This window comes from Klebsiella sp. WP3-W18-ESBL-02 (assembly GCF_014168815.1).
Lineage (GTDB): Bacteria > Pseudomonadota > Gammaproteobacteria > Enterobacterales > Enterobacteriaceae > Kluyvera > Kluyvera ascorbata_B.
The window spans coordinates 1-55,509 of record NZ_AP021973.1 but is presented as its reverse complement, the minus strand read 5'-3'; the positions used below and the strand labels follow the sequence as shown (position 1 = coordinate 55,509).

Annotated in this window: 68 protein-coding genes and 3 pseudogenes; 33 read left to right on the top strand and 38 right to left on the bottom strand. The window is 48.4% G+C overall.

The genetic code is table 11. The annotated features are described in order from the left end of the window. Positions 1–267: 267 nt before the first annotated feature. The 11 genes from H7R56_RS25105 to H7R56_RS25055 all read right to left on the bottom strand — a co-directional run bounded on the left by H7R56_RS25105 (position 268) and on the right by H7R56_RS25055 (position 6,842). Positions 268–798, bottom strand: a complete 531-nt coding sequence (locus H7R56_RS25105; RefSeq protein WP_007372158.1) for a hypothetical protein — start codon at positions 796–798, stop codon at positions 268–270. Between the two features lie 82 nt (positions 799–880). Beyond that, entirely contained in the window at positions 881–1,333 is a 453-nt protein-coding gene (locus H7R56_RS25100; RefSeq protein WP_182928836.1) for a hypothetical protein, read from the bottom strand. A 12-nt stretch (positions 1,334–1,345) separates the two neighbouring features. Then, entirely contained in the window at positions 1,346–1,651 is a 306-nt protein-coding gene (locus H7R56_RS25095; RefSeq protein ID WP_032941601.1) for a hypothetical protein, read from the bottom strand. Positions 1,652–1,656: 5 nt separating this feature from the next. Beyond that, a complete protein-coding gene (locus H7R56_RS25090; protein ID WP_007372155.1) occupies positions 1,657–2,184 on the bottom strand; it encodes a hypothetical protein in 528 nt (175 codons plus the stop codon). Positions 2,185–2,263: 79 nt separating this feature from the next. After that, complete coding sequence (locus H7R56_RS25085; protein ID WP_007372154.1) at positions 2,264–3,148, bottom strand: hypothetical protein; 885 nt, start codon at positions 3,146–3,148, stop codon at positions 2,264–2,266. Between the two features lie 199 nt (positions 3,149–3,347). Beyond that, entirely contained in the window at positions 3,348–3,749 is a 402-nt protein-coding gene (locus tag H7R56_RS25080; RefSeq protein WP_020996135.1) for a hypothetical protein, read from the bottom strand. A gap of 90 nt (positions 3,750–3,839) precedes the next feature. Continuing rightward, positions 3,840–4,301 (bottom strand): hypothetical protein, encoded by a 462-nt coding sequence (locus tag H7R56_RS25075; protein ID WP_009653863.1) that lies wholly within the window; start codon positions 4,299–4,301, stop codon positions 3,840–3,842. Positions 4,302–4,684: 383 nt separating this feature from the next. Beyond that, on the bottom strand, positions 4,685–5,020 hold the full coding sequence (locus tag H7R56_RS25070; RefSeq protein ID WP_008786801.1) for a PerC family transcriptional regulator: 336 nt from the start codon (positions 5,018–5,020) through the stop codon (positions 4,685–4,687). Between the two features lie 8 nt (positions 5,021–5,028). After that, the gene (locus H7R56_RS25065) at positions 5,029–5,346 is read right to left on the bottom strand and encodes a hypothetical protein (protein WP_020996134.1); all 318 of its coding nucleotides are present in this window, start codon (positions 5,344–5,346) and stop codon (positions 5,029–5,031) included. A gap of 109 nt (positions 5,347–5,455) precedes the next feature. Next, complete coding sequence (locus H7R56_RS25060; protein WP_007372151.1) at positions 5,456–6,526, bottom strand: phosphoadenosine phosphosulfate reductase domain-containing protein; 1,071 nt, start codon at positions 6,524–6,526, stop codon at positions 5,456–5,458. After that, positions 6,519–6,842, bottom strand: coding sequence for a hypothetical protein (locus tag H7R56_RS25055; protein WP_020996132.1), 324 nt, complete (start codon positions 6,840–6,842; stop codon positions 6,519–6,521). Before H7R56_RS25055 ends, H7R56_RS25060 begins: the two co-directional genes overlap by 8 nt. Before the next feature lie 122 nt (positions 6,843–6,964). On the opposite strand from H7R56_RS25055, the gene H7R56_RS25050 reads away from it, so the two are divergent. Continuing rightward, the gene (locus tag H7R56_RS25050) at positions 6,965–7,954 is read left to right on the top strand and encodes a hypothetical protein (protein WP_007372150.1); all 990 of its coding nucleotides are present in this window, start codon (positions 6,965–6,967) and stop codon (positions 7,952–7,954) included. A 26-nt stretch (positions 7,955–7,980) separates the two neighbouring features. Here the strand turns inward: H7R56_RS25050 and H7R56_RS25045 are convergent, their stop codons facing one another. From H7R56_RS25045 to H7R56_RS25025, 5 genes are all read right to left on the bottom strand, one after another. After that, a complete protein-coding gene (locus H7R56_RS25045; RefSeq protein WP_008786799.1) occupies positions 7,981–8,385 on the bottom strand; it encodes a hypothetical protein in 405 nt (134 codons plus the stop codon). Between the two features lie 326 nt (positions 8,386–8,711). After that, entirely contained in the window at positions 8,712–9,263 is a 552-nt protein-coding gene (locus H7R56_RS25040; protein WP_007372149.1) for a LexA family transcriptional regulator, read from the bottom strand. Between the two features lie 29 nt (positions 9,264–9,292). Then, positions 9,293–9,529, bottom strand: coding sequence for a hypothetical protein (locus tag H7R56_RS25035; RefSeq protein ID WP_007372148.1), 237 nt, complete (start codon positions 9,527–9,529; stop codon positions 9,293–9,295). Positions 9,530–9,606: 77 nt separating this feature from the next. Continuing rightward, a complete protein-coding gene (locus H7R56_RS25030; protein WP_007372147.1) occupies positions 9,607–9,897 on the bottom strand; it encodes a hypothetical protein in 291 nt (96 codons plus the stop codon). A 185-nt stretch (positions 9,898–10,082) separates the two neighbouring features. Further along, positions 10,083–10,484, bottom strand: a complete 402-nt coding sequence (locus tag H7R56_RS25025; protein ID WP_008786797.1) for a hypothetical protein — start codon at positions 10,482–10,484, stop codon at positions 10,083–10,085. A 269-nt stretch (positions 10,485–10,753) separates the two neighbouring features. Between H7R56_RS25025 and H7R56_RS27790 the strand changes: the two genes are divergently transcribed. Further along, positions 10,754–11,524, top strand: a complete 771-nt coding sequence (locus tag H7R56_RS27790; protein ID WP_020996131.1) for a hypothetical protein — start codon at positions 10,754–10,756, stop codon at positions 11,522–11,524. 85 nt (positions 11,525–11,609) lie between these two features. On the opposite strand, the gene H7R56_RS25015 is transcribed toward H7R56_RS27790, so the two are convergent. The 6 genes from H7R56_RS25015 to umuD form a co-directional block, all read right to left on the bottom strand. After that, positions 11,610–12,101 carry a GNAT family N-acetyltransferase gene (locus H7R56_RS25015; protein ID WP_000217395.1) on the bottom strand — a complete coding sequence of 164 codons (492 nt, stop codon included), beginning with the start codon at positions 12,099–12,101 and terminating at the stop codon, positions 11,610–11,612. A 170-nt stretch (positions 12,102–12,271) separates the two neighbouring features. Continuing rightward, a complete protein-coding gene (locus H7R56_RS25010; protein WP_001333498.1) occupies positions 12,272–12,529 on the bottom strand; it encodes a helix-turn-helix domain-containing protein in 258 nt (85 codons plus the stop codon). A gap of 288 nt (positions 12,530–12,817) precedes the next feature. Continuing rightward, positions 12,818–13,198: a type I-E CRISPR-associated protein Cas6/Cse3/CasE gene (locus H7R56_RS25005; protein WP_127649377.1), complete on the bottom strand. Its 381-nt coding sequence runs from the start codon at positions 13,196–13,198 to the stop codon at positions 12,818–12,820. A 312-nt stretch (positions 13,199–13,510) separates the two neighbouring features. After that, positions 13,511–14,401, bottom strand: coding sequence for a DNA replication terminus site-binding protein (locus tag H7R56_RS25000; protein WP_007372144.1), 891 nt, complete (start codon positions 14,399–14,401; stop codon positions 13,511–13,513). Between the two features lie 149 nt (positions 14,402–14,550). Then, positions 14,551–15,816 carry a translesion error-prone DNA polymerase V subunit UmuC gene (gene umuC, locus H7R56_RS24995; RefSeq protein ID WP_009652912.1) on the bottom strand — a complete coding sequence of 422 codons (1,266 nt, stop codon included), beginning with the start codon at positions 15,814–15,816 and terminating at the stop codon, positions 14,551–14,553. Next, the gene (gene umuD / locus H7R56_RS24990; protein WP_008786793.1) at positions 15,816–16,232 is read right to left on the bottom strand and encodes a translesion error-prone DNA polymerase V autoproteolytic subunit; all 417 of its coding nucleotides are present in this window, start codon (positions 16,230–16,232) and stop codon (positions 15,816–15,818) included. The genes umuC and umuD overlap by 1 nt, the downstream gene beginning before the upstream one ends. 253 nt (positions 16,233–16,485) lie before the next feature. On the opposite strand from umuD, the gene H7R56_RS24985 reads away from it, so the two are divergent. After that, positions 16,486–16,989: a hypothetical protein gene (locus tag H7R56_RS24985; RefSeq protein WP_007372141.1), complete on the top strand. Its 504-nt coding sequence runs from the start codon at positions 16,486–16,488 to the stop codon at positions 16,987–16,989. A gap of 88 nt (positions 16,990–17,077) precedes the next feature. Here H7R56_RS24985 and H7R56_RS24980 read toward each other — a convergent pair whose 3' ends face one another. After that, complete coding sequence (locus H7R56_RS24980; protein WP_016241615.1) at positions 17,078–20,065, bottom strand: Tn3 family transposase; 2,988 nt, start codon at positions 20,063–20,065, stop codon at positions 17,078–17,080. Between the two features lie 167 nt (positions 20,066–20,232). On the opposite strand from H7R56_RS24980, the gene H7R56_RS24975 reads away from it, so the two are divergent. Then, a complete protein-coding gene (locus H7R56_RS24975) occupies positions 20,233–20,874 on the top strand; it encodes a recombinase family protein (protein WP_045269835.1) in 642 nt (213 codons plus the stop codon). Positions 20,875–21,137: 263 nt separating this feature from the next. On the opposite strand, the gene H7R56_RS24970 is transcribed toward H7R56_RS24975, so the two are convergent. Continuing rightward, on the bottom strand, positions 21,138–22,796 hold the full coding sequence (locus H7R56_RS24970; protein ID WP_025760366.1) for an FAD-dependent oxidoreductase: 1,659 nt from the start codon (positions 22,794–22,796) through the stop codon (positions 21,138–21,140). 160 nt (positions 22,797–22,956) lie between these two features. On the opposite strand from H7R56_RS24970, the gene H7R56_RS24965 reads away from it, so the two are divergent. Beyond that, positions 22,957–23,307, top strand: a complete 351-nt coding sequence (locus tag H7R56_RS24965; RefSeq protein WP_000928911.1) for an ArsR/SmtB family transcription factor — start codon at positions 22,957–22,959, stop codon at positions 23,305–23,307. A 304-nt stretch (positions 23,308–23,611) separates the two neighbouring features. Here H7R56_RS24965 and H7R56_RS24960 read toward each other — a convergent pair whose 3' ends face one another. The 13 genes from H7R56_RS24960 to H7R56_RS24900 form a co-directional block, all read right to left on the bottom strand. After that, on the bottom strand, positions 23,612–24,088 hold the full coding sequence (locus H7R56_RS24960) for a Dps family protein (protein WP_182928835.1): 477 nt from the start codon (positions 24,086–24,088) through the stop codon (positions 23,612–23,614). A gap of 114 nt (positions 24,089–24,202) precedes the next feature. Further along, positions 24,203–24,640: a PaaI family thioesterase gene (locus H7R56_RS24955; RefSeq protein ID WP_016241611.1), complete on the bottom strand. Its 438-nt coding sequence runs from the start codon at positions 24,638–24,640 to the stop codon at positions 24,203–24,205. Between the two features lie 160 nt (positions 24,641–24,800). After that, a complete protein-coding gene (locus H7R56_RS24950) occupies positions 24,801–25,262 on the bottom strand; it encodes a NifB/NifX family molybdenum-iron cluster-binding protein (RefSeq protein ID WP_000626969.1) in 462 nt (153 codons plus the stop codon). Further along, a complete protein-coding gene (locus H7R56_RS24945; RefSeq protein ID WP_001137910.1) occupies positions 25,237–25,557 on the bottom strand; it encodes a DUF134 domain-containing protein in 321 nt (106 codons plus the stop codon). The genes H7R56_RS24950 and H7R56_RS24945 overlap by 26 nt, the downstream gene beginning before the upstream one ends. A 459-nt stretch (positions 25,558–26,016) precedes the next feature. Then, positions 26,017–27,021: an IS110-like element IS5075 family transposase gene (locus tag H7R56_RS24940; protein ID WP_000427614.1), complete on the bottom strand. Its 1,005-nt coding sequence runs from the start codon at positions 27,019–27,021 to the stop codon at positions 26,017–26,019. 78 nt (positions 27,022–27,099) lie between these two features. Continuing rightward, positions 27,100–28,497 carry a DUF4158 domain-containing protein gene (locus H7R56_RS24935; RefSeq protein ID WP_045269836.1) on the bottom strand — a complete coding sequence of 466 codons (1,398 nt, stop codon included), beginning with the start codon at positions 28,495–28,497 and terminating at the stop codon, positions 27,100–27,102. 2 nt (positions 28,498–28,499) lie between these two features. Next, a complete protein-coding gene (locus tag H7R56_RS24930; RefSeq protein ID WP_001162010.1) occupies positions 28,500–29,057 on the bottom strand; it encodes a recombinase family protein in 558 nt (185 codons plus the stop codon). A 130-nt stretch (positions 29,058–29,187) separates the two neighbouring features. Continuing rightward, positions 29,188–30,675, bottom strand: a complete 1,488-nt coding sequence (locus tag H7R56_RS24925; RefSeq protein WP_048242289.1) for an efflux transporter outer membrane subunit — start codon at positions 30,673–30,675, stop codon at positions 29,188–29,190. After that, on the bottom strand, positions 30,662–31,135 hold the full coding sequence (locus H7R56_RS24920) for a cytochrome c (RefSeq protein ID WP_003056106.1): 474 nt from the start codon (positions 31,133–31,135) through the stop codon (positions 30,662–30,664). The genes H7R56_RS24925 and H7R56_RS24920 overlap by 14 nt, the downstream gene beginning before the upstream one ends. A gap of 28 nt (positions 31,136–31,163) precedes the next feature. Further along, entirely contained in the window at positions 31,164–31,874 is a 711-nt protein-coding gene (locus tag H7R56_RS24915) for an ABC transporter ATP-binding protein (protein ID WP_004393997.1), read from the bottom strand. 1 nt (position 31,875) lies between these two features. Beyond that, on the bottom strand, positions 31,876–33,081 hold the full coding sequence (locus H7R56_RS24910) for an ABC transporter permease (protein WP_022652303.1): 1,206 nt from the start codon (positions 33,079–33,081) through the stop codon (positions 31,876–31,878). Further along, the gene (locus H7R56_RS24905; RefSeq protein ID WP_016236501.1) at positions 33,078–34,229 is read right to left on the bottom strand and encodes an efflux RND transporter periplasmic adaptor subunit; all 1,152 of its coding nucleotides are present in this window, start codon (positions 34,227–34,229) and stop codon (positions 33,078–33,080) included. Before H7R56_RS24905 ends, H7R56_RS24910 begins: the two co-directional genes overlap by 4 nt. Next, positions 34,226–34,834, bottom strand: coding sequence for a TetR/AcrR family transcriptional regulator (locus H7R56_RS24900; RefSeq protein WP_061873717.1), 609 nt, complete (start codon positions 34,832–34,834; stop codon positions 34,226–34,228). Before H7R56_RS24900 ends, H7R56_RS24905 begins: the two co-directional genes overlap by 4 nt. A gap of 187 nt (positions 34,835–35,021) precedes the next feature. Here H7R56_RS24900 and H7R56_RS24895 point away from each other — a divergent pair, with 187 nt between their 5' ends. The 23 genes and pseudogenes from H7R56_RS24895 (at position 35,022) to H7R56_RS24790 (ending at position 52,374) form a co-directional block, all read left to right on the top strand. After that, positions 35,022–36,026, top strand: a complete 1,005-nt coding sequence (locus H7R56_RS24895) for an IS110-like element IS4321 family transposase (RefSeq protein WP_000427623.1) — start codon at positions 35,022–35,024, stop codon at positions 36,024–36,026. Between the two features lie 277 nt (positions 36,027–36,303). Continuing rightward, positions 36,304–36,519, top strand: a pseudogene (locus H7R56_RS24890) (EamA family transporter); the annotation flags it as partial. Further along, on the top strand, positions 36,516–36,851 hold the full coding sequence (locus H7R56_RS24885) for a protein secretion chaperonin CsaA (protein WP_061873716.1): 336 nt from the start codon (positions 36,516–36,518) through the stop codon (positions 36,849–36,851). The pseudogene H7R56_RS24890 and the gene H7R56_RS24885, both read left to right, overlap by 4 nt. Positions 36,852–37,020: 169 nt before the next feature. Beyond that, positions 37,021–37,866 (top strand): annotated as a pseudogene (locus tag H7R56_RS24880) (VirB4 family type IV secretion system protein); the annotation flags it as partial. A gap of 10 nt (positions 37,867–37,876) precedes the next feature. After that, the gene (locus H7R56_RS24875; RefSeq protein WP_001549917.1) at positions 37,877–38,647 is read left to right on the top strand and encodes a type IV secretion system protein; all 771 of its coding nucleotides are present in this window, start codon (positions 37,877–37,879) and stop codon (positions 38,645–38,647) included. 9 nt (positions 38,648–38,656) lie between these two features. Continuing rightward, positions 38,657–38,914, top strand: coding sequence for an EexN family lipoprotein (locus tag H7R56_RS24870; protein WP_001549918.1), 258 nt, complete (start codon positions 38,657–38,659; stop codon positions 38,912–38,914). An 11-nt stretch (positions 38,915–38,925) separates the two neighbouring features. Continuing rightward, positions 38,926–39,981: a TrbL/VirB6 family protein gene (locus tag H7R56_RS24865; RefSeq protein ID WP_182928834.1), complete on the top strand. Its 1,056-nt coding sequence runs from the start codon at positions 38,926–38,928 to the stop codon at positions 39,979–39,981. Between the two features lie 230 nt (positions 39,982–40,211). Further along, positions 40,212–40,940, top strand: coding sequence for a VirB8 family type IV secretion system protein (locus tag H7R56_RS24860; RefSeq protein ID WP_001549920.1), 729 nt, complete (start codon positions 40,212–40,214; stop codon positions 40,938–40,940). A 5-nt stretch (positions 40,941–40,945) separates the two neighbouring features. Then, on the top strand, positions 40,946–41,875 hold the full coding sequence (locus H7R56_RS24855) for a TrbG/VirB9 family P-type conjugative transfer protein (protein WP_001549921.1): 930 nt from the start codon (positions 40,946–40,948) through the stop codon (positions 41,873–41,875). After that, on the top strand, positions 41,872–43,083 hold the full coding sequence (gene virB10 / locus H7R56_RS24850; protein ID WP_001549922.1) for a VirB10/TraB/TrbI family type IV secretion system protein: 1,212 nt from the start codon (positions 41,872–41,874) through the stop codon (positions 43,081–43,083). The genes H7R56_RS24855 and virB10 overlap by 4 nt, the downstream gene beginning before the upstream one ends. Position 43,084: 1 nt before the next feature. Continuing rightward, positions 43,085–43,282, top strand: coding sequence for a hypothetical protein (locus H7R56_RS24845; RefSeq protein WP_024194855.1), 198 nt, complete (start codon positions 43,085–43,087; stop codon positions 43,280–43,282). Continuing rightward, the gene (gene virB11 / locus H7R56_RS24840) at positions 43,279–44,313 is read left to right on the top strand and encodes a P-type DNA transfer ATPase VirB11 (protein WP_001549925.1); all 1,035 of its coding nucleotides are present in this window, start codon (positions 43,279–43,281) and stop codon (positions 44,311–44,313) included. The genes H7R56_RS24845 and virB11 overlap by 4 nt, the downstream gene beginning before the upstream one ends. Positions 44,314–44,315: 2 nt before the next feature. After that, positions 44,316–46,151, top strand: a pseudogene (locus H7R56_RS24835) (type IV secretory system conjugative DNA transfer family protein). Then, entirely contained in the window at positions 46,148–46,540 is a 393-nt protein-coding gene (locus H7R56_RS24830; RefSeq protein WP_001549927.1) for a cag pathogenicity island Cag12 family protein, read from the top strand. Before H7R56_RS24835 ends, H7R56_RS24830 begins: the two are co-directional and overlap by 4 nt. 87 nt (positions 46,541–46,627) lie before the next feature. Next, entirely contained in the window at positions 46,628–46,942 is a 315-nt protein-coding gene (locus H7R56_RS24825; RefSeq protein WP_001549928.1) for a TrbM/KikA/MpfK family conjugal transfer protein, read from the top strand. An 85-nt stretch (positions 46,943–47,027) separates the two neighbouring features. Then, positions 47,028–47,354: a hypothetical protein gene (locus H7R56_RS24820; RefSeq protein WP_032309848.1), complete on the top strand. Its 327-nt coding sequence runs from the start codon at positions 47,028–47,030 to the stop codon at positions 47,352–47,354. Next, positions 47,351–47,821, top strand: coding sequence for a thermonuclease family protein (locus H7R56_RS24815; protein WP_001549930.1), 471 nt, complete (start codon positions 47,351–47,353; stop codon positions 47,819–47,821). Before H7R56_RS24820 ends, H7R56_RS24815 begins: the two co-directional genes overlap by 4 nt. Positions 47,822–47,834: 13 nt before the next feature. Continuing rightward, on the top strand, positions 47,835–48,269 hold the full coding sequence (locus tag H7R56_RS27785; RefSeq protein ID WP_001549931.1) for a hypothetical protein: 435 nt from the start codon (positions 47,835–47,837) through the stop codon (positions 48,267–48,269). Positions 48,270–48,277: 8 nt separating this feature from the next. Continuing rightward, positions 48,278–48,583 (top strand): hypothetical protein, encoded by a 306-nt coding sequence (locus H7R56_RS24810; protein ID WP_015059068.1) that lies wholly within the window; start codon positions 48,278–48,280, stop codon positions 48,581–48,583. Positions 48,584–48,591: 8 nt separating this feature from the next. Next, positions 48,592–48,978, top strand: a complete 387-nt coding sequence (locus H7R56_RS24805) for a hypothetical protein (RefSeq protein ID WP_001549933.1) — start codon at positions 48,592–48,594, stop codon at positions 48,976–48,978. Positions 48,979–48,980: 2 nt separating this feature from the next. Then, complete coding sequence (locus tag H7R56_RS24800; protein ID WP_001549935.1) at positions 48,981–49,577, top strand: DUF6012 family protein; 597 nt, start codon at positions 48,981–48,983, stop codon at positions 49,575–49,577. Positions 49,578–49,579: 2 nt separating this feature from the next. Beyond that, positions 49,580–51,907, top strand: coding sequence for a type IA DNA topoisomerase (locus H7R56_RS24795; protein WP_182928833.1), 2,328 nt, complete (start codon positions 49,580–49,582; stop codon positions 51,905–51,907). 11 nt (positions 51,908–51,918) lie between these two features. Further along, positions 51,919–52,374 (top strand): H-NS histone family protein, encoded by a 456-nt coding sequence (locus tag H7R56_RS24790; RefSeq protein ID WP_001549938.1) that lies wholly within the window; start codon positions 51,919–51,921, stop codon positions 52,372–52,374. A 38-nt stretch (positions 52,375–52,412) separates the two neighbouring features. Here the strand turns inward: H7R56_RS24790 and H7R56_RS24785 are convergent, their stop codons facing one another. Then, the gene (locus tag H7R56_RS24785; RefSeq protein ID WP_001549939.1) at positions 52,413–53,063 is read right to left on the bottom strand and encodes a YkgJ family cysteine cluster protein; all 651 of its coding nucleotides are present in this window, start codon (positions 53,061–53,063) and stop codon (positions 52,413–52,415) included. Positions 53,064–53,335: 272 nt separating this feature from the next. Here H7R56_RS24785 and H7R56_RS24780 point away from each other — a divergent pair, with 272 nt between their 5' ends. The 5 genes from H7R56_RS24780 to H7R56_RS24760 all read left to right on the top strand — a co-directional run bounded on the left by H7R56_RS24780 (position 53,336) and on the right by H7R56_RS24760 (position 55,266). Beyond that, positions 53,336–53,515 carry a hypothetical protein gene (locus tag H7R56_RS24780; protein WP_000136657.1) on the top strand — a complete coding sequence of 60 codons (180 nt, stop codon included), beginning with the start codon at positions 53,336–53,338 and terminating at the stop codon, positions 53,513–53,515. Beyond that, the gene (locus tag H7R56_RS24775) at positions 53,512–54,333 is read left to right on the top strand and encodes a SprT-like domain-containing protein (RefSeq protein WP_182928832.1); all 822 of its coding nucleotides are present in this window, start codon (positions 53,512–53,514) and stop codon (positions 54,331–54,333) included. Before H7R56_RS24780 ends, H7R56_RS24775 begins: the two co-directional genes overlap by 4 nt. A 110-nt stretch (positions 54,334–54,443) precedes the next feature. Beyond that, the gene (locus H7R56_RS24770) at positions 54,444–54,698 is read left to right on the top strand and encodes a hypothetical protein (RefSeq protein ID WP_000510385.1); all 255 of its coding nucleotides are present in this window, start codon (positions 54,444–54,446) and stop codon (positions 54,696–54,698) included. 17 nt (positions 54,699–54,715) lie between these two features. Further along, entirely contained in the window at positions 54,716–54,991 is a 276-nt protein-coding gene (locus H7R56_RS24765) for a hypothetical protein (protein ID WP_000557557.1), read from the top strand. Further along, positions 54,988–55,266, top strand: a complete 279-nt coding sequence (locus tag H7R56_RS24760) for a hypothetical protein (protein ID WP_001093608.1) — start codon at positions 54,988–54,990, stop codon at positions 55,264–55,266. The genes H7R56_RS24765 and H7R56_RS24760 overlap by 4 nt, the downstream gene beginning before the upstream one ends. The last annotated feature ends 243 nt before the right edge of the window (positions 55,267–55,509 follow it).

Here is a 55,509-nt window from a genome sequence, read left to right as displayed (position 1 = left end):
GACGAATGGTAATTCGTTAAATAATTGCACTGCACATCCATAAAAATAGTCAGGATATTAAGTTTGTGGTGAGAAGGACGGCACATCAGACAAAAAAAATCCCGGCCAGGCCGGGAAAGGTGATCTTTATGCCAGCGTACTCGCCAGCGTTCTCTTTGTTATGTCCCCATACTAAACATGTATGGCCCAGAGTGAAACAATTTTTGAAACCTGCAATGAAAATACATTGTGTTTCCATTTTGTTTACCTGAAAAGAGACGAAATGTATTATTGCTTGAGATGCCTTTTTGCCATACGTTTTAGGGTTTGGAGTATTGTTTGGTAAGCAGCGAGTTCATTTTTGTACTCAGCAATCTCCGTCTCATTCTTAACATAGTCGTTTTCAAGCTTAGCTATAGTATCAGTGTATTCTTGCATACTCTGTTCAACTTTTTTTGTTGCTGTACGAAACGCAGCGCTTTTAGTCGTTCTGATACCAACGGGGAATGTTTTCCCGATTTCCACGTCATGTTTATAGAAACTGCTGATGCTTGTATTCCAGACGCTTGGCTTTTTGTCGCTAGGCCGAATTTTGATAAATGTGATTCCAGGGATTTTATCCACAAGAAAAACAGTTTTTTCACTGCCTTCTGCCGCATTCTTTTTCATTCGAATTGTTTTTACGCCAACTTCTATTAATTCGACGCTGGTTTTTATTTTCGACGGGTTGTCTACGTCCATATCAATAAATACCCGCCAGCATGACTGGCCCTCTTTTATCGATGAAGGACACGCTTGTGGAAAATGGTCTTTGTACATGGTAAACCCCAACAACCTGAAATATGTAGGATAAAGATTAAGGGCATTTATGCTGCTTACGAAATTCGGGGCGACTCACTAATCACAGGGTGCGCTGGATTGACTCTGCGGCCTGTTGCCTTAGTGCGTTGCTGATACCAATTGCTTCAGCGAGATAAGCAAGATTATCCACCAGCACACATCGTGTCCCGGAACTGAGATCTCCAGTTACTCCCCAGCGGAGCATTTCACCAGGAGCCGGTTCATAATTATCCAGTTCACACTCAAGAAGGTCTACTGGCTCTCCCAGATAATCAATTAAGACCGGCCTGATATCGCTATATTCGGCATCAATACCAAGTGGCAGATCTTTCCTGACATATTGCCTCAGAACAAATAAATCCCTTTCGCTACATTGAGGGAAAATTCCAACCGGCAAGTTTGTGATAAGAATAGCTGCACCTTTTGAATCGCCAATTTCCTGAACGAGTTTTGCGGCGCACCAGACCGCCCCCTTCAGGAACTCCAGATTTTCATGCGATTGCTGTAATGACATATAACCTCTTTCTTATTGTCTGGCCCGCTTAAATCCATCGTTGCCATATGATTTAAAATACTCAGTAAACCCCTTATCGCTTTCACGAGTGTCGGCTGCGGCTTTCGAATTTGCCTCTTGCATGTCTCTTTCGCCTTTTTCCTGGCTGAGTTTCATGAAAGTCTTAATGTTATCGTCATTAGGGTCAGCCAGTACTTTCTGATAAGCCTTCTGGTAGCGCTCATCCAGGCTTAACCCTATTCCGAGACTCTGGCATCCGCTAATGCCGGTTATGAAAGCAATGATCAGAAACTTTCGTAGGTACGCACATTTCATCATTACTCCTACCGGGATGACCCGAGCATTTTGTTCCAGGCCGTAATCAGTGACTGAATCCCAGAAGTGGGCACAGGAGCAACCCATTTACAGCAGCTGAACCACAGGCGGTTAAACCGGTGAGGCATTTTCGTGATGTAGTTTTCCTTATACTCAAAGTTGTATTTATCACCAACGATGCGCGGAACTTCTTTGCAGAACGGACAGCGTTGAGCACCCGCGCTCATTTCAGGAACGATGATGAACTCGGTTTCCCCCAGCGTATCTGGATCCCACGGTTCGCGTTCACGCCAGCATGTGCCTTCTGGGAGCACGATATTCTCGTCGCATACGATGTATTCAAAGGTGGGAAATAACAGTTGATGAACACCGTGTTTACGCCAGCGCACTAACGCCAGAAACTCAATATGTTCTGAGCTATCGGCTTCCCGGGGAACAATAAAACGGTATACACCTGCTTTAGTCGGTAACCCTTCGCCCCGGATGCCAACTGGAGTCCAGCTTGGTTCTGTTGAGATACGGCGTAGTGCAGTCATAGTTACTCCCATTAAATTTTCTTCGTTCAATTTCCAGAATGAATCGATCTTTAAATCACTCTAACGGTAACTATTCCGATTACGAAATTCCGTTACCTTTAGGAATGATCGTGTTAACAGCCAGCATTGCATTTTTGAAGAAGTGTGCATTGCTACTTCTTAACTTAACAGAAGCATTAGAACTGACCGGGCTCAATGCCAGTAATGCGGTGCTGCGTCCCAGCCAGCGATAATATGAGAATAAACCCCACGAATTCAGGAATTCTCGTTTCATAATTGACATCAATTCAGATCTATCAGTCTGGTTAACTTTTGGGAACGTAATGAAAACTGCGCTATCCGGGTTCCGGGACAACCAACTGAAAACCTCTTCATTGGTGTAATAATACTTACCTTGCGTAAACACTCGCCCATTAAATCCTAATCGCACGACTGAGGACGGTATAATGTTATGGCAATAATCGAGCATGGGATATCCCATTTTCATCTGAGCGATATCAATGCGATTATCGCTCGGAATGCTTGCAGGTGCATTTGCATTTTTGAAACCGCGAGTACTGATCGAGTAATGACCGTCATCTGCATTCTGATAAACCCAGAATGGCTTGCAATACTCTTCTGAGTCTATAGCGGCTGTAAGATACGCTTCATCATAACTTTCAAATAACTTTTTTACTTTAGTCTGGTGGTCTGCAATATTTCTGGATTGAAGGTCTGGCCTGATTTTTAAAGGAATAGAATACACCGGTTCAAATGCCTTGACCGTATGGCCAGAACTCGTATGGTTTAGCAAATACCCAACCCACTCACGTTGAATTCCTTTTCCTATATACTCGCCGCTGTTCGCCCCTGCGTTGGTATCAAAACGCACGATAGATGTTCCACGCGCAGAAAGCATATTTTCAAATTCAGCACGGATAATGTTGGTATTTTTGCTAGTTAACGAATTCTGGAGATCATGCATATGTAGCCACCATTCATGTTTCAGCTTCGACTCTCACTATAATCACATGTTGAAATTTATTGTTACAGTGAGAATGAGGACGTTTTGCACCCAAAAATAAATAGCTTTTTCAACCGCAATTTGTGGGCATAAATGGTTTTTCTTAGCGTAAAAAAATAGCCGACTATGTCGGCTATTGTGACGATTCAACAGCTGGTGGTCAGAAAATGCACATCGAGGCGTATGCCGTCTTCTGGGAAACTTCAGTAGGGTTACGACCAATGAAAATACTACGGTTATTTTCTTTCTCGCTACGCATGAAGCGGTAGAGGTGGATGGCTACTCCATGAGCTTTCTGCACATCACGTCGGTGCAGCACAAGGTGCATTCTTTTTGGTGGTATGTGTGGGAAACGTTTCGCCAGAATTTGTCCAAGCACGTTAAGTGATTCACTGTTCTCGCGTAGCTGGTAAAGGTCTTCCACGATGAAAAAGATGTTATTCCCCCTGTCGAGTTCGTCAGGTACGGGGCACACTTTTAATCGGCACTCGATGACTTCACAACTCCAGTCACGATGAGGCAGAGACATGATGATGTTTTCTTTCTGCAAGACATTCGACATAAATCCCACCTCACGGTAAAAGCTGTATCAGTTTAACTCCCAAAACCCTTCGGCTGTGGGTTCTGCATTACGCACCGGCTCTCAGATTCCTTAAGGCTTTGATCCAGTATTATTCTTGAGAAATTTGAGTTCAGAACTACCCGGCTTCCCTTTTTGGGCCGTCTTGATAAATTCCCGCTCTTTGAAATACCACCGTTCAACAATTTGTGAAGATAGCGTATTGGATTCCAAGGCATAAGCCTGCAACTCCCTCCATGCAGCTATGTTATGCGGTTTGTATTTTGCCAGCTTAATATCCAGTTCTTCTTGCCAAGATCTGGCGCGTTTTGTAAAAACCTTTCGACCCAGCATTGGGAAAACCAAGAGCCCTGCTATATTGCCGACGAACTGTACAGACCAGTCAGAGGTTATGTAAAACCATATCCCGGCATTAACCGAAACCAGAACCAATAACCATGTTCCATACGCTCGCTGAAATGGAGGGAAGCAGTTATCTCGCCACATTCGAATACTTTTTCCAATGCTGTTCAGCAGGTTTTCGTTTGTTTTCATCAGTTATCTCTGTTCCTCTTCAGCATAGGCCGTTTGTATCAATTCAAACCTGTTCACCCTGACTACTTGAAGAACTATCTGATCGGTAATGCACCTAACCGGCGTAGTGCATCAGTAACCTCGTCTATGCCGAATAAAGACATTGGCGGGACTTTATCTCCAGAGATTGAGCAGGCTGTACACAATGCATTGTATGAGCTTACTCGTTCACGATGTAGAGACTGAAGGCTTACGATCAACAGATCTCGCTCTGGGCCCGTGGTAGCTCCTATAAGGTCAAATAAACTTTGTTTAACCACTTACGTAATCCTCCGTCAAAATCAGTCAAGAGTGCGCTCATTCTCCTCAGTTTCATTTTTTAATGAACGGAAAAGGTCGACAAATCAGGCGGTATTAAAGACACCATCGTCTTTTAGTCCCATCCGTGTGTATACATCATTAATATGCTTGTGAATATATTGAAGATCACTTGCCTGCTCATGCTGTCTGATACGGTCTTCATGGCGAGAATTGGATAACCGAATGCAACGTTCCCGTTGTTCAACAATGTACTCAGTACACTGGGTATGTTCAAACATGACCTCTCCCCATTGCCTGGCAGCGCGGAGATACAACCCTCTTTCTTCCAGGTCCCGGGCAAGTATCACCGATTTGGTCGCTGGTATCTGGTACATTTCTTCAGCGAGCAGGAACGCTGCTGCACATTTTCTTTGTCCCATATCTACCTCTACCCTTTGTATAGAGTCGACATCTGGGCAGAAGTGAATGAGATTAACTCTTCAACCTGCCATTCGCTGATACTCTCCTGGTGGATAACCGAGTCCAGAAGTGAGCAGAAGACCCGACCTTCACAGAAGGCATCGAATAAGGTTTGCCAGGCACCGGCGAATCGCCCGGCCAGTTTACTTCGCTGACGTTTACTGCGGCAGCGATGCAATTCTTGCTGAAACAAGGATTCGTTTTCCGCACTGCTTTTTTCATGCAGAGCATCCCATAACTGGTTGAACCGTGTTTCAGTACAATTTCTGGCCGTTACCATCGTCATAATATTTCCTTCAGAGGCGGTTAAGCCTGTATCAATGTTGCTATTTGATATCTATTTTCCACGTAATATTCAGGTGACGAAATCTCAGCTATAAATCGCTGATGGCTAATTAGTCTGACCCGCATTTCTCCCGGTTGTACGCCCCACCAGGTAGCACCCATTCTTTTGACATGTTAATGACGGGCAATGTATAGACCGGATTTACCGCTTGCAGCAGCGCTTCCTCATCCGTGATATTAATAGGAGAAATATTCTGGCTTAGATCCAGAACATTTATTCGTTTACGACTGATAGTGACCCCAAAGCGGTTTTCATAGTTGGCCATTGCGTGAATACGCTCGGGGAAATAATGTTTGATGGTTGCCCATATGCGAGCACTGTTGTATATACACGTTAAGCATGAACTGCGACCCCATCCAAGACGATACGGTACTGGGGCTGTAACACGATGTTTTGCTAAAATCTCCCAGACTTGTTCTTCAGACCATTCAAGTACTGGCCTCCAGGCATCAACTTGTCTTTTTTTGCAACTGCTGGTATGTGGCTCCAGTTGTAAGTAATTGAATCTATTAGAGCTTTCCGCTCTCCTTTCCCCCGTAATAAAAAGCACCTTTTTTCCGTCAAAGCGTCTCTGATTTGTGAGTGCTCGCCGACCAACATCAATTTTTAGTGCTGATGAGCACCAACGTGTTTTAAGGCTTGGTGATTGCTGAGGGAACCGAAGTCGCGTGGCGGGAGTGCTTCGCTGGATATCACGTTCCGCGATTATTAATCCATCTGGGGTTTCGATACATTGCGGGCGACTGTAGCCATTCTCTTTCAGCATCTCACCTTCCATTCCTCCCTGAAGCCAGGAGAACATCAACGGTATCTGAAATGTTGAAGCTATTTTGCGGTTGTAGTCGGCCATAAATGGCCAGTCCATTAAAGTACTTCCCTCGCGGCCATCAACATCGTGATGCCAGAGTTCCACCCTGGACAGATCGACCCCGATGTCAATTAAGTGGAGAAGGCAGGCTATGGAGTCTTTTCCGCCGCTAAGGCAAATGATTATCACGTCATAGCAAGATATGTCGATATCTGGAGCGTTCCTGTACGTTTGTCCTGATAGTGGCGTGGTGATGCCTGCTATGCTACTCAGTGCAGGAATAATAAAGTTATCGTCGATTAAATCACTCACTTGCCGCGCTCCTGCTCTGAAGTGAATTTGTCAGAATCGCAGCAAGTCTAGTCTCGCCTAATGATGAGGCCAGATCTGATAGCGCTAGTTTACCTGCTGCTTCCATACCAAGTGCCTTTACTCGACTGGTATCAAGAACTGCAATTCTTTGGCCTGTTGCCTTACAGACAAGCGCATATCGACATACGCTTAATGTGCGATGGATGATGAATGAGAACATTTGATTGTCGATTTGTGCGCTGAATTTGCAGATCACATTTACTTTATGCGTCAACCCATTCTGGATTATGATTGTTGCAACATCGTCTTTAGGCATATCTACCTCCGGCTTTTTACTAAGCCTAATACGACGCTAACAGCTGACGAAATTTGCTTACAGATATAACTTTCACTGCAAATATCGTGTTATGAGTGACTGATTACTGCTTTGGAGACAGAATGGATTTTTCTAAAACTACTGTAGTGAAACCCGGTTTAATTGGTGATAACAACGCGTATTGGGCGATGCACTTTTGCTCAATTATTGAAACCCTTTATGATAATAACCGGATGAAGGTACGTTTTAATTCCCCTCTCATGGGGAAACATACACCAACAATGAGAAACCTAGTTTCATTAGCTGGTGAAGGATATTTTTCTTTAATTAAAGATCAGTTCAGAAACTTCGGTCTACAAAATTTGCTCTGCCACTATCTGATGAGTTATGAAGGTAGAGAAGTCTTAAATACTATACTTATTAATTTGTCTGATTATCGCAATGTCGATATCCTCGCTAATATGAGCCAGTTTGGTGTATTCATTAGCTGCCGTGACTTTAGAAGTGGCACTAATTTTGCGGTAGAGCATAATCCTTATCTACTTGGCCATGAGAATGTCTTTTATAATTCAGTTTATAATAGCTTAAAGTTTGCAGATCTATGCATTCTTTTCCGTATGAGAACGAATCCTAACCAAGAATCAGCTACTTTGTTTGGCATTCTTGGAGAGGTCGAAGGAAACAATGGTCAGGACTTGAAGAGACCGGCCTTCTGGGGAAGGAAAGGTTTGTATTTGTCTTTTGGTATTGGAGTCAATCCTAAACCCAAGGGGGAAAAACGTTCTAATCAATTTCAGCTTAATGACTGTACTTGCCAGTGGGTAAACGCTGCTGATGGTTATAAATTTGTCGCTATTTTTGAGTCAGAACACCATCTTGTTACAGATTATCTCGATGCAATAGGTACTATTGAACACCTTAATAAATTTGGCCCCAACCATCCTTTTCTAACACATTATCCAGCTCGGCACATTCTAAACATTGTGAGAGATGGCTGGGATAAATCAGTTGATATATTGATTACTGAACTGCGACGTTATCTTGCGCCTAACGAATTAGCTTCGCTAGGAACAAATCCAGTAATACCCTTTATACCCTCATTCAAACATTAAAATAAATGGGGCTACGGCCCCATTTTTTACTCACGATATAAGATGTAATAACATTTTCTGACCTGCATACTGTTGTTCAGGTAACCACAAAGTGCTTCACGACCATCCTGACTACGACCTATCCATAGGCCAGCCAAGCGTTTATCTGGTTGCTCAGACAGTATGAAAATTTTGCTGTTAATAAGACCAATGAATGGGCGTTCTACTCCCTGGGGGACTACAAAATTCCCCAGCGGTTTGTAACTTTCCAGGTTCAATACGATCGCAGCTGTCTGGTCACTGGAATTGTCAGCATCGTCCTGTTGCTCGCTGGCAGCAGGTTGTTGGTAGTTTTGAGAAGGCTGCTGAGCATAGAAATCGTTCGGATCGATCGATTCTGCGCTGGTTATGAAGGGCAATAGTGCTAAAAGGCCAAAAACAGCTTTTTTCATATGTCCACCATAGGGTTATGCGTTTAAATATGATTAGGCTATCAGTACCAATGCTGTCAGGCTAAAAACAATGGGGACAAATTGAGGGCTTTTATGTTGTGTTTATTGCTATTTTTGTCCTGCAATAGCATCTATTTCACACAATACACAGTGACATTTAGCTGGTGGCTCAAGTCGTTCGAATTGCGTCAGATTATGCAGACGTAATCGAGGTATACGTCTGACAGCATGATGGCCACACGAAAGTTCAAGAAACCAGATTCGTCCGTTACGGCTCCCGTCCTGAACCTTTACGTTTACAACTTCTCTCCATATGCGAATCATGGCTAACCTTCTGCCGGGCTCGGTGGTTCATCGTTGTCCTGGGTAATTTTAACGTAATCACCCTGATTGATAACGATTACTTCATTAAGATGAGGGCTGTAACGTACCCTCTCTACTTCGTCGAGATAGTCCACATGTCTACGCGCCTTGTTATTCGAGAAGCCGAGCGCTTTCCCTATTGCGTGAACTGATGGCCCACGGCCACCATTTCTGTTCATGTATTTTTTGACATACGTGATGATTGCTTTCCTGTCACTGGTCATGTCCGGGAGTTCGGCAATGTCATCATGACCTTGTCCTTTCGCTACGCGCAGCGTCATAGACTTTCTTTCACCATCGATAATGATTCGTCCCTGGTCATGCAACTGCCGGATACGCCGGGAAACGAGCCCTTTTGAATACCCCAGAGAAGAACAGATCTGCTCGTAAGACGGTGCTGCACCCTGCTCTTTGATTTCTGTCACAATGAAATCAAAGAGCCTGTCCAGGTGGGCATTTGCTTTTGGGGCGTTCTGTGCTTTTCCAGAAACACTACCGGCGTTGTCTTCAGTCATATCCCTTCCGTCCAGTTGGTGGTTGTTAATTAATGCGGGCTATCGACGTTCTTCGTCGAACTGAGACTAAAAGGCACGACGTCCGCTTTTACATCAGTTAAGGAGTGATTACCGCAGAGTTGCCCTTTAACTTTAGTCAGGCCCACCAGCGCATCCTCAAGCAGTTCTGATTCCTGAGATGTCACATTACTACCCAGTTCCATACCGATTTTTTCGCCCGCGTCCTTGAGGATACTGATAGCACGATCGATAGATTCACTGTACATAATCGCCACCTTGTTCGTTTTGTTAACATAGCCAATTAGTGCGTGTTCAGCTATAGCTGAGTTGTTTTATCACCTGTTTATGCGGCCCTTTTTCTTGCCAGGCAGCGAGCTAAAACCCGTTCCCTGGCTTCATGCTGCTCATCGATACAAAGCTGAATTCCCAACCCCAGGATGTAACGCTCCTGAAGTTCTGCCGGATGGAGGAAATTGAGCGCGGTGAAACCAGCTGGCACGGAACCATATTTGGCCAGGCTGTCTTCGTAACGTCGCTGGGCTATTTCACAAATTAAGTTATATTGAGCAATAGCTGCCTCACGTCCAACTTGATTGAATATTTCAACCGCCAGGACTTCCGAACATGTCTGCATTTTTGCATCCGTTTTGTTTACCTGACATCAGTATCACCCCGATGTGCTGGCTAACGAAATTTACGGATAGATGAATGTAATGAGGGGAATAGAACGTAATGGAATGTTTATACTGAACCCAAATTATGGGGAGCTTGATAATCAAATGTGGAAGTCTGTTGAGAAGCAGACTTCCAGACTTGGTATTAACTGGTTTTCTGACTATTAAGCCAGCTGATTAGCTCATCTTGCGTGTCAAAAGACGCGACAAAGGTCTGCTCCTGATCAGGACGTTGTGCATCCCTTATCGCTCTGAATGGAGCTTCACCGCTATAGTAGAATATTGGCTCCGCACGGCGTTTGACCCATGCTGATTGCTCGCGCTCTGCGAGCTCGCAGGCTTCTTCGTAATTGTCCGCTACTCCCAGCACTGTCGAACGATCCCAAGCTCCTCCATTCAGGCATCGAACAGTGATTTTCCCGTCCGGGCAAGTAATGCCATATGGATGATCCCACCAGGCATCAAGCTGAGACTTTGAGCGCTTTTCATTAGGTGTATCGTCGAAGTTTTTAGGTAATACCGGATTAAGGGGTATGCAGTTTGGCACTTGGATTCTCCCTGTAGCCTGAATCTACAAATAGGCAGTAAGCAATGTTCGTCAGGTTAACATGTACCTCCTGTTAGGTAATTAAGTACTTCGTTCCATTTTCGATATTCGCGTTATCTGACTCATTTTCTCCGACTTCAGGAGATCTCCATGCTGCTACGTAAGCCATGTGAATCAGGCTTGTTTTTCGCCCCGCTTTGACCCCATTTCCATGATGTTCTCAAACCTCGCGCTGTTACAGTAGGACAACTGCTACTGACGAGGTGAATATGACCAGATACCTTGGATACTGCGCCCTTGCGCTCCTTACCGTCCTGCCGACCGCTTCGGTATATTCTGCTGTACAGAATGATACAATGGGCCTATACGCTCCCGATCCCAGCTACACACCTGACATCCAAAATTCAGCACCTGTAACGCCTTCTCCGGGGGATGACAGTCTGTACAGTGATGACGTACCCGATTCATCTACCGCTCCAGAAAGCACCATTACCCCCCTGAATAGCTTTGATGTTATGTCTTTTTCTATAGGGCCGGTAAGCCTGCGGATGACAGCTTCTGAAGCGATCACTGCTATCACTGACAAACTTGGCCAGTCTGCTGGTGAAGAAATTCAAAAGCGCTACAGTAACAACTCATTGAATAGTATTTTCTGGGGAGATGCTCACCAGGAGACGGTGGTCTATTTTATCCCCGATACGGCAGTTGACCCCATTGAGCCGGTGGCTTACAAAATCCGCTTTTCATTCAGCAACCCTGATCTCTTACTGAAGTCGGCGATCGAGAAATATGGAGAGCCTTCAGTCTCTGATGCCCAGAGAGGTCGTTATATCTGGTGCAAGGCACTGGCGGAGAAAACGAATAAGTGTGATGACAGTAAATCTGAGCTTACGCTGACAACGCGAGAAGTTGAAGACACTGGCATCCTGACTCTCAGCGACCCAACGGTCTCATTTGATGCCTCGCGGACTGCAACGGCCACCCCGGATAAAGACCAGGCTGCGACTGAAGATAACCAGGGGCCATTGCCACAGCTCTGAAGTCGTCCGTCGCTGTCCAGCATCCTTTTGCAGGATTACTAAACCGACTGAATTCGTCAGCCGGTTTTTTTATCTGAATTTTACATTAGCGTCTGAAAGTACGCTTTCCAAACGGGCTTATCTCTTTGACGTGAAAACCCGCATTAGTCAGCATCCTGGCCATGACAACTGATGCAGGAAGACAGGATGCCTCCACTTTATGGCCGGGAGTAGCATCCAGAATACTTTGCAACATGGAGCGCCCAAATCCTTTTTGTCTTTGACTCCTGGTAACACCAAACATCCTGATTTCCAGATGTGAAGCAAGTCCATTTGCACCATTTTTGCCCGTCAGTAGGGCAAAACCTATCGCTGCGCCATTATGTTGAGCATCAAAGACAAACAAGAAATCGGCGCAATTCTCTCCCCGTTCCCGCCTGGCAATGGCTTCTGAGATCTGACTTTCGAACTGAGACAGTCCGTCATCATCATCAAAGTTAAAATACCCATCCCGCATACCGTCGCGAATCACCGCTATGATAAAGGGAACATCCTGTTTGGTTCCAAAGCGCATTTCAGGGGCAGATAACACCGTCATCAGTTTGTCTCTCGTAACCGTTATTATTCCATCAATTTGATTACATGGAGGTAAAGAGGTCAATAGAAATGAACGGGGTATTTCGCTGATGACCATTTGATCGGTGTTAGTGGTTTCAGTAGCAGAGCCAGGAGGTATATAAGGCCAGCAAAAATGCCAGCCTTTTTCATTTAAACCGGTTTTCTTATGATTCTCTTGATCGGCATTCCTGCCTTATCAAAATATCGGGTTGGCCATATTTCTTGAGGTTCTTCACCAATTGCATTAGCGATGATGATCTCGCCTCTAGGCCAGTCACGTGTCAGTGCATTTGCCAGAGTGCTGCTTGAAAGACCGTTAGCCCTACTCAGTGAGGCAAGTGACAAACCTTTCTTATGTAGCGCAGCTATGATGTCTGCCTTATGCCAGTCCTGTTTTTCCATCTCCATTTCCTTTGGTGGTGAATCGGAACATGGTTTGCAGTACCAGCTAATGACGACTGGCGAGCCGTAAGGCTCCCACGCCCCGACCCACCATTGACAAAAAACAGGCGAGCGAGTGCGAACCGTTCAAGTACATGAACGGCGTGTCATTAGTCGGGGCTGCAAATCCCCACTCTTACGATTTAGTAAGGGCTACAACAGTTTACAGCATTTAAAGGGTGTATCAGAAGTGTTAATGCCGTAAGTTTGCGAGTCGGTTTGAAATTCAGATAATAACTATGCTTAATGGCCTGTTCAGGAAAGCACTTCGATGCTGTTCATATAGCCAAAGCCGAATATCCGCTTTCTGCCGATCCCGAAAGCGTATGCCTGTTCAAGTGCGCCGACATCTTCAATCACGCATTCAGCATCGTACTGGCTCATCGGTACAATGATCTTGTGGGATGTACGGCCAACGCTCCCGGGCTTAATAATATGGAACTTGGTGCTTCGAACGATACGTAACCGTCCACAGATCACTCCGGCCCGTTCCAGGTGATAGTGGATATAATCCGGGAGTTCATGGGCAGGTGGACAAATCTCTCTTTTCCGGCCTCCAGCTTCCTCGCGTCGAATAGTGGCCAGCGAGCCGCAGATTCGAATTTTCTGGCCAGACACAAACATGATTTCCTTCATGACTTCGCCAGGGAGCCCGAGTGCAACAGCCGTTCTCAGAACAACCTGGGTGTCGGAGGCACTTTGTTTGCGAGAGTAGAAGGTGTATGGGAGTCGCGACCCAGAACGTTCCTGGACTACCTTATCCAGTTGCTGGTGGATCCCATACACGTCACCTGGGGCGATTCTGAACCTGAGCGCACATTCAAAGTATTTCACGCCACATTCCTTGCTGAACATAATGAATTTTCAATATTAGTTTCAGGGTATGGCATGGACGGCGAGTGACGAAATTATGAGGGGGGAATACGGCCAGTCCTTTGGCCGGTGTGGTCAGAGAATCATTTCGATACTTTCGCCGTGGAATATACCGATCACATCTGTCTTGAGGCGGTTACTCCTCGGCTTTACTTCATTGGCCACGAACTCTGGCAATGGCCGAATTTTCACGTGCTCATCCTGAATGATAATGAACGGCATAGATGAAGCGGCAGAAAGACGCAGTATCTGGTCGGGGTGTTCAGGATCAGCCATCGCGATGTTTGCAGCTGGATGCACTTTAACCGGACGGCGTAAGCGAAGCTTTTCTTCCGGTACACGCGCAATAGCCTTAATCAACGAGTTGAGTCTGACTGATTTATCTTCATCTTCCTCGATGTCCTTGCCCATCTTCTGGAGCAACTCGATTTTGTTAACCCTGCTAAAAAGCGTCTTTTGCCTCCAGCCGAAACTGACCAGATTGACGTTAGCATTATCAAACATACGCAGCTGCCGATAGAGATGCAGGGTCATGACACCAGGGCAGGCGCTATGCAGCGCGTTGAAGCGCATGTATTCCGGTCGGCGATCACCACCGTAGTTTTCGATGATGTGGCGTTGAATGCTCTCTTTATGCTGGTTGATGGATGTCACCAAACGGGTAACCAGCTGAGAGAATTCCGCATCTGTATTGTCGTACCATAATACGCCGGTAGTGCGCCGAGCGGACTTCTGCGAATAGCCATCCCTGATATGCAGGTCAGCGTATGCCGCGCAGGCAGCATGGACAGCATCGTGTCCCTGTTTCAGCTCAGGCATGATGTGTTCGATGGCCATATCTTCTTCGCCATCAGCAACGGCTGGCAGGACGCAGACACTCGCCTTGAGCGGAAGCCGGGAACCCAGCACTCCACGAAGTTGTGTGATCTCGCTCTCCAGCGTCTGGAAAGTTGTTGAGATATTCATTTCTATCCCCGAAAAAGGGCTCTAAACTCCCTCCGCTGCACGGAGGACTGTATGTACATACATACTCATAACAAGCGAAACCGAGTATATCAAGTTCGTTTTGTTTACAGACGAATTTTATCGATGACGAATGAAGTTTTCACTGCTGATTAGCCAATCCTGACGCGAGGGATTTCATTAATGTTAGTGAGATAGGATGGTGACAATAACTCCCGCCGCATCGTCCAGTCTTTGTCGATGCCCTGGCCCGCAAACCATAATTTCCCCCGACCTGACCGGTTAATTCTATCCATCACGCCCATCAACGCTTCACCATTGGCAAAGAGTCGGTTCTCACCAAACAAATCGAGCTGGCTGGTGGCGCTATCATAAAAGTCAGATAGCATCACTCCGGCTTTATGGTATCGGTATCCCTCCTGCCAGATATGCCGGAGCCCTGCGACCGCAGCCGCAATGATTTCCCGGGTATCGGCGGTGGGGTTTTCCAGCTTGACTGTCTGCTGGCCACTGTAAGGGGCCGTTTTCGAATAGTAACTTGTGCCAATAAAAACCGTTATGCAGCGACAGTATTGCTTCTCTTCGCGCAGCTTCTCGCCTGCACGTTCGGCATACTCACACACCGCCTGGTGCATTGCTTCGTAGTGCTCTATTTTCTGGCCGAATGAACGCGAGCTGATGATCTGCTGCTTAACCTTCCTCACCTCTTCCAGGGCTATGCAGGACTCGCCATTCAATTCGCGCTGCGTTCGCTCCAGTACGACTCCAAATGTGTTACGGATAAGCGATGTTGGCGCATTGGCCAGATCGAGAGCAGTCCTGATGCCCATGCTGTTCAGTCTGGTGGCATATCTCCGGCCCACCCCCCAGACATCGCTTACGTCAATATATGGCAATAATTTACGTTGTCTTTCTGGACTGCTGAGATCAACCACTCCGCCTGTTTTAGTCCATGTTTTTGCAGCTTTATTTGCTAGTTTTGCCAAAGTTTTAGTTGTCGATATGCCCACCCCCACGGGTATATGGGTGCTCTTTAATACGGTTTTCTTTATTTCTCTTCCATAGTCATCAAAATTATAATTTTTCTGCATTCCTTCAAACGAAAGGAAAACTTCATCAATACTGTAGACCTCAGTATTACTGGAGAATTTAAATAATGTCTCACACACCCTACGGGAGATCTCCGCGTACAAGGCATAGTTAGAACTGAAAACATGTACACCGTTAGCTTCAAAGAATGCTTTCTTCTGGAAGTACACGTCACCATTCTGGATACCTAATTTTTTAGCTTCCGCTGAACGTGCCACGACCATGCCATCATTGTTCGAAAGGCATACAATTGGCTTGTTCACCAGATCGGGCCGAAAGACTCTCTCGCAGGAGGCGTAAAATGAGTTGCAATCCACCAGGCAGAACATCACAAGGCCTTGTACACGATGAAGGTCACCACGCCAAAAATGGCCAGTTCTTCGCCTTCTTTCAGATAGATCGGTGACATCCGGCTATTCATTGGCAGTAGCGCGGGAGCCGGGCTTAGCTGCAACCGCTTAATGGTGAAATCACCATCAACGGTCGCAATCACAATATCCCCCTCTTTCGCCTCAAGTGAGCTATCCACGATGACCAGATCGCCTTCGTGAATACGTGCCTCTACCATCGATGAACCTGTTACTCGTAAGAAGTAGGTTGCAGATGGATGTTTGATGAGGTGAGTATTTAGATCAATAAATTCATCAACATAATCGGAAGCGACTGAAGGGAAACCTGCGCTGACAGGCTCAACGAACAACGGGAATTGGCCTGGTGATTGTTGTGTCACTGGGATAAGTTTCATAATGCTCTGCTCTTCGTGGTGCTGTATATCCATACAGTATTATAGACAGGAGCCAGGAATTTTCGCACCTCCTTTTCCGAAAGTTATTTTCCGCTATCACTCTTCAGGTTTTTCTTATCACTTGTCCAGAAGTGGGTAACTGCACATAACAAATTGCAACCATATGATTCCTCAGTTCATTTTCAGAATTTACTCGTGCTTACTTCGTATACAATTCGGAATTTATCCGTACATTTTATAAGGAGTAATAACGATGAAGCAGTTTACAAATGAAGCAACTCAACAAATGCTGGCCGACTTTGACAAATCCCCTTTCTCTGACGCTGATCTGGCCGCAATGGATGTGGATGCTCGACAAATTATTGAGCAGAACGCTGAAAGGGATCGCCAACACCCGGTAACAGCAATCTGGCGTGTTGCGGTCGAGGGAAGCCTGACTGCGCGAGGTGGTGTCGTAACCGCTGTTGATAGCGCCAGGGTTATGGATCTAGGCAACGGTCAAATGGTCAAAATCGCAGTGGAGGGTGATGCAGTCACTTATACCGATGGTTCATCTGCACGGATTGTTTCAAGCGCTGGCCAGAAAGCTACACACTTCGAGAAAGGGCTCGCGCTGGTGGGCAGCGTACTGGATAACGGGGATGAAATTGTCTCGACCCCGCAGGACAGATTAGTGCTGTTATCGCGCAAAGGTATGGCTGAAGCCCCCGACTTTCTGGCAATACCCGGAGGCGTGACTCATGGGGTATCGAACTAACAATTATGGCCGGGGCCAGGCGCTCCACGGAGATAAAACCACCACAGGCGCGACCGTCCTTACTTGGGGTCAGTTTGGATATCGAAAATTATTGTACGTTAAGGCTATTTTTTGACCTTTCGACTTTAGCGGGTCTCAACCGACGAAACTTACCGGAAGCCGGTATCCGGTTGCTTTTCCAGATATAATCGCCTGTCAGATTGATATGCTCCCAGCCTAGCGGGGACAAATGCGACAGCAATTGATCGTTGATCTTCACCCCTTTACGCTTCAGGGCATCGACCGCTCTTTCCATATAGACGGTATTCCACAGCGAGATAGCTGCCGTCAGCAGCGTCAGTCCACTGGCGCGATAGCTCTGATTTTCCGGTTTACGATCCCTGATTTCACCCAGACGGTGCAGGAATACCGCGCGCGCCAGCGCGTTACGGGCTTCTCCTTTATTCAGTCCCGCCTGGACCCGCCGACGAAGTGCCGGATCGCGGAACCAGTCGATCATAAACAGCGTTCGTTCAATACGGCCAATTTCTCTCAGTGCTTTGGCAAGTCCATTTTGCTTTGAGTAGCTGGCAAGCTTTTTCAGCATCAGGGATGCCGTCACTGTTCCCTGCTTTATCGAGGTTGCCAGACGCAACACTTCACGCCAGTGAATTTCGATCTCTTTCAGGTTCAGGCTGGTCGTTGATATCAGTGACTGAAGCGCCGGGTACTGGTCTGCTTTCCCTTTGATAAACAGCTTCTTGTCATGGAGATCCCTGATTCGCGGACAGAACGCAAATCCCAGCAGATGCATCAGGGCAAAGACATGATCGGTGAAACCCGCGGTATCGGTGTAATGCTCCCTGATTTTCAGGTCACTTTCGTGGTACAGCAAGCCATCGAGAACATGGGTTGAATCCCTGACCCGACTTATTATGCAGGTGTAAAACGGGCTGTATTGATCCGAAATATGGGTATAAAACTGTCGTCCGGGCTCCTGCCCATATTTCGGGTTAACCTGTCCTGCGTAGCGGCCAGTGCTGCCTGTTCTGAAATTCTGTCCATCTGATGATGATGTTGTCCCGTCTCCCCAGAATGCCGCCAGCGGCCTTTTCCCCTGCGCGTTTACCAGTTCTGCAAGGGCGGCTGAATAGGTTTCGTCGCGGATGTACCATGCCTGAATATCTTCAAGTGATGATTTGGTACTCCCGGGGCAGGCTTCTGCCATTTTTGTCAGGCCAAGATTGATGCCATCCGCAAGAATGGTGGTGAGAAGCAGGCGGGTATCGGGACGGGTAATGTCATTTTTTATATGCGAAAAATGTCGGGTAAACGTCGTCCAGCCGTTTACCTCATCGAGAATTTCCGTGATTTTAGGGCGCGGTAGCATGCTGTAAACCAGCTCTGCCAGCGGTGAAACCTGCGCCGGTACGCAGTTATCCAGCGGAGAGACTTTTACGCCCCTGTCGGAAATTTCCACATCGGGCAGTTCACCAAGGGCTGCCATGGCATTGACCTCTTCAAGTCTGGACTGAAGCAGGGTCATACGGCTGGTAATGTACTCATGGTAATCAGCAGATACGGGCAGTGGCAGCGCCGGAGTGAGTTTGTCAAAGTCCTTTTCGGGAATGAGGTAATCATCAAAATTTTTGTAGCGCCGTGAGCCTTTAACCCAGATGTCCCCGGAGCGCAACGCTCCCTTAAGCTCGCTGAGCGCACAAAATTCATAATACTGCCGATCAATACCCGCAGGTGTAATCACCACCCTGTGCCAGCTTTCAGGGACAAACTCAAGCGGCGCAGTCGCCGGAACTTTACGTGAGTGCTTCAGGTACATATCCTTGATCACAACCAGCGCATCAGCCAGAGGTTGCGCTGCCGGGGTTGCGACTAACTGTAAAGTGGATAACATGCGTGGGGCATATTTCCGTAATATGCTGTATTTCTCGGTAATAATATGCAGCGGGTCAAAATTATTTTTTCTGGCGAGATGGCGTGTTTCCTCCAGACTGGCGACAAATTCAGGCCATGGGAGTATATTTTCTATTGCGAGCCATGGATCGTCACCGGAATCGCGGGCATCAGACAGCGCCTGACCGACATCGATGTACTGCCTCAGTTTTGACTGGATCAGCTTTCCGGTCTGCTGAAGGCGCTCTGCCTGTGTTCTTTTGGCTTTGCTGAAAAGGCTGTTCAGCATTCGCTCATGCAACTCAATCACTTCGTCTGTCAGTGTGGCTCTGGCTTCTTCCAGCACGCACACCAGGATCGCATGACGCCGGGTTGCTGAAAATCGGGTCAAATCACGGCTACTCATCTTCCGGCCTTCCCGCGCCAGTTTCAGCAACCGGTTCTGGTGAATGGTACGATCTATACCTTCCGGTAATGCCAGCGATTCAACGCTGCTGAGCCGATCAAGATGTTGCAGCACGTTCTTACCATTGATTTTACCCGGCGGTTGCAGAAGCCATGTCAGCCTGGAAGACTGATTATCCGATGACTCAAGTAAACGATCCAGGGCATCCCTGTGAGCCGGAGTTAACGGGGCATTCAGAGTCTGAAATACGATTTTATCGCCGCCTGCCATGGCCTCAGCACAGGTACGCTCCACGACATCAATCGCGGGGATTATTACGTTGTTCTGCCGGAGCCAGACCAGCATCTCTTCGGCCAGGAGAATACCTTTATCAGTACGCGTCGCCATCGACAGCAGGTGTGTAATACAGTCCTGCTGTATTTTGCCGGTAAATGCCTTCACGCCAAGATAGCGGTACAGTTCGGTTAAATGCTCGCGCCGGGTCGTATCCCTGCCGGAAAGGTAAGCAGGCCAGAGATCACCGGTAAGATTTAGCCTGCTGGCGATATGTTTCAGCAGTGCATCAGAGGGTGGGATTTTTTTATCCGGGGCAAAGCCAACATTTTTCAGATAGCAAAGAAGGACGGCAAAACCAAAACGGCTGGCGGGTTTACGGTGAGCACAGATAAGCGCCAGATCATGCTCACTGAAATAGGCCATCCGGGTCAGCGTTAACTCATCGTCTGGCAATGCCAGTAATGATTCTCTTTCCGACAGAGAAAGAATCTGCCTCCTTGCCATATAGTTTCCCTCATAAATTATCCGATGCGGTATTTTTAACAAAAATGGTTATCGCATAAGGGTACACCCTGACGGTATAACCAAAACGTGACATCACACGATTTATGCCATAACCTATATGCGATAGATTAAATGCAATAACTTAAATGCGATATTATGGCGGAAAAATGTTCATCAGAGCTTATTTAAGGGCATCGACGGAAGATCAGTTCGCTGACCGGGCAAAAGAGATGCTGGAGCAGTTCGTTCAGCAGCGGGGACATAAAATCGCCAGCTACTACCGGGAGAATATCAGCGGCACAAAACTTGATCGCCCTGAGCTGGGGCGCTTACTGATGGACAGTCACCACAATGATATCTTGCTGGTCGAACAGATAGACCGTCTGACCCGTCTGAGCAACAGCGACTGGATGACGCTGAAAAAGCAGATAGAAAAACATGAGCTGCGGATTGTCAGTCTTGATGTGCCCACCTCATGGCAGGCGCTGTCAGATAAAGATCCTTCGCAGGCGGACCCGATTACTCGCGCAGTAATAACCGCCATCAATAACATGCTAATCGACCTGATGGCCGCGATGTCGCATAAGGACTGGCTGAGCCGCCGACAGCGGCAAAAACAGGGGATTGAACGGGCTCATACACTAGGTAAATACCAAGGTAAGCAAGCTGATCGGGAGCGTCACCAGAAAGTACTGTATTATCGGCAGGTTAAGAAATTGAGTATTCGTGAAACCGCAGATGCAACAGGTTACAGTGCTTCGCAGGTATGTCGGATACAAGCGCTGTATAAAAATAATGAATTTTCCTGAAAGGCTGGAATAACGGTGTTTATTGCGATCATTGCATAGGCGTCATAGTTAGGGCTTGTTAATGACTAGCAGCCTGGAAGTACGCTGTGTGCCAAATCCAAAAATAGTCATTCACACCCTGAATCACTTTAAAGTGATTCAGGGTATGCGCTTATAGCTGCCATTCAAGGCGTTAATAATTTTTGTAGATTTTCTATTCCATATAATATGTTTTCAACGAATCTGGAGAAATGAAGTGCCATGTGTGTATGGCACTTCATCTCTTATTTACTCATTGACTCCGTTACCGTCTGCCAGGTTATGAAACCACCACTCAGATTATATGTCCGGAAGCCGTGAGCCTGCAGAATACGGTATGCCACATGCCCGCGCAGGCCACTCTGACATCCTATAAAAATTTCTTTATCTTTAGGCAATTTTCCAAGGTTTTCCCGCAGGGAATCAAGAGGGATGGATAGCGCGTCAGGATATTCACCAAATTGTTTCAGTTCGGCAGGAGAGCGAATATCAAGTAAACAATAACTGCCCGGTTCCCGTTGTAACACATCGCTGACATGACATATGACCGTATCTCCTTTCATTACATTTGTCGCCACCATACCAGCCTGGTTAACGACGTCCCTTGCACTGTTAAAAGGTGGAGCATAAGTCAGCTCAAGATGTTCGAGATCGTTGACGGTAAGCCCCGCGCGCTGTGCGACAGACAGGACATCGATGCGTTTATCAACCCCTTTTTTCCCTGATGCCTGAGCCCCGAGAATTTTACCGGTATCGGGGCTGAACAGCAGTTTCAGACTGATCATCGTTGCCCCCGGGTAGTAACCGGCATGATCAGCGGCATGGACGTAAACCTTCTCGTATCGGGTGCCATGAACTTTCAGCTGCTTTTCATTCGCACCGACGCTGCCAATACTCAGCGAAAATACCTTACAAATGGATGTCCCCTGACTGCCATGGTAAAGGCTGTGACGATCTAGCATGTTATCAGCAGCAATGCGTCCCTGGCGGTTGGCGGGCCCTGCCAGAGGAAAATTAGCGGGTTCCTGAAAGACAAAGTCTGGGGTTTCAACGGCATCCCCCACGGCGTAGATGTCAGGGATACTGGTCTGCATACAGGCATTGACGCTTATGCCTCCCCGTTTACCCACTGCGAGCCCGGCTCCTGTGGCAAGGCTGTTCTCAGGTTTTACCCCGATGGCGAGAATAACCATGTCGGTCTGCAGAAACCCACCCTCAGACAGTGCAACGCGGAATCCCGTCTCTGTCCGCAGTACCTCGGTGAGCGCCGTTCTGAGACGCAGATCCACGCCATGACTCCGGATTTCCTGATGCAGGGCAGATGCCATTTCAGGATCAACCGGAGCCATAACCTGTTCCCCCATCTCCAGCAGGGTCACACTGATCCCCCGTTCGCTCAGAGCCTCCATCACTTCAAGTCCGATAAATCCCCCCCCGACAAGCGTGGTGTGAGCTACGTGATGTTGCTCAATCCACCCCAGGATAGCATCCATGTCAGTAAGATTTCGCAGCGTAAAGACACCCTCTTCCTGTAGCCCGGGCAAAGGAGGGACAACCGGAGCGGCGCCGGTACTGAGGAGCAGACGATCCCATTCTTCGCTATAGACCTCCCCTGAGGTCAGATTTTTAACCGTCACCGTTTTATTAACCGGATCCACTGACGTCACTTCATGACAGATACGGACGTCTATGTTAAAGCGGGATTTAAAATCCTCCGGGGTTTTCAGAATCAGTGACTGCCTTAAAGGAATTTTTCCGCCTATATGATAAGGTAATCCACAGTTGGCGAAAGAGACATCGCTTCCCCGTTCAAACACAACAATACTGACATCCTCTGATAACCGACGAGCTCTGGCTGCAGCGGATGCCCCGCCGGCAACACCACCAACAATCACTATTTTCATTACATCCTCTCTGTTCACCCGGGGCGAAATGCCTGCCAGATATAATCGTTTCCCCGGGCCGGCAGGACGCTGCAGACCTGACGAACACGATGGCAAAATTACGATACCGTCAGTATACTAAATTATATTATATAAAAACACATAGTATGAGAAATCAGCAATGCTCATGAATGAAGACACAAAACGTCAGACAGATATGAAGAATGCGGCCCTGAGGGCAGCAGATGTCTTACGGGGACTGGCCAACAGCGACCGGTTGCTGTTGATGTGTCAGTTAAGCCTGGGGGAAGCGAATGTGGCCGGGCTGGAAGCGGCGGTCGGTATCACTCAGCCGACCCTGTCCCAGCAGCTGGGTGTAATGCGCCGCCTGAAGCTGGTCGAGACCCGACGGGCAGGTAAAATGGTATATTACCGTATTGAGGATAACCGTATCATGACGTTGTTAAATACCTTATATGATCTCTACTGCCCGCAGGCAGGCACCGGTAAAGGAAGCCATAACAACGAATAATATGATCCTGCTTTCCCCGTAAACCGTTTTATCCGTGCATCATTAACCCTGTTCAGGCTGTGAAATGCCAGACCGGAACCTGCGATACCTTAACGGGAAAACAACAGTGGTCCGGATATACCAGCCGATGATGCCCGTCACGGACAGTATTTCTCGTTCACGCATTCACTGATTAACCCACTGATTCAATGGTGTTTAATACTGTGACGGTCAGAAAAAACAGCCACAGGAACACGGATGATTCTGCACTGTCAGTAATAGCCTGTGGCTGACAAACCGTTTTTTCTGCTGCCACGGGGTGACATTATTCAAGCAGGCTACGCAACATCCAGGCAGTTTTCTCATGTAACTGGATACGTTGTGTAAGCAGATCTGCTGTGGCTTCATCATTCGCATTATTAACGAGCGGGAACAGGGAGCGTGCAGTTTTAACCACGGTCTCCTGGCCCTGGACAAGATTTTCAATCATGTTTTTTGCTGCCGGAATATCCTTATCTTCATTAACCGCTGTTAGACGTGAAAATTCATGATATGTGCCGGGCGCGAAGCATCCGAGCGAGCGTATACGTTCAGCGATATCATCAACGGCAGTGGCCAGCTCATTGTATTGATTTTCAAACATTAAATGTAAGCTGTTAAACATGGGGCCAGTTACATTCCAGTGATAGTAATGTGTTTTTATATACAGGATATAGGTGTCAGCAAGAAGCCGGGACAGGCCGTCTGCAATCTCCACCCGGGATGATTCAGCAATACCAATATCAATGATTTGTTTACTCATAACTACCTCTTACACGGTTTCAGTGGAATATACGATATGCGATTATTCTTTCCGGTCTGAGCAAAACACGCCTCAAATTTTTATAATAACCAGGTACACCTGTCGTCTGTCACACTAGCGATGCGCCAGAGCAATATCCTGCGACGGAACAATGAATTTCGCCGTGGCACGTGCCACTGTCTGCTGTCCTTTTGTCAGCCATGCTTCAAGCAGGTAAATCCCCCTGCGTTGCCCAAGCAGTCTGGCACATACCATCAGTTTGTCTCCGGTACAAACGGGTGAAATGAATCTTACCGTCAGTTCAGCCGTCAGGGCTTGCACACCCTGCATGAACAAACAATGAGTCATTGCTGCATCCAGCAGGGTACTCGTCATTCCGCCATGTAAAAGACCCGTATACCCCTGATGCCTGTGATTGGCCGTGTAGTCCGCACATACAGAGCCATCCGGGTGCTCTGAAAACATTAAGTTCACCGTATCAGGGTTGTTGTCGCGGGAACTACAGACCATACAACAGGTATGGGCCTTTCTGGCATCAAGATAACAATTCATCTGTTTCTGCTCAGCGTCCGGTTGTACTGACGGGAGGCATCCGGAATTCAGTCAGCTGAGGGGCTCCCCCGGCATCATTACTGCCTCCTCCACACATTCCGGCTCCTGGTTTATACACAATACGGGTCTGATAAAAATCACCGCCCGTGATGAAATAAACTCATGAATGGCAACAGCGCCCGTTTCCGTGATGATGCTGACGCCCACCCTGGCACGCATTTTCTGCTGTGTTCCCGTCAGAGTGACAGCATTTTTTCCCTTTCGCCTCATGATGAAAGGACTGGCGTCCCTGCTCCGGCTTATTCAGTTCAGTCAGAACACGGGTATCCGGATCACACAGTTCAGTGAACAAACGACGACCACAGTCAGTCTGGTACACCGCGATCTGATGCCCCAGTAATTTACCCAGCATCCGTTCCCCGATGTTACGGACCACAACGCGGCTGACTTGCTGTTGAACCAGCAGGTCAACCAGCTTCCGTTTACCTGAACAATCTGCGCCCAGCGCGGGATTTTCTGTCCGGCTGAGCTCCACACCGCGCTCATCCACCAGGACAAGGTGACTCGCTTTGGTAAAATGATTTGCTACCCGGTCGTCATTCACTGGAATGGCTGTGATCATCTTGTGTAACTCCTTCCCTTTCAGAGTGCATTATTAAGGCCTTGCCCTGAGTGAGACAGTCCACAACCTTAAAACGGGCTGCTTTCAGGACATTGGCCAGTGTCTGCCTTGAAACCCCCATTGCAACAGCCGCTTCCTGCTGTTGCATGCCCAGTAAATCGACCAGCCGTAACGCTTCAAACTCATCTTCTTTTAAATGAACATGTTCAAGCTGGCTCATCGGTCGCGCATTGGGCTTAAAACAGGTATCCGCAGGGCGGCCACAGATGTTACGGGGAATTCTGGGTCTTGGCATGAAGGCTCCTTATTGGCATATGCTATATATACACTCATAAACTGGCATATGCAATATACTCTGCTCACCGGTGGAGAATTTTTTGCTTTACCCTGGAGTCTGTAAGTGGGCAGCAGGTCATGAGAGATGAAGAGAAAGAAAACAGATACTGTATGAGACTCAATTTAAAGTGCTGCCATAAGGGGGTCGTCTCAGAAAACGGAATCTATGGTCACTCCCGTTTTTGCAACACCGATTTTGACGACAAGTTGGCTTGCTTGAATCTATCCGGCGTCTGAATGGGATTTTATTCCCGCGCCTCGATGAGTTCCGCGCCTGATGAACCTCCAGAAAATATACGGCTTCAATGAGCCTTTCCGTTTTACAGGTTCCTCAACAGGCCGGTGGGCCGTTAGTATCATCAATATCAGTATTCGCAAAACCAGATGAATGATTGTTTAAACTGGTGTATTTCTGCCTTTATGCTTCGTAAGTTTGCTGTCGCGCCGTCAGTGCCCAGGCTATTCTGGCCAGCTTGTTTGCCAGAGCACAGGTGACGACAAAGTTGCTTTTCCGACACAACAACTCCCTGACCCAGTCGGCCAACTTGCCAGACTGGTGTTCCAGTTTTTGTATGAATACCCTGGCACACTGAACCAACAAAGTTCGGATCTTTTTGTTGCCCCGCTTGCTAATCCCTAACAATGTCGTCCGACCTCCCGTGCTGTACTGTCGGGGTACCAGCCCTGTTGCCGCCGCAAAGTCACGGCTGCTGGCGTACTGCTTCCCGTCGCCAATCTCAGTTGAAATAGTACTGGCAGTCAGCGTTCCAACGCAGGGAATACTCAGCAAGCGCTGTCCAACCTCATCTTCGTCCAACTTTCGTTTCAACTGAGATTCCAGATCTTTAATCTGCTCAACAAGATAGTGATAATGCTGTTGTAATTTCAGCAGTAACTGGCTGAGATAAAGAGGCAAACTACTGTCCTCAAGAAGGGTACTCAGTCGACTAATAACGGCAGCACCTCGCGGAACGCTGATACCAAATTCCAGCAGAAAAGCATGCATCTGATTAGTTGTTTTCACCTTATCCTGAACCAGGGATTCACGGACACGATGCAGAGCTCGCATTGCCTGCTGAGATTCGGTTCTGGGCTGCACGAAACGCATAGATGGACGTGATGCTGCTTCACAGATAGCTTCAGCATCAACGAAGTCATTTTTGTTGCTTTTAACGAATGGGCGGACAAATTGCGGTGATATCAGCTTTGGAAAATGCCCTAACTCTGCCAGCTTGCGTGCCATAAAGTGAGAACCGCCACAGGCTTCCATCGCGATGGTTGTTGCCGGGCATGTCGCCAGAAATTCGATTAGCTTTGGTCGGGTGAATTTTTTACGGTAAACGGCCTTCCCACGATGATCCTGACAATGAATATGGAAAGAGTTCTTACCCAGATCGATACCAATAAGCGCAATGTTTTCCATGATGGTTCTCCGAATGAAAGCCTGTCCTCAGCATAGTACTGGGAAGGAGGGAGTGACCATCTCATTAAATAAAGCACGCTAAGCCGGTGGCAGCGGTCGCAATGGCCTGAACTTCCCCGCACCGACCTTGGCACTGCTGCGCCATAGGTAATCGCCGGTCAGGTTGATATGCTCCCACCCCAGCGGGGACAGATATTGCAGCAACGTGTCGTCCAGCGCCTTGCCGTGGGCACGCAAAGCACTGGTGGCACGCTCCAGATAGACCGTGTTCCACAACACGATGGCCGCCGTCACCAGATTGAGGCCGCTGGCCCGGTAGCGCTGCTGCTCAAAACTGCGGTCGCGGATTTCACCCAATCGGTAGAAGAAGACCGCCCTGGCCAGCGCGTTGCGCGCCTCGCCCTTATTCAGCCCCGCATGGACGCGGCGGCGCAGCTCCACGCTTTGCAGCCAATCCAGAATGAACAGCGTGCGCTCGATGCGCCCATACATCCGCACCTTGTCGTTGATCGCCTTGCCGGAAGCCTGGAACTGCTGTTGATGCTTGTTCTTGGCCGCATTGAACAGCTTGCCGATGATACGGTCGTGAAGGTCGATGATTTCATCAGTGACGGTGGCCATGCCCTCGATGGCCAGTGCTACCAAGGTGGCGTGACGCCGCTGCGACTCGAACTTGGCCAGGTCGGCGGGCGTCATCTGGCCGCCTTCGCGGGCGATCTTGAGCAAGCGGTTTTGGTGTACCTGCCGTTCGATGCCAGCAGGTAGGTCAAGCGCCTGCCAGGCTTTGAGGCGTTCGATGTGTTCAAGCATGTGGCGCGAGTTCGGCTTGGCGGGCGATTGGCGCAGCCACGCTAGCCACGTCATTTTGCTACCATCCTTGCGCTTGAGGAGTTCGTCCAGGCGCTGGCGATGGACAGGTATCAAGGAATCGGCCAATGCCGCATGGATGCTTCGGTTGGCACGGGTAATGGCCTCGGCGCTTGCGCGCTCGATGGCATTCATGGCGGGTAGGATGATGCTCTGCCGCCGCTGGTTTTCAACAAGGGTGCTGGCCAGCACAATGCCTTTGTCTGTTTGCAAGGCCAGTTCGGTCAATGTATGCACGGCTTGCCGGTAATGACTCATGGTGAAGGGCTTGAATCCAAACACCGTTTGCAGCTCGACCAAGTGCTCCCGCCGTGTCTGCTCGCGCTGGCCGTAATGGTTCCAGCTTTCCACCGGCACCTTGAGTTGTGCGGCCACCATGCGCAGCAGGGGCAGAAATGGAGGATCATCGACGCCCAAGAAGATGCCAGGGAATCGCAAGTAGCAAAGCTGCACGGCGAAGCCCAATCGATTCGCGGCGCCGCGACGCTGACGGATCACCGACAGGTCGGTTTCGTTGAACGTGTAGTGCCGTATCAGTTCGTCTTTGGCATCTGGCAGTGTCAGCAGACTTTCGCGCTCGGTGGCGGACAGGATTGAGCGGCGTGGCATGGTCAGTCTTCCCGCAGGTACTGGTACAAGGTTTCGCGGCTGATGCCGAAGTCACGGGCCACCAAGGTTTTCTGGTCGCCTGCCGCAACTCGCCGTTTCAACTCGGCAATTTGTTCGCTGTTCAGCGATTTCTTTCGTCCCCGGTAGGCCCCGCGCTGCTTAGCCAGCACGATTCCCTCGCGCTGACGTTCGCGGATCAGAGCGCGCTCGAACTCAGCAAAGGCTCCCATGACCGACAGCATCAGATTGGCCATCGGTGAGTCCTCGCCGGTGAACGTTAGCCCTTCTTTGACGAACTCCATGCGCACGCCCCGTTGTGTCAGCCCTTGGACGATGCGGCGCAGGTCATCAAGGTTGCGTGCCAACCTGTCCATGCTATGCACCACCACGGTGTCGCCCTCGCGGACGAAGGCCAGCAGCCTTTCAAGTTCGGGACGTTGTGTGTCCTTGCCTGAAGCCTTATCGGTGAATACCTTGCCGACTTCTATTTGTTCCAGTTGTCGATCAGGATTCTGGTCGAAGCTGCTGACGCGAACGTAGCCGATACGTTGACCTTGCAAGATGCCTCCAAAGGTAAAAATGTCAGGATGAAATCTATTACCCTTGGCTGAATGTATCAATAAATATAAATTAATACCCTACTCTGACGTTGTTTGTGCTCAACATCTGACATCAGGTTAGGGTATAGTCTTAACTGACACCACCTCCCAGGGCCTGATATAAAGCAACACTATCGACTAGGCGTTGTGCCTGGACCGCAACCATATTGATCCGGATTGACTGTGCCTGTTGCTGCGCGATGAGCAGTTGCAGGTAGCTGGCCGCGCCCAGCCGGTATTGCCGCTCGACCGACTGCAAGGAGGCCTGTGCAGCCATATCAGCGGCAGCGAGGGCAGTCAAAGTTTGTGCATCGCTTTCCACCGCGCGCAGGGTGTCGGCGACGTTACGCAAAGACTCCAATACGACGCTCTGGTAATTGGCTACGGCGGCATCAAAAGCGGCGAGCGCCGCTCTTTTTTCTGCGGGTAGCCCTGGATTAAAAAGAGGCTGGGTGAGCTGCGCAACCAGGCCCCACACTGCCGAGCCACCACCGAACAGGGCACCGGTGGTCAGCGCCTGAGAACCAAGGTTGGCGCTCAGGTTGATCTGTGGGTAGAGCTTGGCGACAGCCACACCATAGTCTGCATTGGCCGCATGCAACAGCGCCTCTGACGCCTGGATATCCGGTCGGCGGCGCACCAGTTCTGAGGGCACGACGAGCGGCATCTCGACGGGTAGAGTGAAATCGGCCAGAGTGAAGGCCGGGATGCCACCCGTGCCTGGGGCACGACCGGCTAGCACCGCCAGTAGATGTTCGGTTTGTTGCAGTTGTTTACGCAGCGCAGGCAGTTCTGCCCGCGTTTGCTCCGCCTGAGCTTGTAGGCTCAACGCTTCATCAGGTGAGGCCTGACCGATACGCACGCGTTCATGGGCTAGGCGCAGTTGCTCATCCTGCACGCGCAAAATGGCAGTAGTGGCTTCTAGTTGCGCGGCGAGGCGTGCTCGGGTAATGGCAGCGGTTGCTATGTTGCCGGCAAGGGCCAGGCGCGCAGCATTCAGTTCGAAGCGACGGTAGTCGGCGCGAGCAGCCAAGGCTTCGAGTGCGCGCCGGTTGCCGCCAGCCAGATCGAGGTTGTAATGCACGCCAACGCTGGCGTTGTAGAGGCTGAATTGACGTGCGTCTCCGCTCAACCCTTGGCTACTGGGACTCATTTGCTGGCGCTGAGATCCCAGTGCGACATCTACCTGTGGATATTGCGTCGAGCCCGCCTGTGCGGCAAGAAGCTCCTGCGCCTGTCGCAAATTGGCGCTGATGCTCGCCAGCGTCGGGCTGACATGGAAAGCTTCGTTTATCAGTCCGTCGAGTGCGGATGAACCCAAGCTTTGCCACCATTGCGTTTCGATCGGAAGCCCTTCGACTAGACGTTGTGTTTCGCCGAACTGCGTGGGAGCGGACACGGTTCTATCAGCTACCGGTGTTGCAGTGTAGCGAGCCACATCGGGTGCGGTGGGACGCTGAAAATCAGGGCCGGCGGCGCAGCCGGCCAGACCGGCGGTGACCAGACCAGCTACCAGGTAAGTTGCCGCAAGCCGTCTTTCGAGGCTGATGGGGCGCTGGCATGTTTTAGCGTGCTCCATAAAAATGCTCCACGAAAGGTTTACGGAAAGCTTGGTGGCAGCCCAAGCAGCTTTCCTGCACGTGGGCGAATGATTGGATCACCGCCTTGCCGTCGCTGCTCGCAGCAGCCAGCTTCATGGCCAGCGCCGCCTCGTGAGTCTGCGCGTCAAAGTTTCTGAACTTGGTCGCATCAGCGCCGAGGTAAGCAAGGATGCGCATTTTTTCAGTAAGCGGTGGCTCGGGGTGTGCAGCAACTTTTGGGGCGAGCTGAACGACCTGAACCCATTCCTCCTGCGAAATCGCACCGGTAATAGCCTGCATGTTGCGCCCGAGTTCCTGCATGATCTTGCGTAGCGCCAGTGGCTCAACCTGGGTAGCGTCACCAGCCCAAGCTGGCAACTGAAAACCCCATAAAAGCAGGCAGGCCGTAACGGTCAGGGTGATAGTTCCAAATGCGTGGCTGTGTTTGCGGTGGGTCATGAAATTCTCCTGTAATTCAATCGTTCTCTCATTCGAACTCCCGCCCTTCGCCAGCTTCCTCATGGGTCACGCCGTCGCGGATGTGGTAGATGCGCTTGAATGTGGGGATGATCTTTTCGTCATGGGTGACGACGATGATGGCGGTCTCGAACTTCCGGGCCATGTCGTTGAGGATGCGGATTACAGCCATGGCGCGCTCGGAATCCAGCGGCGCAGTGGGTTCATCGGCCAGGATCACCGGCGGACGATTGACCAGTCCGCGCGCGATGGCGACCCGTTGCTGCTCGCCACCGGAGAGTTGCGAGGGCATTGCGCGAGCTCGGTGTTGCACATCAAGCGCTGTGAGCAATTCCAGTGCCTTCGCGCGCGACTCTCCATTCGCGACGCCTGCAAGCATCGGCAGCAGCGCCACGTTGTCGGTGACATCGAGAAACGGAATCAGGTACGGCGCCTGGAAAACGAAACCAATCTTGTCACGCCGTAAGGCGCGCAGGTCGCGGACTTTCCAGCCATCGGCGTAGATCACTTCATCGCCCAGCGTCATGCGACCGGCGGTCGGTTCGATCACCGCACCCAGACACTTGAGCAGCGTGCTCTTGCCGGACCCGGAAGGGCCGATCAGTCCCACCACTTCACCAGGCGCAACATGCATATTCACGTCTCTCAAGGCAAAGACAGCGGTGTCACCATCGCCATACCGCTTGCTTAAACTTTCGATGTGTATCCCTTTGCCACTCATCTCAACCTCCAATGGCTTCGGCCGGATCGACCTTGAGTGCTATGCGAATGGCGACGAGGCTAGCTAGAACGCAGATCACGAGCACGGCAAAAAAACCGGCGACAGAATCCATTGGCGTGAGCAGGACATATTTTGGAAAAGCCGGTGCTGAAAAGGTGGCTGTGATCTTGCCGACCACGAAGCCAATCACGCCCAGGGCGAGCGCCTGCTGCATGATCATCGCGGCGATGGTTCGGTTGCGTGTGCCGATGAGCTTCAACACCGCGATCTCACGGATTTTGTCCATCGTCAGCGAATAGATGATGAAGGCAACGATGGCCGCGCTAACGATGGCCAGAATCACAAGGAACATGCCGATCTGCTTGGCCGAGGTGGCGATCAGCTTGCCGACGAGGATGTCTTCCATCTGTGCCCGGGTGTAGACCGTCAAACGCTTCCAGCGCTGGATGGATTCGGCAACCTCGTCCGGCGCATGACCAGGTTTCAGAGTGACCAGCACGGCATTGACGAACGCGTTGCTGCTCTGTGAAGCAATCACGGCATCCAGCAAACCTGGATCACCGGGTCGATTGAAGACCGGGTTGGCTTCGGTGCGACGCCGGCTTTGCCAGATGGCATCGTTGTCCTTGAGGAACTGGGCCTCCTGGGCATCTTTGAGCGGAATGAATACCATCGGGTCGCCGCTGGACGACACCATGCGCCGTGTCAGCCCCACGACGGTGTAATGATTGCGGCGAATGGCAAGACGATCTCCCAGTTTGAAGCCGGTGGCGATGTCGGCCACAGCCTCGTAGTGACCGCGCGTGATCTGGCGTCCAGCGACGAGATAAGGAGGCCATCCTGGTGTAGCCCCCAACGCACCGGGCGCGATGCCGACCACCATGGTGCGTACATCACTCTCGCCCTTGCGTACCTGCATGGTCAGGTAGGTCGCGTTCGCTGCCTGTGAGACTCCCGGCATGGCGAGAATGGCGCGATACACGTCATCGTTGAGGCTGGACGACTCCGCATAAGGACCCAGAGTATCCTTTTGCACCACCCAAAGGTCAGCGCCACTGTTGTCGAGCAACGCCTTGCCGTCGTCCACCATGCCTCGGTACACCCCAGCCATGACTAGGGTGACGCCGATCAGCAGACCCAGACCGATGCCGGTGAAGACGAATTTCCCCCAGGCATGGAGAATGTCGCGGCCGGCCAGGCTGATCATCGTGAAACTCCCGGGATATGCTCGACCACATGGATGCGGCTGCGCGCCGTCAGTGCCTTTTCGCTATAGGTCACAACCTGGTCCCCATTCTTGAGCCCTTCGCGCACCTGCACGTAACCATTGAGGTCGGAAGTGCCGAGCTTGACCGGGGAGAAATGCAGATCACCATCCACGATTTGCCAGACACCAACTTTATCGCCTTCACGCTGGACGGCAGCGTTGGGGATCAGTGGAGCGGCCGGGAGCGCCGGCAAGTCAACCGTGACTTCGGCCAGTTCACCCACTGGTGGCAAAGGTTCTGGTTTGTTATCGAATGTCACCTTGGCAAGCGTTTCCTCGGTTACCGCGTCGGCCTTGGGTTCCACCCGCAGCACGCGACCTTTCAAGGTCTGGCCACCACGCGAACGCAGGACGATATGAGCCGGCAGCCCCCCAGCCAGCCCCGATGCGCTGATCTGGTCGAAGCGCACATTGATCCACAAACTCTTGGGGTCGATCACTTCCACCACGGCCTGGCCCGCGACGATGGTCGTGCCGGGATCGGCATCGCGCACGGCGACTACACCGTCGACCGGCGCGATCAGGCGCAGATTGCTCCGCTGCGCGACGAGTGCTTCGCGGTCGGAGCGTGCCCGGGCAATATCTTCCCGAGCGGCGGATAGGGCGGCATCGGCGATCTGCAGTTCCTGCCGCTTGGTGGTGACGATTTCCTCGCTGGTCGAGCGCACCGCAAACAATTGCTCATAGCGGCGCGCCTGGGTTTGCGCGTAGGCTTGCCGGGCTTCTGCCTCGCGCAAAGCCGCTTCCGCCCGCTTGAATACAGACTCCTGTGAGCGCACCCGATCATCAAGGTCGACCGGCTCCATCTCGCCGAGCACCTGTCCGGCCTTGACCTGGTCGCCTACATGCACCTCCAGGCGTTTGACGCGCCCGGCAAACGTCGGCCCGATCTTGTAGGTGTAGCGCGCCTCCACCGTGCCGATGCCGAACAGCGCCGGTGTGATAGCCCGTGATTCCACACTTGCCACCGTCACAGCGACCGGGGCGAGCGGCCCTGATCGCAGACCGACATAAATAAAAAGCACCAGCAAAGGAATGATGACGGCAAGCAGTGCCAGGGTGCGGCCTTGCAAGGGTAACTTTTTCATTGCGCACTCCTTATGCCACGCCGATAAATTGCAAAGACGCGCGGCGCATCGCGGTGCATGCGTCCCACATCACCCGCCAACAGCGATTGCATGACCAAGCCCTGGATCGTGCCAATGAACAGCGTTGCCGCCGCCTCGTTGTCAAGCGAGGGAGACAACTCGCCGCTGGCCTTGCCTTTCTCGATGAGACGATGCAAACGTTCGCCGTAGCGCTGAATCAAGGTTTGCACCATGCGCTTGGCCGGTGTCGATTCGGCACGCTGAAGCTCACCAAACATCATTCTTGGCACGCCTGGGTGCTCAGCTACGAATTCGATATGACTCATGAACATCGCCTCCATGGCTGCCAAGGGCGACTCGATTCCTTGTGCGGATCGATCGATTCTGGCTAATAGGCGCTCTGCTACCCACTCCATGACCGCCTGCCAAATGGCTTCCTTGTTCGGGAAGTGCCGAAACAGCGCACCCTGGGTCAAGTTCATGTGTTTAGCGATAGCCGCAGTGGTTATCTCGCTTGGGTTTTGTGAACCGGCAAGCGCCACGACGGACTCGACAGTTACGGCACGACGTTCATCGGCCGGCAGATGCTTTGGATGGGTGTTCACGAGCACTCCTTGTAAGATAGTAATTGATTACTATCTTACCACAAGAGGCAACTCAAACAAGAGAAAACCCGACGTACTCGTCAATATCTAGAGTCTGCAATGGGCTTAACGTGCTTTATTTAATGAGATGGTCACTCCCTCCTTCCCGGTACTATGCTGAGGACAGGCTTTCATTCGGAGAACTATCATGGAAAACATTGCGCTCATTGGTATCGATCTGGGTAAAAACTCTTTCCATATTCATTGCCAGGATCGTCGCGGGAAGGCTGTTTACCGTAAAAAATTTACCCGGCCAAAGTTGATCGAATTTTTGGCGACATGCCCCGCTACAACCATCGCAATGGAAGCCTGTGGCGGTTCTCACTTTATGGCACGCAAGTTGGAAGAGTTGGGGCATTCCCCAAAGCTGATATCACCACAATTTGTCCGCCCGTTCGTTAAAAGCAATAAAAACGACTTTGTCGACGCCGAAGCTATTTGTGAAGCTGCATCGCGTCCGTCTATGCGTTTTGTGCAGCCCAGAACGGAATCTCAGCAGGCAATGCGGGCTCTGCATCGTGTCCGTGAATCCCTGGTTCAGGATAAGGTAAAAACAACCAATCAAATGCATGCTTTTCTGCTGGAATTTGGCATTAGCGTTCCCCGAGGAGCTGCCGTTATTAGCCGACTGAGTACCATTCTTGAGGATAATAGTTTGCCTCTTTACCTCAGCCAGTTATTGCTGAAATTACAACAGCATTATCACTATCTTGTTGAGCAGATTAAAGATTTGGAATCCCAGTTGAAACGAAAGTTGGACGAAGATGAGGTTGGACAGCGCTTGCTGAGCATTCCCTGCGTCGGAACACTGACAGCGAGTACTATTTCAACTGAGATTGGCGACGGGAAGCAGTACGCCAGCAGCCGTGACTTTGCGGCGGCAACAGGGCTTGTACCTCGGCAGTACAGCACGGGAGGTAGGACGACATTGCTGGGAATTAGTAAGCGAGGTAATAAAAAGATCCGAACTTTGTTGGTTCAATGTGCCAGGGTATTCATACAAAAACTGGAACACCAGTCTGGCAAATTGGCCGATTGGGTCAGGGATTTACTGTGCCGGAAAAGCAACTTTGTCGTCACTTGTGCTCTGGCAAACAAGCTGGCCAGAATAGCCTGGGCCCTAACGGCACGACAGCAAACTTATGTAGCATAACGGCAGAAATACACCGGTTTAAAGAATTACTGATCTGGTTTTGCGAATACTGATATTGATGATACTAACGGCCCACCGGCCTGTTGAGGAACCTGTAAAACGGAAAGGCTCATTGAAGCCGTATATTTTCTGGAGGTTCATCAGGCGCGGAACTCATCAAGGCGCGGGAATAAAATCCCATTCAGACGCCGGATAGATTCAAGCAAGCCAACTTGTCGTCAAAATCGGTGTTGCAAAAACGGGAGTGACCATAGATTCCGTTTTCTGAGACGTCCCCAGTATGGCAACCACGATCAGTCTGCTGGAGCCGGTTATAGCCGCACTGCTGGCCGTTGTGCTCGTCGGTGAAAGGCTGCCGCCTTCCGGATGGGCAGGCGTCGGACTGATAGTTGCGTGTCTGGGGCTCATCACCGTTCCGGCTGGAAAGTTACGTTTCAGTCTGTTCCGGCAACGGAAAGAAAACTTTGAAATCGCAAAAAGGAAAGAATTATGAAAGATAAAGCGTCATTTGACTCATTTTCGGCTCTCGATATGCGTGCCGGTACCATCATCAGGGTTGAGGAGAGTAAAACATCAAAGCCCACCTGGCGCATGACTATTGACCTAGGACCAGAACTGGGAACAAGGGTGTCATGCGGTGCGTATATTAACTATGCAGCAGAAGACCTGCAGGAAACGCAGGTAATCTGCATCGTCAATCTGGGTACCATGAAGATGGGACCTGAAAAGTCAGAGGTGCTGGTACTTGGTGTGTCTGATGGTTCAGGCGGGACGATCCCGCTGACGACAGAAAAGCGCGTCGATAACGGTGAATGCGTTTTCTGAAAATCGGCAGATAAAGCCACGTATGGGCAAGAAAATGCTTCCTAAAAATTTCAGTGAATATGTCTGCTTATCGCTCAAAGCTGCCTGTCAAAGTGGTCAAGCTTCACATAGCTCAGAGGTACAAAAAATAACCTTAACGTACAATAATTTTCGATATCCAAACTGACCCCTAAACAGTGAGCCGCTTGACGACTACCAGAACCGCCTGATTTCTGATGCCGTTGAGCGCCTTATGCAAAGGTCAGATCGCTCTTATCCGATTAGTAAGTTGCGACCACTTATTCTGGAGCCTGATGATACTGAAACCCGGCGGCATGGGCTTAAAGCCCGTCTGAAGCCCTGGACTCAGGGAGAGGAATTTGGCTGGGTGATCGATAACCCTGAAGATACGTTTGATGTGGATAATCTGGATGTGTTCGGTATTGATGGAACGGAGTTCCTGGATAATAAGGTACTTTCCAGCGTTGCTTCATTCTACCTGATCTACCGTGTCACCATGCTGGCCGATGGCCGCCGACTCCTTATCTACATGGATGAGTTCTGGCAATGGATTAACAACGAAGCGTTCAGGGATTTTGTTTATAACAAACTCAAAACCGCTCGTAAGCTGGATATGGTGCTTGTCGTAGCGACACAATCGCCGGATGAACTAATTAAATCACCTATCGCGGCTGCCGTTCGTGAGCAATGCGCAACACATATTTATCTGGCGAACCCTAAAGGGAAACGTAATGAGTATGTGGACGAGCTGCAAGTCAAAGAGCTTTATTTTGACAAAATTAAAGCCATTGACCCGCTCTCTCGTCAGTTCCTGGTCGTTAAAAACCCACAGAGGAAGGGGGAAAGTGATGATTTTGCGGCTTTTGCAAGACTGGATTTGGGGAAGGCGGCGTATTACCTACCGGTTCTCAGCGCATCGAAACCTCAGCTTGAACTGTTCGATGAAATCTGGAAAGAGGGAATGAAGCCGGAAGAGTGGCTTGATACCTATCTGGAACGTGCAAACCTGATTTAAGGAACCTCCTATGAAAAAGCATATCGTTGCGGCACTTATCGCCTCTGTTACGGTTATCTCTGGTGCTCAGGCTGGTATTCCCGTTGCCATTGATGCAAGCCCTGAATGGGCTATCGAAGCGCAGCGCTGGACAGAACGTCTCAAACAGTGGCAGGACACGGTGAGCCACTACCAGAAACAGATCAATGCCTATAAGCAGGAGCTGCTGACCAAAACGGGCATTCGTGATGTTCAGGGACTGGTGCAGTCTGCGCAATCTGTCAGTAAGGAGCTGGAGAAGATTTACGACCAGGGGAACTCCTTCATTGATGATTACATTAAGAACCCGGAAGCCGCCCTGTCTGAGCAAGCCAGATCTCTTCTGGCCGATTATAAGGTGACAAACACCTGTAAAGGCCTGGGTTATACAGGTGACCTTGTGCGGGGCTGTGAAGCCTCGTTCCTGTCCCAACTAGCGGGGATCGAGTACGGCAATAAGCTGGAAAGTAAACTGCGTGAAGATAATCAGGAGATGGCCGATCTTATCGACCAGGTGAAGAACGCCCAGGACACGAAAGCCACGCAGGACGCGACAAACGCTGTATCTCTGGCAAGCCTGAAATTTAACAAGCTCAAATTTCAGTATGAAATGTATCGCGATAAGCAGCGCGATCTTGCAGAATACAAGGAGAAAATGTTACAGGCCGCATATCAGCAAAAACAATTAGGAGCGGTTAATACCGATACCCCTGTTGTAGACTATAAAGCGGCGTTTGATCAGCAGAGCTATGAAATGAACTGAGGAGGAATCTTGAAAAAATATGGAGTAGTTGCAGCGTTGGGGCTTACTTTCTTTCTTGCCGGGTGCGAAGAGGTTAAATCTGTAGATTGGTGGCAATCTCATCCTGACGAAGCAACTAAAAAAGTAGCTGAATGCAAAAAGTCAGGTAGTGATAGTGATAATTGCAAAAATGCTAAAGACGGTTTATTTAGATATAAGCAATTACATCCTAAGCACGTTGATTATAAAGATGCATTCAAAGATGTTTTGGGTAAAGAGGGAAGTTAAAAGGAGCCATTATGGCAACTTCTAGGTTTTTCCAAGCCGCCCATGACGTTATTGTTAAAAACATTGACCAGTCTTTGACTGGTCAATTAGATAATTTTTCTTCAATAGCGTATCAATTGGGTAAGTATGGTATTTCTATCTATATATTATGGTATGCATACACCACTGTAGTTGGTAAACAGAAAACCGCAGTTCAAGATTTTCTATGGAACTTATGTCGATTTTGGCTGATTCTTATCTTTGTCAGAAATATCGGTGGTTGGCTAGATAGTGCTAATCAGGCTATGGATGGGCTAAGGGAAACATTTGCAGGTGGTGACCCGTGGAAATGGGTTGATGAACTTTGGGAAAAAGTTCAGCAAGTGGCAGCATATCTTATGCCTAAAGATACATCTACATATGTTAAAACTGATGGCTCAATCGCAGCGATATTGACATATGCTGGCGGTATCTTAGCTCTGTTGTTGACATCTATAGTTTATCTTGCCGCTGAGGTGACGCTTAAAATGCTAGCTGTTACTGCACCTCTGTTTATTATTTGTCTGTCTTTCGGTTTTTTACGACAAATGTTTAATAGCTGGCTACAGCTAATATTTAGCTCATGCTTGATATTTCTGTTTTGCGGTTTGGCAATTAGAGCTGGGATGACTTTTTTAAATGGCATCCTGACAATATCTATAGCAAATGCAGATGAGCTAAATCTAATCTCAACTGGCGCTCAGGCCGGGGTTGCAGGTGCATTCATGGCCTGGATTATCTGGCAAGCCAAAACCTATGCTTCCCAGCTCGCAGGGGTAGGTGTTGAAGGCGCGATGCAGGGGGCAGCCGCAATGGGGATTGGTGCTGGCGTGTTCGGCGCTTCCCGTATGGGGCGCAATATGCTTGGCATGGGTAAAAATGCAGGGATAGGAGCATGGAAAGGTGTTCGCCGTCAGGATAATGGTTTTAGCCAGTCGCCTGGTGTTTCTGGCAAGCTGGGGAATCTGACAGGACAGGGAGTTAACATTGGTGCCAAGAGACTTCGACAGGCTGCTATTGATATGGCGAAAAAGAAATACGGAGGATAATTTCATGGATGCTCTTAATACAGGTTTGTGTATTCTTATTATCCTTCTTTTGATTACGATAATCTCAAGCATCTGCGTATAATATTCACTCCTTTGTTTAGGTAATATTAATATGAAACTACTTATCACGGCTATCGTGACGCTTTGCCTCGTCGGATGCCAGGCGTCACATAAACAACCCCCGGTGTCCGGGAAAAGCGAACCTGTTAATTCAGCAGAGGTAATGCGCAATGGGGTTTAATCTTTCAGAATTAAAACTGCCTGGTTTTAACAAGAAAAAAGAAGTAACGGACTCTTCAACTACTTTTGAAGAGAAAAATGTATTGATGCAGGAGAAAATGAACCGCATTTATAAATTCGGTGGTATTGCAGGGATGGCCGTAGGTGTATTGTCTCTGCTGGCTCTGAATGGGGCGCTGCCGTTAAAGAGTACGGTTGTCGAAGCTTATCTTATTAATGGTGTCACTGGTGTTGCTGAAAGGCTGACTTCCGTTAAAAAAGAAAACCTCTCTGAAAATGAAGCACTGGCGAAATACTTTATTACTCAGTATGTGAAGCGTCGTGAAGGGTATAACTATTTCAGTCTCCAGCATGATTATGATTATGTTCTGTTATACAGCGCTGAGAATGTTGCGACGGATTACAACGCTTTAATCAACAGCAACCAGTCACCAAAGGTTATTTATAATAAAGCGGAAAAAACAGCATCCGTTCAGGATAATCCCTCCGTGATTATCAGTCCGTCATCACGGCGCGATGATAAGGATATGGGGGCATATGTCAGGTTTAAATTAACCATTCGAAATGTCGCGACAGGCCAGGATGATTATGAATACTGGAACGTCAGACTGACCTACCGTATTGAACCACAGGTCGAAATGGCATCGGGTGACCGAAATAATAACCCGCTTAAATTCGTTGTAACGAGCTATGTACGCGATAAAGAAGTGAAAGGGTGAAAACTATGAAAATGAATAAAGGAGCGCTAATCGTGGCGCTTCTGTTGGTGTCTCACGTCTGCCATGCAGCCGTTACGCCAGCAGCCAGCCGTTTCGACCCCCGTAATCAGGTTGTCAGTTATAACCCGCAAAACACGACTGTTATAAACAGTGCGGTCGGCTATACAACCACACTGGTATTTGACGAGGATGAAACGGTAATCAGTGCCAGAACCGGCTTTCCCCAGGGCTGGGAAGTGAACAAAGAAGATAACCTGGTGTATCTGGAAGTAAAGCCCGTCAAACAGACAGTACAGAAGAACAGTACCGATGACAGTGGCAACCAGTCTTCAGAGGTGGTCAGTGTTGCTCTTGATCCTGAAAACGACCTGGAACGCTGGCGAACAAACCTGTTTGTTCGCACAACAAAACGTAATTACAGCATGGAGCTGAACGCCCGAACGTTCCGGCAGCCGGACAAGATCGCTTTTGTTGTTAATTACCAGTACCCGCAGGAACGCCGGAAGGAACAGGCCGAAATCGAGAAGAAACGGATTGAGGCTCTCAACAAGCGGCAGGAAGAACAGGCAATCAACCGTTCTCTTGAAAACGCGAAGTCCCCCCGGAACTGGGATTACTGGAAGCGGGTAGCTGACGGCAGTCAGTCAATCAGCCCGGATTATGCGTATGACGATGGCCGCTATACCTGGTTTGGCTTCAGCCCCCTGAAAAAAATCCCCAGCGTCTTTGTTATGAGTGGCGAACAGGAAACGCTGACTAACCCGGTAGTCAAAAACAGCGGCAGTTTCACCGTTGTTGGTGTTCCTGTAGACCAGCGTTTTGTATTGCGTATGGGAAATCAGGTTGTTGGGGTTGAAAACCGGGGCTTTGGCAAAGTCCGGCTTCCGGCAGGAGATACCGTTTCCCCGAACGTTGAGAAAGAGGTGATCCAGTGAGCGAACAGGAAAATAAAATCCCGACCGCAGTAGAAATTGAACAGGCACTACGGGAGAGACTTCAGAAAGATAATGAGCAAAACGATAAAACGGATAACGGAGAAAGTGAAGGACAACCAGTTAAACGCCTGGGTATCGAGAAGCTTAAAAAATCGCGTAAGGGGCTGGTGATTATTATCGCTGCATTTCTTCTGCTGGCCGCCGGGGTGTCGGTCTACTATATCCCGTCGATTATCCGTGCAATGTCCAGCGGTGACGAAAAGCCAGCCAGTAATGCGGTATCTACTGGTTCAGTAAAACGCGCGACAGGTCTCAGCGATGATGTTGATCCATTCAACACCAGGGCAGAACCGGCTAAGACGGAAGAGCGGAAGGAAAGCAGCGACAAAGCGGAAATGCCAACGGAAAAAGTACAACAGAACTTCAGTCGTGCGCTGGATGTGGCCTATGGAGGAAGCAGCTCTGCTTCCTCAGGTTCCGGTGGGAGTTCTTCATCGGCCAGCAATACAAGGAACGAGGAGAACGGCAGTGACAAACAGGCCGAGGTTCAGCCTGTTAACTCAGGGCAACCCGCGCAGCTTTCAAAAATTACACGCGTTCCTTATGACCCTAACCTTTTCATTCCTGAAAATACCGCGATTAAGTGCTCGCTGGACAGACGATTTATCTCTGATCTGGCTGGCAAGCTGGTCTGTACGATTAATGAGGACGTATACAGTGCAAACAGGAATGTAAAACTAATTGAAAAGGGAACTGCCGCATATCTGATGTATAAAACGGGAACGTTCAATCATGGTCAGGGAGCCGTGTTTATCGCTGCTACGAAGCTGAGAACACGCAAGGAACCTTTCATTGATATTCCGCTGATTGATACGCAGGCGGCGGGAGCGCTGGGTGAGGCCGGGGCTTCAGGCTGGATTGACACACATTTTGCAGATCGCTTTATGGGCGCGATGATGGTTGGCATGATCCCCGATGTGGCACAGGCGGCAAGCGGAGCAGCCAAAAGTAATAAAGACAATCAGACCGATTATACAGCTAACAGTCGCCAGGCTTTTGCTGATATAGCACGCGAAGCGTTTGCAAACAGTGTGAATATCCCGCCAACGCTTTATAAAAACCAGGGGGAAATCATTACTCTGATTGTTGGTCAGGATCTGGATTTCTCCAGCATCTACAAATTAAAAATGGTGGGTTCCCGGAGGTAATTTGATAACGCTGGATATCAAAGAGTTTTCAATGCTGTCAGGAATAAGGGAAAGCGAAATATACCATCATATTCGTAAGGGCATACCAATAAATGGCGTTCCTTTCCCCAAACCACTGAAACAATTCAAAACGCACCGATTTAATTACGAAGAAGTCATGCGTTTTATTGGAGATCTTAAAAGAAAAGGTGGATTATGAAGGATGCAGAGAACAGACATATTGTTTACGAAATAATAGATGAATACTTCCACCACTGGCTTAATGAAGTTGATGGTTTAACTGAAATCGCGGTAAATCGGCCTGATGAACTTTTTGTTAAAGTGAGTGGGAAATGGCAGCAGCATGAATTAAAAATGGATTTTAAAGATTGTATGTCATTTGCAGGAGCTATTTCTGATTATCATGATGGTGGGTCGGTTACACCAGAATATCCCTTACGTTCTGTTACGCTCCCCGGAGGGGAGCGTGTACAAATAGTCATTCCCCCGGCAACGGAACGGGAAACGGTGTCTATTACAATTCGTAAGCCGTCCAGTGTGTTTATCGACCATGATACCTTTGTTAAACAGGGGTTTTACTCAAGGCTAAATCAAGGTGTTGAATTCAGGGATAAAGAAGATGAATTATCTTTAATGTTTAAAGATAATTGTTTTGAACGATTTGTCCCTGAATGTCTGGTTAAGGGTAAAACGATGGTCTTTTGTGCAGGAACGGGGGCGGGTAAAACAACCTTTGCAAATGCCTGTCTTCAGTACATACCCCATCATTTACGATGTATTTCAATCGAAGATACAGATGAAGCAAAGTTCAGGTTTCACAAAAATCATGTGAAATTGTATTACCCGTCAGAAGGGGAAAGTAGCACTGTCAGCTCCGCTTCTCTTTTACGTTCTGGTTTTCGTATGAACCCGGACAGAATCCTCATGACTGAGGTTCGCGGTGCGGAAGCCTGGGATTTTCTCAAAGGCTCAAGTTCAGGCCATGCAGGGAACCTTACAACCGTCCATGAGAGCACCCCTGAAGATGCTGTGCTTGGGCTGGTTCAGCGGTGTTATATGAACCCTGAATGTCAGAATTTACCCTACAACATTATATTGCGGAGGGTGTTAAGCAACGTCGATGTGATTATGAGTATTAAGTACATTGATGAAGAGGATCGCCGATTTGCATCGGGTATTTACTATCGTGATATTCATTTTCAGGAATACTTTGAAAAGCTGAAGGAGTGATTATGTCTCTAAAACTACCCGATAAAGGCCAGTGGGCTTTTATTGGTCTGGTTATGTGTCTTGTGACGTATTATACTGGCTCAGTTGCTGTTTACTTCCTGAACGGAAAAACGCCGCTTTATATATGAAAGAATTTTGATTCCATGTTGCTGTGGCGGATAATAACAGAGAGTAATATACGGACAGATATCAGATTAACCGCTATCCCCTCTCTTTTATCAGGTATGGTTTCATCTCTCATTGTGCCTGTTTTTATAATCTGGCAACTGAATAAAACGGATGTTGCTCTTTATGGTGACGCGAAGTTTGCCAGTGATAATGATTTAAGGAAATCGAAGCTTCTGAAATGGGAGAAAGAAAACGATACTGATATTCTGGTCGGGGCGTATAAAGGTAAATACCTGTGGTATACCGCACCAGATTTTGTATCACTTGGCGCAGGAACCCGAGCAGGTAAAGGGGCTGCAATCGGTATTCCAAACCTGCTGGTCAGGAAACATTCCCTGATTGCATTAGATCCAAAACAGGAACTGTGGAAAATCACCAGTAAGGTACGTGAAAAACTGCTGGGTAATAAAGTCTATCTTCTTGACCCTTTCAACAGTAAAACGCATCAGTTTAACCCGCTTTTCTATATTGATTTAAAAGCAGAGAGCGGGGCTAAAGACCTGCTGAAGCTGATTGAGATCCTGTTCCCGTCTTACGGTCTGACCGGAGCGGAAGCTCACTTTAATAACCTCGCGGGGCAGTACTGGACGGGGCTGGCAAAACTGCTTCATTTCTTTATTAACTACGACCCTTCCTGGCTTGGTGAGTTCGGGCTTAAACCTGTTTTCTCAATTGGTTCTGTAGTCGATTTGTACAGCAACATTGACCGGGAACTGATACTCAGTAAGCGAGAAGACCTGGAGGGAACGAAAGGACTTGATGAAAACGCACTGTATCATCTGCGCGATGCACTGACCAAAATCAGGGAGTATCACGAAACAGAGGATGAACAACGTTCGAGTATTGATGGTTCGTTTCGTAAGAAAATGAGTCTGTTTTATCTTCCGACTGTCCGTAAATGCACAGACGGAAATGATTTTGACCTTCGCCAGTTGCGCCGGGAAGATATCACTGTTTATGTTGGCGTTAATGCTGAAGATATGTCACTGGCCTATGACTTCCTCAACCTGTTCTTTAATTTCGTTGTGGAAGTCACGTTACGTGAAAACCCTGACTTTGACCCGACCCTGAAACATGACTGTCTGATGTTCCTGGATGAGTTTCCGTCTATTGGTTACATGCCAATCATTAAAAAAGGTTCGGGTTATATTGCCGGGTTTAAACTCAAACTTCTGACGATTTATCAGAATATCAGTCAGCTTAATGAAATCTATGGTGTTGAAGGTGCCAAAACGCTGATGAGTGCGCATCCCTGCCGGATTATCTATGCTGTCAGTGAAGAAGATGACGCTAAAAAGATTTCGGAAAAGCTGGGCTATATCACCACTAAATCGACAGGATCAAGTAAGACAAGCGGACGCTCGACGTCGAAAAGTAGTTCAGAAAGTGAGGCGCAGCGCGCCCTTGTGCTCCCGCAGGAGCTGGGAACGCTGGATTTTAAAGAAGAATTTATCATTCTTAAAGGTGAAAACCCGGTTAAAGCAGAGAAAGCTCTCTACTTCCTCGACCCGTATTTTATGGACAGGCTGATGATGGTAAGCCCTAAACTTACCGAGTTAACCGCCTCCCTGAATAAGACTAAAAAAGTATTGGGTGTTAAAGGGCTTAAATATCCTTCTAAAGAAAAAATGCTCTCCGTCGGTGAGCTGGAGTCAGAGGTTTTACTATGAAAAAAATGTTAATGGTCAGTGTCCTTTTTCTCTCTGCCTGTTCCTCTCCACCGGAACCGCCACAGGTTGACTGGAAACAGAATCCCGAAACGGTGAATGCACAATTAATGGACTGGCAACCGACATATTCAGTCATTAAATCAGATAAGGTTAATTCATCGTGGGTTAAGGTTATCCATGATTTCAGACCTGAAAACCGCCTTTATGATGATGCTGTTTTTTATTCTGTTGCACATTCTGATTCAGTGATTGTTGAAACCAGTAATGGAAAAGACTTTTTCACAGCTAAAAACTGGTTGAGGGCGAATGGTGCAAACGGTGTCATACAGTATCGTTATAAAATGAACTGTCTTTCTTGCCGGACTACCAGTGTTTATTTATCCCGATAACGCCGGATTAATAAAATTCCTGCAATTTTATTGAGCCGGGGTTGAACAACCGCAGGGCGTTAGTTGCCCGTTATCCATGAGGTGTATATGAAAAAGACCGTAACAACGGCAGTGCTGCTTTGTGCGTTCGCTGCCGGAACTGCTCATGCTGAGGAAAAGGCCGACCCGAACGATCCATGTGCAATGGTGTTATGCCTTGCCGGAAAACTTGACGGAAGTAGTCCGGCAGAGTGTGACCCGATGTATAAAAGTTTTATGTCAATCAGGAAAAAAAATAAACATGGTTTTTTACCCAATCACACGGCAGATGCCAGGAAGAAAAAACTAAATGAATGTCCTTCGGCTGATGCAGGTACAGTAAACAAAATTATTTCAAGCTTTGGTCGATTGAAAAACTTTTAAGTCTGTTATGGTTTAATTCTGATGTGAATACGCAAGTTTCAGGGGTGAGACTGGAACTTGCGAACATTTTTTACAGGGGGGAAGGATGAAAATTATTAATGCACCTGATGCAAGAAGTGTACGGATCTCCGGAATTGAAATTATCGATAGTGCCAAAGCGGTCGCTTCTGTTTTTACTGAAATCTTGTTGTTTATGGTCTGGTTTCCGGCAATTGTCTATGGGCTTTATCGTGTTGTTATCGCTTTGTGGGATGCTTCCTTAAAGCCGCAATCGCTCATGGAGTTTATTAATTTCATGGTTGAGTTATACAGCTATGTACTTCCTTCACTGGCTGTTATCGCAGTGGCTTTAATTGTCGTTTTATCCATTTTTAAACGACTCTCATCAATATGGGAGGGAAGAAAGCAATGAGACATTTTCTTAATGCTCTTTCCTTTGCTGTTGCCCTGTTGCCAGCTACATTGTGTGCTGCTCAGATTCAGGGGAAGGTTATTCGTGTACTTGATGGTGACACCATTGAAGTATTGCAGGAGCAACAACCTGTCAGGGTTCGTCTCCTGAATATCGATGCCCCGGAAAAAAAACAACCCTTTGGACGCTGGTCAACTAATCAACTTAAAGCCATTCTTGCAGGACAATCCGTTACCGTCTCTTATACACAAACAGATCGCTACGGGCGAATCCTGGGACGAGTGATAACAGCGAACGGCACTGAGGCTAACCGCCAGCAAGTGCTAAAAGGGGCTGCATGGGTTTATGACAGGTACAACACCGATAACTCATTACCGGCTCTGCAACGGGAAGCACAGACACAGAAGCGCGGCCTGTGGGCTGATAATCAACCTGTTCCCCCGTGGGAATGGCGGCATAAAAAATAAGAGGGTTTTCATTATGAAATGTCCAGAGCAATTAGATGGATGGTGTGATTGCGGCAAATGCAAGGCTATGCGTTTTGATAAAGATAAAAATATTCATGTTTGTCTTGTATGTCACAAAAGAGCAGAGCCGTTAGTCCCGATTGAGCTAAATTCGAATGACTGGCTTCCTGATAAAACAGAACAGTTTAGCGTTAATCTGGGTGACTGGATTAAACAAGAGGAAGCAGAGTTAGGAGAAAATGCCTTTTATCATCCTAATACCGAATACTTAAAAGTCCTCCGTGAAAACAATCTTCACGAAAAGGAATTTATTGCTAACAGTCCCGATCTTTTGAAAATGGCGCGCAAGTATTCAAAGACATACAAACACCTCGCTGAAAAAGATAAATCCGTTATTGATTTTTGGCTGATGGAGGAAATTTTCTCTGTAACTTATGATGATGATTGAGCGAGGGAATGATGAATAAAGAAAAGGCTTTGCGTGAACTGGAAAGATTGCTTTCTAAAATGAAAGATCAGGCAAGGACTCTTGATGAATTAGAAACGGCTCAATGGCATTACATGGATTTAGTGGATATAACATCCAGTGGGTTGTTCGATATAAACACACTGGAAAAAGAAAGAAAGGAAAACCCTCATTTTATTAGAATCTCTGATGGCATGCGAGTTTTTGATGATGAACAATGTGCAGAGTTCATGTCGGTTAAACATAATCTTCCGTTACAGCTCTGTATGGCATATGTACGTAGTCATAAGTGGTGAAAACTATCATGTTTAATGAAATCGAAAAAGAACGTTTTAATAACAGAGTGAGTGTAAGGGAAGTTCGCGTCAGTGCAGATATTTTTGTTTCTTCTCTTATGACAGAAAGCGCGGCAGAAGTTGATATAGTCGTTCCTGATTCTGATTATCGATCCTTACAAAATTTGTATGACCGTCTTTGCCAGTATGCGGTTATGCATGGAGAAGATTTACAGGAGTTGTTCCAGACTGACAGTTATCAGTACATGTCATGTTTTATTCGTGATGTTGAATCATTCGTTGCTGAATTCGGTAGGGAGAATGCTTTAAAACCTCTCTTCAATCATGGTAAAGGAAGAACGGATGAGTTTCTTATTAGTTTCCCAGGAACCCACAACTCTGATGTTGGAGAGTAATCATGTACCTGCACCTTGTTCCAAGATTGTTTCATCTGATGGCAAATAAATGCCATCTTGAATCAATAACCATTCCTGAACTTGATTTCATAATCGAAGGTGATGCACTGTCAACGGGAAGACCCTACCCGAATAAAAATATCTGGGTTGGTATGAGGAAAGGCAGAAAAGCCATAAATGGACTTTTACTAAAGACTGATAAGCATCTTAAGTGGTTTACCACTGATTACCAGTGGAATATAGAAAATATGGGTATGATCAATCATCGTGTGACAACCTACATCGAAGATAACGATTTTGATATGGTCTCACACGATATAATGTTAAATGGCGGTTTTGATTCATGGGATCGTCGGGTTCATTCAGCTTATGAAAATCTTGCTCCGGTGAAAATTCAGCCAAAGATGGAGTCATTTCTCAATAAGCCAGGAGAAAATACCCATGATGTGTGGATTGAGTATGAATGGGGTGATTTTCTTAAGAGCAGAGAGGAAAGTCTGTTACTGCATACTATTCAGTCAGAGCGACTAAATACGCAACATTCTCTTTTTGAGCGACTGCCATCTTTTGAAAGCACTATTGATTTGACTAAGGGCTAATTATGAGACTTTTTATTGCAGAAAAACCCTCTTTAGCAAAAGCGATTTTTGAAGGGCTGGGTGGTAACCCAAATACTGAAAAGAAAAACGGCTACTTTGAACATGGCTCTGATGTCGTTACCTGGTGTTATGGTCATATGCTGGAGCTTTACGACCCGGAGGATTATGACGAAAAATATTCCAGGTGGAGCTTTGGTGATTTACCGATTAAATCGGTTTACCCGCCTCAGTATAAAATCAAGCCAGAATCCGAAGTACAGACCCGCATCATTTTGTCTCTTATCGATAAAGCCGACAGTATCGTTCATTCTGGCGACCCCGATGATGAAGGATGTTTGCTGGTCGATGAGATTTTAGGTTATGCCGGAAACAAGAAACCCGTCCAGCGGCTGCTTGTTGCCGACCTCAACCTTGCGCCAGTGCAAAAATCGCTGGCTAATTTACAGCCTAACGATAAATTTCGCGGTATGACGTTAAGCGCCCTGGCGCGTTCCCTGTGTGATCAGGGTTTTGGCTATAACATGACGCGGGGATGTACATTAAAAGGCCGTGAGAAGGGCTATGACGGCGTTCTGAACGTTGGTCGGGTACAAAGTGCTGTTCTTGGCCTGGTGAACATGCGCACGCTGGCGAACCAGAACCACACAGAAAGCTTTTATTACGATGTATTTGCCAGTCTGTCGATGAACGGGCATCAGATTAAGGCGAAATATCAGACAACAGACGACGATCAGATAGACGAGAAAAAACGCCTGATTTCCGAAGCTCAGGCCGAGCATATTGCCGGGCGGGTTACGGGTAAGGACGCTATTGTTACTATCGCGACGACAAAGCCGGAAAACACGAAACCACCGCTGCCGCTTAACCTTTCCACGCTACAGCAGCTATGCGCAAAGCGATTTGGTTATTCTGCAAAAGATACGCTCGATGTGATGCAGGGGTTGTATGAAACTCACAAGCTTCTGACCTATCCACGTTCTGACAATCGCTATCTTTCAGATGAGCATTACTACCAGGCCGGAGATATTGCTGCCGCGATAGCGGCCACCGTACCCGAACTGGCGTCTGCGATCGCAGATATGGGTAAAGGCCAGAAGCACAAAGCCTTTAATGCCAGCAAGATTGAGGCGCACCACGCCATCATCCCGACGACAAAAAGCGGAGCCGGTATTCAGCTTAATGAAAAAGAGCGGAACGTTTATAACCTGGTGTCCGTCTACTTTATCGGGCTGTTCTACCCGGATGCGATCCGCAACAAGACGAAAATCCACTTTGATATTAAGGGGGATACTTTTACGGCCACACAGAGCGTTCTGGTACAAAAGGGCTGGGAGGCGCTAGGTAAGGATAGTGATGATGAGGACGAAACCGAAGATGCCGGAACGGATGGTTTTGATCTTTCATTGCTGAAATTTAATGACAGCGGCCTGTGTGAATCGGCAGACGTGGACAAGAAAAAGACTACACCACCTCGCTATTTCACAGAGTCAACCTTACTGGCCGCCATGACGAGTGCAGCAAAATTCATTGATGATCCGGCTCTCAGAAAGGCGCTGGAAGCGAAAGACGAGGGCAGCAGTGATCGTGGCAGTATCGGAACGGAAGCCACTCGCGCGGGCATTCTTGAGAAACTGGCGGCAAATACCGGGCTTATCTCCATCGAAAAAGAAAAGGGGTATTCGGAGCTGGTATGGAAAACCACAAAACAAGGCCAGGAGTTTTGCGCTGCACTGCCTCCTGAAATCACTAAACCGGATATCTCCGCTCTGTGGGCTGAAAAGCAGTCTCAGATCAAAGCCGGAGAGCTGACGGTTGAGGAGTTTATTAAGGAAAATGATGAGTATGTCCAGGGGTTAATCGACGAGCTGGACAGGAACGGAATTTCGATTTCTTCAAATGCCACGTCCTGCCCGGTCTGTAACAACGGTTTCCTGCGTAAACGTAAGGGGCAAAATGGCTTTTTCTGGGGATGCTCCTGCTATCCTGAATGCAAGACAACATTCCCGGACAAAGACGGCAAGCCGGATATGGAAGCAAAATCCAGATCAGAAGGTTCCATGTCCCGGCTCGAAGCCCCCTGCCCTTCATGTAGTAAAGAAATTATTATCCGGCCTAAAGGCTTTTTCTGTTCCGGGTGCGAGTTTAAAATCTGGTCTGAAGTGTCAGGAAAAAAACTGACACAAAATCAGGTTGAAACATTAATCAAAAAAGGTAAAACCGGAGAGATTAAAGGCTTTACCAGTAATAAAACCGGGAAAAAGTTTGACGCTGCAATTGTTTTGCAGGATAAAGCTACGGGTAAACTTGGGTTTCAGTTCAGTAAAAAATAAGGATTAACGCGATGAGTGAAAATGAAACATTTGATGCAACACGAAAGCTACTCCTGAATATTCGCTCTGTTCGTGTTTTTGCGCGAGAAACCAGCTTTGAACAACTGCTGGAAATGCAGGAAAAGCTTAATGCCGTGATCGAAGAACGCCGTGAAGAAGCAGAGCGTGAGGCAGCAGAACGCGCAGAACGCGAAAGAAAGCGCCAGGAGCTGCTCCAGCTGATCGCCGGAGAAGGTTTTTCACCGGAAGAACTGCTTGGCCTGTCCGAAGATGCGCCAAAAACACGGAAAAAGACGTTGCCAAAAGCGCCGCCTAAATATCAGTTTGACGAAAACGGCGAAACGAAATACTGGTCTGGCCGTGGCCGGACACCAAAACCAATCGACGAAGCATTAAAAGCTGGCCGTTCTCTTGATGAGTTTCTCATCAAAAAAGACGCTTCCAGCTCTGTTGGTGACGAACAGTAATCTAACAAGCCTCTGACACTGCGTCGGAGGCTTTTTTTTTAGCAAAAAGGGCGCGGGGGGTTATGGTGAAGAAATCTTTGGATATCTTCGCGGGGATAAGGGAAGTAGTCTCTGATATCTTTGGTTTCTAACTTACCAGTGCAGTGATACGTCTGAAAATAGATCCACTCAGCTATTGTTTTGTAGATGTGATTTCCCATGTTCGCACTTTGAGAACCATACTGCATGACTTGTGCATCCGGGTCGTTACACATTTCCGGCGGAGTGAGTACATGATATGTCCTGCATAACAGCGGGCGGTAATTGTAGATTGAGCATGTTCCCTTCTCAGACAAAAACGGACATTTTGACTCATGCCCGGTCGTAAGCGGGTTGTCTCTGGCAGTGAGTTTACTTGCTTGTGCAATATGTGTTGCCTCAAGCGCGGTTAAATGAACATCGATTTTACAGCACGAAGAGCACCCCTTTTGACAGGAGGTAAACGTGCTCACAAATTCTTTGTTAAAACGATCCAAAAAGGCGTACATCTGTTTTAACTTGAGGTAAATATTACCTGATTGAGTATTGAGTTTATTTATGAGTGCCTTTAACTCATCGAGATACTTATCAGGTACGGGTTTCAGATTGGTATGGCCGGGTAATGTATCGCCTGGCTCCAGGTGGATCACTGAGTTAGGTTTGATATCCATTGCTTTTGCTTCCTTTATTCTTCTCGCGCTGGTTGTTCTTTTGACACTAAAACAAGCGTCATTCAATGGCAAGGTATCAAGCCCAGCAGTAAATCACGCTTGCCAGCAAACCAGTTTCCTGCAGCCGGTTTGGCCGTTGATTTTTGCCAGCAATCTTACTCACTCGATACCCGCCTTGGGCTTGAAATTGCCAGCAAAAAAGATTGCCGCTAGCAAAGGTGTGGTTTATATTATCTGTATCGTACGATACAGATAATGGAGAAGCTTAATAGATGACTGAAAAAATCACTGACGAGGAACTGGCAGATTTGTTGGAGGCGCTCAAAAGAGCACATGGTATGGGCGTTTGTTCAAAGGCGGTTAAGCTGGCACAGCGTTGCGCTGATGTGTTCCCTGCTATTGTTGCAGAGTTACAGGAATATCGGAACGCCGCTAAGCGAACTTCAGCATGACAAGAGCCACGGAACGCGCTTACAGCGAGCTACAACAGGCGTTTGATTTCTATAACCAGCGCCTTTTTGACGGCGAACTCCCTGACTGTCTGATTACGTTCCAGCGCGGCAAGAACACAATGGGCTATTTCAGTTACAGGCGCTTTGTTGCTGCTGACGGCAGCGGCAGGATGATTGATGAAATCGCCCTCAATCCTGAATACTTCCCGGTGTACCCGCTTATTGAAGTCATGCAAACGCTGGTTCATGAGCAGTGCCATATGTGGCAGTACCACTACGGCAACCCGTCGCGTAAGACGTACCACAATGCGCAGTGGGCGCCAAAAATGGAAAGTATCGGACTTATGCCCTCCTCCACCGGGAGACCTGGTGGTGCGAAAGTCGGCCAGAAGATTAATGACTATCCGATCCCTGGTGGCCGCTTCCAGCGCGTCACACTGGAACTGTTCCAGGGGCAATTTGCTTTGAGCTGGTTTGATCGCTTCCCTGTCCAGGTCGAACAACAAAAAGATATGACCGCCGTAATAGAGCAATGGCGCGAAACGCTTGCTCTGGCGCATCAAAATGCTGAGGCCGGGATTGATATAGAAGCGGTGCTTTCTATGGCTCTGCTGCCGTCAGTGTCACCGCAGAACGGGAGCCATTCAGATGATATGGCCGGGAGCAATGACAATGATTTGTCAGTTGCAGCATTTGAGGACAAGCCAAAACGAAATAAAGTTAAATATCAGTGTCGCGGGTGTGGCGCTGCCGTGTGGGGCAAAGCCGGACTGAATATTGAATGCGGCGATTGCGAGCTGGCTTTCATCGAAAATTAATTGCCAGCAAATTTTCCCGGTCACATCTGTTGGCCAGTGTTTTTTTGCCAGCAAAGTTTCTTCCCGGGTTCGCGCCGGCAGCGCAAAAATGACAGCAAAAGAGGGGTATCATGGGGCATTACACAATCAGAACGAATGACGACGAAGATCAGGCCATTAAAAAGGCGCAGGAAGCGACCGGACAGGCATCAGCCAGCAAAACCTTTATGACGGCTATCCTTGAGCTTCAGCGTAACAGAGACGAGATGGCGCAGCTACGGCGTGAACTGGCGCAGGAAAAAGCGCGGAGTCAGGAGCTGGTATCATCGGTAAAACAATTCCGTTCCAGCCTGAACAATCTGTTTGATCTGGCTGACAACCCTTAAATAACAAGGAGCGAAACGTGCATACCACAAATGCGATTATCCTGTGCCTGGTGTCATATCCCTGCATCGTTGCATGGGTTATCTATAAAAACAGATTTGTCGATTACTTGTTTTTAACTCTGCTTGCTTGTTTGGGGAGCATTTTTTCAGTCGTATTGTATAAACAGCCCGACTACTCATTGACCATATATCAGGCCGTTGCTGTCGGCTATGCTGCCGTGATCATGCCAACGGTGTTAGTTTTGAGTGTCGTTAATATCTTCATGGGAAAAGCAGAGAGAACGTGCAAATGAATACACTGGCTGCACTGGAAAATACGTTTCGTGATATGAGAAAGCATGGCTGCCAAACAGTCATGGTCACGCAGTCTTTAGCTGATTTTGGCCGCTACAGCTATAAACCGCGCCCTGCATTTCAGGACTGGATCGAACGGCTGAAGACTGGCGAACGTCTGCCGCGAGGCCGTTACTTTGTTGGCAAGAAGCCTGGTGGCCGCCTGGTGCTCATTGATGAATTGGGGGGAACATGGACAGAAAAAGTAACAGTGATTCATACCAACGCTGGATGATAGAGAAGGCTGACAAAAGGGAAAGGACGCAAATCAGTATGTCGTTCGTAAAGATGAAGGACGTACTTTTTAACGTGCTGGCTATCGGTACTGTTTTAGCAGCCCTGGTGGTGATCTTTTATGAAGTGCAAAGCAGCTTATAAATTGATGGCCGTTGACAATGAATGTCATACTACCTGACCGGGCAATGCCGGAAGATTTCTTTCACGGGTGATGGTTTGTGATCCCGGCATTGTTCCGGCG

Coding starts and splice junctions, on each gene's coding strand:
- H7R56_RS25105 (WP_007372158.1), bottom strand. CDS start 798: ATGTACAAAGACCATTTTCCACAAGCGTGTCCTTCATCGATAAAAGAG.
- H7R56_RS25100 (WP_182928836.1), bottom strand. CDS start 1,333: ATGTCATTACAGCAATCGCATGAAAATCTGGAGTTCCTGAAGGGGGCG.
- H7R56_RS25095 (WP_032941601.1), bottom strand. CDS start 1,651: ATGATGAAATGTGCGTACCTACGAAAGTTTCTGATCATTGCTTTCATA.
- H7R56_RS25090 (WP_007372155.1), bottom strand. CDS start 2,184: ATGACTGCACTACGCCGTATCTCAACAGAACCAAGCTGGACTCCAGTT.
- H7R56_RS25085 (WP_007372154.1), bottom strand. CDS start 3,148: ATGCATGATCTCCAGAATTCGTTAACTAGCAAAAATACCAACATTATC.
- H7R56_RS25080 (WP_020996135.1), bottom strand. CDS start 3,749: ATGTCGAATGTCTTGCAGAAAGAAAACATCATCATGTCTCTGCCTCAT.
- H7R56_RS25075 (WP_009653863.1), bottom strand. CDS start 4,301: ATGAAAACAAACGAAAACCTGCTGAACAGCATTGGAAAAAGTATTCGA.
- H7R56_RS25070 (WP_008786801.1), bottom strand. CDS start 5,020: ATGGGACAAAGAAAATGTGCAGCAGCGTTCCTGCTCGCTGAAGAAATG.
- H7R56_RS25065 (WP_020996134.1), bottom strand. CDS start 5,346: ATGACGATGGTAACGGCCAGAAATTGTACTGAAACACGGTTCAACCAG.
- H7R56_RS25055 (WP_020996132.1), bottom strand. CDS start 6,842: ATGCCTAAAGACGATGTTGCAACAATCATAATCCAGAATGGGTTGACG.
- H7R56_RS25050 (WP_007372150.1), top strand. CDS start 6,965: ATGGATTTTTCTAAAACTACTGTAGTGAAACCCGGTTTAATTGGTGAT.
- H7R56_RS25045 (WP_008786799.1), bottom strand. CDS start 8,385: ATGAAAAAAGCTGTTTTTGGCCTTTTAGCACTATTGCCCTTCATAACC.
- H7R56_RS25040 (WP_007372149.1), bottom strand. CDS start 9,263: ATGACTGAAGACAACGCCGGTAGTGTTTCTGGAAAAGCACAGAACGCC.
- H7R56_RS25035 (WP_007372148.1), bottom strand. CDS start 9,529: ATGTACAGTGAATCTATCGATCGTGCTATCAGTATCCTCAAGGACGCG.
- H7R56_RS25030 (WP_007372147.1), bottom strand. CDS start 9,897: ATGCAGACATGTTCGGAAGTCCTGGCGGTTGAAATATTCAATCAAGTT.
- H7R56_RS27790 (WP_020996131.1), top strand. CDS start 10,754: ATGACCAGATACCTTGGATACTGCGCCCTTGCGCTCCTTACCGTCCTG.
- H7R56_RS25015 (WP_000217395.1), bottom strand. CDS start 12,101: ATGACGGTGTTATCTGCCCCTGAAATGCGCTTTGGAACCAAACAGGAT.
- H7R56_RS25010 (WP_001333498.1), bottom strand. CDS start 12,529: ATGGAGATGGAAAAACAGGACTGGCATAAGGCAGACATCATAGCTGCG.
- H7R56_RS25005 (WP_127649377.1), bottom strand. CDS start 13,198: ATGAAGGAAATCATGTTTGTGTCTGGCCAGAAAATTCGAATCTGCGGC.
- H7R56_RS25000 (WP_007372144.1), bottom strand. CDS start 14,401: ATGAATATCTCAACAACTTTCCAGACGCTGGAGAGCGAGATCACACAA.
- umuC (WP_009652912.1), bottom strand. CDS start 15,816: ATGTTCTGCCTGGTGGATTGCAACTCATTTTACGCCTCCTGCGAGAGA.
- umuD (WP_008786793.1), bottom strand. CDS start 16,232: ATGAAACTTATCCCAGTGACACAACAATCACCAGGCCAATTCCCGTTG.
- H7R56_RS24985 (WP_007372141.1), top strand. CDS start 16,486: ATGAAGCAGTTTACAAATGAAGCAACTCAACAAATGCTGGCCGACTTT.
- H7R56_RS24980 (WP_016241615.1), bottom strand. CDS start 20,065: ATGGCAAGGAGGCAGATTCTTTCTCTGTCGGAAAGAGAATCATTACTG.
- H7R56_RS24975 (WP_045269835.1), top strand. CDS start 20,233: ATGTTCATCAGAGCTTATTTAAGGGCATCGACGGAAGATCAGTTCGCT.
- H7R56_RS24970 (WP_025760366.1), bottom strand. CDS start 22,796: ATGAAAATAGTGATTGTTGGTGGTGTTGCCGGCGGGGCATCCGCTGCA.
- H7R56_RS24965 (WP_000928911.1), top strand. CDS start 22,957: ATGCTCATGAATGAAGACACAAAACGTCAGACAGATATGAAGAATGCG.
- H7R56_RS24960 (WP_182928835.1), bottom strand. CDS start 24,088: ATGAGTAAACAAATCATTGATATTGGTATTGCTGAATCATCCCGGGTG.
- H7R56_RS24955 (WP_016241611.1), bottom strand. CDS start 24,640: ATGAATTGTTATCTTGATGCCAGAAAGGCCCATACCTGTTGTATGGTC.
- H7R56_RS24950 (WP_000626969.1), bottom strand. CDS start 25,262: ATGATCACAGCCATTCCAGTGAATGACGACCGGGTAGCAAATCATTTT.
- H7R56_RS24945 (WP_001137910.1), bottom strand. CDS start 25,557: ATGCCAAGACCCAGAATTCCCCGTAACATCTGTGGCCGCCCTGCGGAT.
- H7R56_RS24940 (WP_000427614.1), bottom strand. CDS start 27,021: ATGGAAAACATTGCGCTTATTGGTATCGATCTGGGTAAGAACTCTTTC.
- H7R56_RS24935 (WP_045269836.1), bottom strand. CDS start 28,497: ATGCCACGCCGCTCAATCCTGTCCGCCACCGAGCGCGAAAGTCTGCTG.
- H7R56_RS24925 (WP_048242289.1), bottom strand. CDS start 30,675: ATGGAGCACGCTAAAACATGCCAGCGCCCCATCAGCCTCGAAAGACGG.
- H7R56_RS24920 (WP_003056106.1), bottom strand. CDS start 31,135: ATGACCCACCGCAAACACAGCCACGCATTTGGAACTATCACCCTGACC.
- H7R56_RS24915 (WP_004393997.1), bottom strand. CDS start 31,874: ATGAGTGGCAAAGGGATACACATCGAAAGTTTAAGCAAGCGGTATGGC.
- H7R56_RS24910 (WP_022652303.1), bottom strand. CDS start 33,081: ATGATCAGCCTGGCCGGCCGCGACATTCTCCATGCCTGGGGGAAATTC.
- H7R56_RS24905 (WP_016236501.1), bottom strand. CDS start 34,229: ATGAAAAAGTTACCCTTGCAAGGCCGCACCCTGGCACTGCTTGCCGTC.
- H7R56_RS24895 (WP_000427623.1), top strand. CDS start 35,022: ATGGAAAACATTGCGCTCATTGGTATCGATCTGGGTAAAAACTCTTTC.
- H7R56_RS24885 (WP_061873716.1), top strand. CDS start 36,516: ATGAAAGATAAAGCGTCATTTGACTCATTTTCGGCTCTCGATATGCGT.
- H7R56_RS24875 (WP_001549917.1), top strand. CDS start 37,877: ATGAAAAAGCATATCGTTGCGGCACTTATCGCCTCTGTTACGGTTATC.
- H7R56_RS24865 (WP_182928834.1), top strand. CDS start 38,926: ATGGCAACTTCTAGGTTTTTCCAAGCCGCCCATGACGTTATTGTTAAA.
- H7R56_RS24860 (WP_001549920.1), top strand. CDS start 40,212: ATGGGGTTTAATCTTTCAGAATTAAAACTGCCTGGTTTTAACAAGAAA.
- H7R56_RS24855 (WP_001549921.1), top strand. CDS start 40,946: ATGAAAATGAATAAAGGAGCGCTAATCGTGGCGCTTCTGTTGGTGTCT.
- virB11 (WP_001549925.1), top strand. CDS start 43,279: ATGAAGGATGCAGAGAACAGACATATTGTTTACGAAATAATAGATGAA.
- H7R56_RS24830 (WP_001549927.1), top strand. CDS start 46,148: ATGAAAAAAATGTTAATGGTCAGTGTCCTTTTTCTCTCTGCCTGTTCC.
- H7R56_RS24825 (WP_001549928.1), top strand. CDS start 46,628: ATGAAAAAGACCGTAACAACGGCAGTGCTGCTTTGTGCGTTCGCTGCC.
- H7R56_RS24820 (WP_032309848.1), top strand. CDS start 47,028: ATGAAAATTATTAATGCACCTGATGCAAGAAGTGTACGGATCTCCGGA.
- H7R56_RS24815 (WP_001549930.1), top strand. CDS start 47,351: ATGAGACATTTTCTTAATGCTCTTTCCTTTGCTGTTGCCCTGTTGCCA.
- H7R56_RS27785 (WP_001549931.1), top strand. CDS start 47,835: ATGAAATGTCCAGAGCAATTAGATGGATGGTGTGATTGCGGCAAATGC.
- H7R56_RS24810 (WP_015059068.1), top strand. CDS start 48,278: ATGATGAATAAAGAAAAGGCTTTGCGTGAACTGGAAAGATTGCTTTCT.
- H7R56_RS24805 (WP_001549933.1), top strand. CDS start 48,592: ATGTTTAATGAAATCGAAAAAGAACGTTTTAATAACAGAGTGAGTGTA.
- H7R56_RS24800 (WP_001549935.1), top strand. CDS start 48,981: ATGTACCTGCACCTTGTTCCAAGATTGTTTCATCTGATGGCAAATAAA.
- H7R56_RS24795 (WP_182928833.1), top strand. CDS start 49,580: ATGAGACTTTTTATTGCAGAAAAACCCTCTTTAGCAAAAGCGATTTTT.
- H7R56_RS24790 (WP_001549938.1), top strand. CDS start 51,919: ATGAGTGAAAATGAAACATTTGATGCAACACGAAAGCTACTCCTGAAT.
- H7R56_RS24785 (WP_001549939.1), bottom strand. CDS start 53,063: ATGGATATCAAACCTAACTCAGTGATCCACCTGGAGCCAGGCGATACA.
- H7R56_RS24780 (WP_000136657.1), top strand. CDS start 53,336: ATGACTGAAAAAATCACTGACGAGGAACTGGCAGATTTGTTGGAGGCG.
- H7R56_RS24775 (WP_182928832.1), top strand. CDS start 53,512: ATGACAAGAGCCACGGAACGCGCTTACAGCGAGCTACAACAGGCGTTT.
- H7R56_RS24770 (WP_000510385.1), top strand. CDS start 54,444: ATGGGGCATTACACAATCAGAACGAATGACGACGAAGATCAGGCCATT.
- H7R56_RS24760 (WP_001093608.1), top strand. CDS start 54,988: ATGAATACACTGGCTGCACTGGAAAATACGTTTCGTGATATGAGAAAG.